At 66.5% G+C, this 56,390-nt stretch carries 48 protein-coding genes and 1 pseudogene; 36 read left to right on the top strand and 13 right to left on the bottom strand.

Features of this window, described 5'->3' with window-relative positions:
* The 7 genes and pseudogenes from PI86_RS14905 to PI86_RS14875 all read left to right on the top strand — a co-directional run.
* Positions 1-1,269 (top strand): annotated as a pseudogene (locus PI86_RS14905) (hypothetical protein); the annotation flags it as partial.
* A gap of 293 nt (positions 1,270-1,562) precedes the next feature.
* Positions 1,563-1,922: a COG4315 family predicted lipoprotein gene (locus PI86_RS14900; protein ID WP_039323968.1), complete on the top strand. Its 360-nt coding sequence runs from the start codon at positions 1,563-1,565 to the stop codon at positions 1,920-1,922.
* A gap of 35 nt (positions 1,923-1,957) precedes the next feature.
* Positions 1,958-2,473, top strand: coding sequence for a sigma-70 family RNA polymerase sigma factor (locus PI86_RS14895; RefSeq protein ID WP_014897915.1), 516 nt, complete (start codon positions 1,958-1,960; stop codon positions 2,471-2,473).
* Positions 2,470-3,258 carry an anti-sigma factor family protein gene (locus PI86_RS14890; RefSeq protein WP_039323965.1) on the top strand — a complete coding sequence of 263 codons (789 nt, stop codon included), beginning with the start codon at positions 2,470-2,472 and terminating at the stop codon, positions 3,256-3,258. The genes PI86_RS14895 and PI86_RS14890 overlap by 4 nt, the downstream gene beginning before the upstream one ends.
* Positions 3,259-3,286: 28 nt before the next feature.
* Positions 3,287-3,709 carry a quinol oxidase gene (locus PI86_RS14885; protein ID WP_039323980.1) on the top strand — a complete coding sequence of 141 codons (423 nt, stop codon included), beginning with the start codon at positions 3,287-3,289 and terminating at the stop codon, positions 3,707-3,709.
* Entirely contained in the window at positions 3,706-4,338 is a 633-nt protein-coding gene (locus PI86_RS14880) for a LolA family protein (RefSeq protein ID WP_014897912.1), read from the top strand. Before PI86_RS14885 ends, PI86_RS14880 begins: the two co-directional genes overlap by 4 nt.
* Before the next feature lie 23 nt (positions 4,339-4,361).
* Positions 4,362-4,877: an SRPBCC family protein gene (locus PI86_RS14875; protein ID WP_039323963.1), complete on the top strand. Its 516-nt coding sequence runs from the start codon at positions 4,362-4,364 to the stop codon at positions 4,875-4,877.
* Positions 4,878-4,891: 14 nt separating this feature from the next.
* On the opposite strand, the gene PI86_RS14870 is transcribed toward PI86_RS14875, so the two are convergent.
* The 6 genes from PI86_RS14870 to PI86_RS14845 all read right to left on the bottom strand — a co-directional run bounded on the left by PI86_RS14870 (position 4,892) and on the right by PI86_RS14845 (position 12,646).
* On the bottom strand, positions 4,892-5,941 hold the full coding sequence (locus tag PI86_RS14870) for an ABC transporter ATP-binding protein (RefSeq protein ID WP_039323961.1): 1,050 nt from the start codon (positions 5,939-5,941) through the stop codon (positions 4,892-4,894).
* A 31-nt stretch (positions 5,942-5,972) separates the two neighbouring features.
* The gene (locus PI86_RS14865) at positions 5,973-7,571 is read right to left on the bottom strand and encodes an ABC transporter permease (protein WP_039323959.1); all 1,599 of its coding nucleotides are present in this window, start codon (positions 7,569-7,571) and stop codon (positions 5,973-5,975) included.
* Between the two features lie 2 nt (positions 7,572-7,573).
* A complete protein-coding gene (locus PI86_RS14860; RefSeq protein WP_039323957.1) occupies positions 7,574-8,608 on the bottom strand; it encodes an iron ABC transporter substrate-binding protein in 1,035 nt (344 codons plus the stop codon).
* A 62-nt stretch (positions 8,609-8,670) separates the two neighbouring features.
* Positions 8,671-9,957, bottom strand: a complete 1,287-nt coding sequence (gene efeB / locus PI86_RS14855) for an iron uptake transporter deferrochelatase/peroxidase subunit (RefSeq protein ID WP_014897907.1) — start codon at positions 9,955-9,957, stop codon at positions 8,671-8,673.
* Between the two features lie 11 nt (positions 9,958-9,968).
* A complete protein-coding gene (locus tag PI86_RS14850; protein ID WP_014897906.1) occupies positions 9,969-11,102 on the bottom strand; it encodes a hypothetical protein in 1,134 nt (377 codons plus the stop codon).
* A gap of 77 nt (positions 11,103-11,179) precedes the next feature.
* Positions 11,180-12,646 (bottom strand): carbohydrate porin, encoded by a 1,467-nt coding sequence (locus tag PI86_RS14845; RefSeq protein WP_039323954.1) that lies wholly within the window; start codon positions 12,644-12,646, stop codon positions 11,180-11,182.
* Positions 12,647-13,325: 679 nt separating this feature from the next.
* On the opposite strand from PI86_RS14845, the gene groES reads away from it, so the two are divergent.
* Positions 13,326-13,619 (top strand): co-chaperone GroES, encoded by a 294-nt coding sequence (gene groES / locus PI86_RS14835; protein ID WP_014897904.1) that lies wholly within the window; start codon positions 13,326-13,328, stop codon positions 13,617-13,619.
* Positions 13,620-13,665: 46 nt separating this feature from the next.
* Entirely contained in the window at positions 13,666-15,306 is a 1,641-nt protein-coding gene (groL, locus tag PI86_RS14830) for a chaperonin GroEL (RefSeq protein ID WP_014897903.1), read from the top strand.
* Positions 15,307-15,497: 191 nt separating this feature from the next.
* On the opposite strand, the gene PI86_RS14825 is transcribed toward groL, so the two are convergent.
* On the bottom strand, positions 15,498-16,364 hold the full coding sequence (locus PI86_RS14825) for a hydroxymethylpyrimidine/phosphomethylpyrimidine kinase (RefSeq protein WP_014897902.1): 867 nt from the start codon (positions 16,362-16,364) through the stop codon (positions 15,498-15,500).
* Positions 16,365-16,617: 253 nt separating this feature from the next.
* Between PI86_RS14825 and PI86_RS14820 the strand changes: the two genes are divergently transcribed.
* The 8 genes from PI86_RS14820 (at position 16,618) to PI86_RS14785 (ending at position 23,215) form a co-directional block, all read left to right on the top strand.
* Positions 16,618-16,788: a rubredoxin gene (locus PI86_RS14820; RefSeq protein ID WP_004186709.1), complete on the top strand. Its 171-nt coding sequence runs from the start codon at positions 16,618-16,620 to the stop codon at positions 16,786-16,788.
* 104 nt (positions 16,789-16,892) lie between these two features.
* Positions 16,893-18,194, top strand: a complete 1,302-nt coding sequence (locus PI86_RS14815; RefSeq protein ID WP_039323919.1) for a hypothetical protein — start codon at positions 16,893-16,895, stop codon at positions 18,192-18,194.
* Positions 18,195-18,376: 182 nt separating this feature from the next.
* Positions 18,377-18,955 (top strand): YqgE/AlgH family protein, encoded by a 579-nt coding sequence (locus tag PI86_RS14810; RefSeq protein ID WP_014897900.1) that lies wholly within the window; start codon positions 18,377-18,379, stop codon positions 18,953-18,955.
* Positions 18,952-19,401, top strand: coding sequence for a Holliday junction resolvase RuvX (gene ruvX / locus PI86_RS14805; protein ID WP_014897899.1), 450 nt, complete (start codon positions 18,952-18,954; stop codon positions 19,399-19,401). Before PI86_RS14810 ends, ruvX begins: the two co-directional genes overlap by 4 nt.
* The gene (gene pyrR, locus PI86_RS14800) at positions 19,388-19,903 is read left to right on the top strand and encodes a bifunctional pyr operon transcriptional regulator/uracil phosphoribosyltransferase PyrR (RefSeq protein ID WP_039323917.1); all 516 of its coding nucleotides are present in this window, start codon (positions 19,388-19,390) and stop codon (positions 19,901-19,903) included. The genes ruvX and pyrR overlap by 14 nt, the downstream gene beginning before the upstream one ends.
* A 74-nt stretch (positions 19,904-19,977) precedes the next feature.
* On the top strand, positions 19,978-21,009 hold the full coding sequence (locus PI86_RS14795; protein WP_014897897.1) for an aspartate carbamoyltransferase catalytic subunit: 1,032 nt from the start codon (positions 19,978-19,980) through the stop codon (positions 21,007-21,009).
* Between the two features lie 51 nt (positions 21,010-21,060).
* Positions 21,061-22,338 carry a dihydroorotase gene (locus tag PI86_RS14790; RefSeq protein WP_039323915.1) on the top strand — a complete coding sequence of 426 codons (1,278 nt, stop codon included), beginning with the start codon at positions 21,061-21,063 and terminating at the stop codon, positions 22,336-22,338.
* 19 nt (positions 22,339-22,357) lie between these two features.
* On the top strand, positions 22,358-23,215 hold the full coding sequence (locus PI86_RS14785) for a lysophospholipid acyltransferase family protein (protein ID WP_039323913.1): 858 nt from the start codon (positions 22,358-22,360) through the stop codon (positions 23,213-23,215).
* A gap of 33 nt (positions 23,216-23,248) precedes the next feature.
* Here the strand turns inward: PI86_RS14785 and PI86_RS14780 are convergent, their stop codons facing one another.
* Positions 23,249-24,088 carry a symmetrical bis(5'-nucleosyl)-tetraphosphatase gene (locus tag PI86_RS14780; RefSeq protein ID WP_039323911.1) on the bottom strand — a complete coding sequence of 280 codons (840 nt, stop codon included), beginning with the start codon at positions 24,086-24,088 and terminating at the stop codon, positions 23,249-23,251.
* A gap of 344 nt (positions 24,089-24,432) precedes the next feature.
* On the opposite strand from PI86_RS14780, the gene rfbB reads away from it, so the two are divergent.
* The 19 genes from rfbB to PI86_RS14685 all read left to right on the top strand — a co-directional run bounded on the left by rfbB (position 24,433) and on the right by PI86_RS14685 (position 50,620).
* Entirely contained in the window at positions 24,433-25,494 is a 1,062-nt protein-coding gene (rfbB, locus tag PI86_RS14775; protein ID WP_039323909.1) for a dTDP-glucose 4,6-dehydratase, read from the top strand.
* A gap of 11 nt (positions 25,495-25,505) precedes the next feature.
* Complete coding sequence (rfbA, locus tag PI86_RS14770) at positions 25,506-26,399, top strand: glucose-1-phosphate thymidylyltransferase RfbA (protein ID WP_039323907.1); 894 nt, start codon at positions 25,506-25,508, stop codon at positions 26,397-26,399.
* Positions 26,384-26,935: a dTDP-4-dehydrorhamnose 3,5-epimerase gene (gene rfbC / locus PI86_RS14765; protein WP_014897891.1), complete on the top strand. Its 552-nt coding sequence runs from the start codon at positions 26,384-26,386 to the stop codon at positions 26,933-26,935. The genes rfbA and rfbC overlap by 16 nt, the downstream gene beginning before the upstream one ends.
* The gene (gene rfbD / locus PI86_RS14760) at positions 26,928-27,830 is read left to right on the top strand and encodes a dTDP-4-dehydrorhamnose reductase (RefSeq protein ID WP_039323906.1); all 903 of its coding nucleotides are present in this window, start codon (positions 26,928-26,930) and stop codon (positions 27,828-27,830) included. Before rfbC ends, rfbD begins: the two co-directional genes overlap by 8 nt.
* Positions 27,831-27,969: 139 nt before the next feature.
* A complete protein-coding gene (locus PI86_RS14755; RefSeq protein ID WP_039323978.1) occupies positions 27,970-29,415 on the top strand; it encodes a mannose-1-phosphate guanylyltransferase/mannose-6-phosphate isomerase in 1,446 nt (481 codons plus the stop codon).
* Positions 29,415-30,209, top strand: coding sequence for an ABC transporter permease (locus PI86_RS14750; protein ID WP_039323905.1), 795 nt, complete (start codon positions 29,415-29,417; stop codon positions 30,207-30,209). Before PI86_RS14755 ends, PI86_RS14750 begins: the two co-directional genes overlap by 1 nt.
* Positions 30,209-31,429 carry an ABC transporter ATP-binding protein gene (locus PI86_RS14745; protein ID WP_039323903.1) on the top strand — a complete coding sequence of 407 codons (1,221 nt, stop codon included), beginning with the start codon at positions 30,209-30,211 and terminating at the stop codon, positions 31,427-31,429. Before PI86_RS14750 ends, PI86_RS14745 begins: the two co-directional genes overlap by 1 nt.
* On the top strand, positions 31,426-32,820 hold the full coding sequence (locus PI86_RS14740) for a class I SAM-dependent methyltransferase (protein WP_039323976.1): 1,395 nt from the start codon (positions 31,426-31,428) through the stop codon (positions 32,818-32,820). Before PI86_RS14745 ends, PI86_RS14740 begins: the two co-directional genes overlap by 4 nt.
* A gap of 90 nt (positions 32,821-32,910) precedes the next feature.
* On the top strand, positions 32,911-34,347 hold the full coding sequence (rfaE1, locus tag PI86_RS14735; protein WP_052319464.1) for a D-glycero-beta-D-manno-heptose-7-phosphate kinase: 1,437 nt from the start codon (positions 32,911-32,913) through the stop codon (positions 34,345-34,347).
* Between the two features lie 162 nt (positions 34,348-34,509).
* Positions 34,510-38,166, top strand: a complete 3,657-nt coding sequence (locus PI86_RS14730) for a glycosyltransferase (protein WP_039323902.1) — start codon at positions 34,510-34,512, stop codon at positions 38,164-38,166.
* 60 nt (positions 38,167-38,226) lie between these two features.
* Positions 38,227-39,261 (top strand): GDP-mannose 4,6-dehydratase, encoded by a 1,035-nt coding sequence (gene gmd, locus PI86_RS14725; protein ID WP_039323899.1) that lies wholly within the window; start codon positions 38,227-38,229, stop codon positions 39,259-39,261.
* Positions 39,239-40,156: an NAD-dependent epimerase/dehydratase family protein gene (locus PI86_RS14720; protein WP_039323897.1), complete on the top strand. Its 918-nt coding sequence runs from the start codon at positions 39,239-39,241 to the stop codon at positions 40,154-40,156. Before gmd ends, PI86_RS14720 begins: the two co-directional genes overlap by 23 nt.
* Positions 40,153-41,301, top strand: a complete 1,149-nt coding sequence (locus PI86_RS14715) for a glycosyltransferase family 4 protein (RefSeq protein ID WP_039323894.1) — start codon at positions 40,153-40,155, stop codon at positions 41,299-41,301. The genes PI86_RS14720 and PI86_RS14715 overlap by 4 nt, the downstream gene beginning before the upstream one ends.
* A 28-nt stretch (positions 41,302-41,329) precedes the next feature.
* Complete coding sequence (locus PI86_RS14710) at positions 41,330-42,406, top strand: glycosyltransferase family 4 protein (RefSeq protein ID WP_039323892.1); 1,077 nt, start codon at positions 41,330-41,332, stop codon at positions 42,404-42,406.
* Positions 42,403-43,593 (top strand): glycosyltransferase, encoded by a 1,191-nt coding sequence (locus PI86_RS14705; protein WP_039323890.1) that lies wholly within the window; start codon positions 42,403-42,405, stop codon positions 43,591-43,593. Before PI86_RS14710 ends, PI86_RS14705 begins: the two co-directional genes overlap by 4 nt.
* 482 nt (positions 43,594-44,075) lie before the next feature.
* Positions 44,076-45,041, top strand: coding sequence for a UDP-glucose 4-epimerase family protein (locus PI86_RS14700; protein ID WP_014897877.1), 966 nt, complete (start codon positions 44,076-44,078; stop codon positions 45,039-45,041).
* Positions 45,042-45,046: 5 nt separating this feature from the next.
* Entirely contained in the window at positions 45,047-46,063 is a 1,017-nt protein-coding gene (locus tag PI86_RS14695) for an MraY family glycosyltransferase (protein ID WP_039323886.1), read from the top strand.
* A 12-nt stretch (positions 46,064-46,075) separates the two neighbouring features.
* Positions 46,076-47,959, top strand: coding sequence for a polysaccharide biosynthesis protein (locus PI86_RS14690; RefSeq protein ID WP_039323883.1), 1,884 nt, complete (start codon positions 46,076-46,078; stop codon positions 47,957-47,959).
* A 318-nt stretch (positions 47,960-48,277) separates the two neighbouring features.
* Complete coding sequence (locus tag PI86_RS14685) at positions 48,278-50,620, top strand: protease pro-enzyme activation domain-containing protein (protein ID WP_235362807.1); 2,343 nt, start codon at positions 48,278-48,280, stop codon at positions 50,618-50,620.
* Between the two features lie 117 nt (positions 50,621-50,737).
* Here PI86_RS14685 and PI86_RS14680 read toward each other — a convergent pair whose 3' ends face one another.
* From PI86_RS14680 to PI86_RS14660, 5 genes are read right to left on the bottom strand one after another with little or no spacing between them, the layout of a single operon-like run.
* Positions 50,738-51,844: an MraY family glycosyltransferase gene (locus PI86_RS14680; protein ID WP_014897873.1), complete on the bottom strand. Its 1,107-nt coding sequence runs from the start codon at positions 51,842-51,844 to the stop codon at positions 50,738-50,740.
* Between the two features lie 27 nt (positions 51,845-51,871).
* Positions 51,872-52,894, bottom strand: a complete 1,023-nt coding sequence (gene galE / locus PI86_RS14675; RefSeq protein ID WP_039323880.1) for a UDP-glucose 4-epimerase GalE — start codon at positions 52,892-52,894, stop codon at positions 51,872-51,874.
* 14 nt (positions 52,895-52,908) lie between these two features.
* Positions 52,909-54,045 (bottom strand): glycosyltransferase family 4 protein, encoded by a 1,137-nt coding sequence (locus PI86_RS14670; RefSeq protein ID WP_014897871.1) that lies wholly within the window; start codon positions 54,043-54,045, stop codon positions 52,909-52,911.
* A gap of 42 nt (positions 54,046-54,087) precedes the next feature.
* Positions 54,088-54,912 (bottom strand): glycosyltransferase, encoded by an 825-nt coding sequence (locus PI86_RS14665; protein WP_039323878.1) that lies wholly within the window; start codon positions 54,910-54,912, stop codon positions 54,088-54,090.
* Complete coding sequence (locus PI86_RS14660) at positions 54,909-56,165, bottom strand: lipopolysaccharide biosynthesis protein (protein WP_014897869.1); 1,257 nt, start codon at positions 56,163-56,165, stop codon at positions 54,909-54,911. Before PI86_RS14660 ends, PI86_RS14665 begins: the two co-directional genes overlap by 4 nt.
* Positions 56,166-56,390 lie beyond the last annotated feature (225 nt).

Raw genomic sequence — 56,390 nt, 5'->3', positions numbered from 1 at the left:
ACCGGCGCCCTCGGCACGGTCACGGGCGCACTGGGCAACGTCGGCGGTACCAACCCGCTGGCGCCGATCCAGAACGTCGTCGACCAGGTCACGGGCACGCTCGGCAGCGGCAACCCGGCCGGTGCGCTGAGCAACGGGGTCAATACGATCACGGGCGCGCTCGGCAACCTCGGTGGCGCGTCGAGCCCGCTCGCGCCGGTACAGGGTGCTGTCACGCAACTCGCCGGAACGCTCGGCAACGGCGACCCGGCCAGTGCACTGACGAACGCGGTGAACTCGGTGACGGGGGCGTTCGGCAATCTCGGCGGCACCAATCCGCTCGCACCGGTGCAGGGTGTCGTGAACCAGGTCGTCGGCACGCTGTCGGGCGCCGGCAGCCCGATCGCGCCGATCACGAATCTCGTCAGCGGCCTGCAGAACGCGCTGCCGACGGGCGGTAACGCGGCCGGCGCGCTGAGCGGTGCGCTCGGTTCGGTGACGGGCGCACTCGGCAATCTCGGCGGATCGAACCCGCTCGCGCCGGTACAGGGCGTCGTGAACCAGGTCGTCAGTACGCTCGGCAGCAGCAACGCGGCCGGCGCACTGAGCAACGCGGTGAATTCGGTGACGGGCGCACTCGGCAACCTCGGCGGCACGAACCCGCTGGCGCCGGTGCAAGGCGTCGTGAACCAGGTCGTCGGTAGCCTCGGCAGCAGCAACCCGGCCGGTGCACTGAGCAATGCGGTGAATTCGGTGACGGGCGCACTCGGCAACCTCGGCGGATCGAATCCGCTCGCGCCGGTACAAGGCGTCGTGAACCAGGTCGTCGGCGCGCTGTCGGGCGCAGGCGGCAGCAACCCGATCGCGCCGATCACGAACCTCGTCAGCGGCCTGACCGGCGGCAGCAACCCGGCCGGCGCACTGACCGGTGCGCTCGGTTCGGCGACGGGGGCCCTCGCGAACGGCCCGGCAGCCCTCGGGCAGGCGGCTGGCGCGTTGTCGGGTGCGGCCGGTTCGACGGCTGCGGCGGGCGGCAGCCTGCTCGGCTCGGGCGCAAGCGCGGCGGGCAGCACGGCGGGGGCAGCCGGTTCGCTGCTGTCGACGGGCAGCAATGCGACGGCGACGCTCGTCAACGCGGCCGGCACGTCGGTCGGCACGTCGGTCGGCACGGCGCTCGGTTCCGCACCGGGCCTGTCGGTCACGCCGCACTCGGGCAACGGTTCGGCGAACAACCCCCTCGCTCCGGTGTCGACGCTGCTGCAGGCGGTGACGGGCGCACTGCCGAAGTAACCGGCCGGAACGGGCGGCGGCCAGATATCGGCTGCTGCGCGCAACGGGTCGCGCAACGCGGCATGACAGCGATGTCATGCCGCGTTTTTCTTGAGTCCCCGATTTTTTCGTCGGATGAATGGCCGGCGCGCGGCCGCCGCCGGCTATCGCGGGTCGGCATGGAATAAGCGGTCCCGCCCGTCCGTTTACATACCGAGTCACGGCGCGAACGCGCGGCGGGATAATGATCACCGTGAAGTCGATCGTCCCGTCCGGCAGCGCCGTGCCGTGAGGCCATGCCAAGGAGAACGGGAATGAAGACGATGCTGTTCGCCGTCGCGCTGACGGCCGCAATCGTCCGGCCCGCGGCCGCGGAACCGCCGCAGGTCGGAGACGGGAAACTGGTCGATGAAGATCACATGACGTTGTACGTGTTCGATCACGACGCGCCGGGCAAGAGCACGTGCAGCGGCTCGTGCGCGGCCAACTGGCCGCCGGCGCTCGCCGACGGGTACGACAAGGCGTCGGGCGCACTGAGCCTCGTCGCGCGCGACGACGGCAAGAAGCAATGGGCGTACCACGGCCGCCCGCTGTATCGCTGGAAGATGGACCGCAAGGCCGGCGACACGGGCGGCGACGGGATCGGCGGGATGTGGCACGTCGCGCGTCCCTGATTGACTGACGGCGCGGCGACGCGCGAGGCATCGGGATGAGCTACGAATCCGATCTGCTGGTGTGGCTGCCGCATCTCACGCGGTATGCGCGCGCGCTGACGGGCGACCGTGCCTGGGCCGATGATCTCGTGCAGGACACGCTCGAGCGTGCGCTGAACCGGCCGCCGCGCGACGGCGGCAACCTGCGCGCGTGGCTGCTGACGCTGCTGCGCCACCGCTTCATCGACCAGTTGCGCGCGCGGCACGAGATCGCGGTCGACGATGCAACGGCGCCGTGGCAGACGATGGCCGCGCCGGCCGACGAGATCGGCGGCCTGATCCTGCGCGACGTGCAGCGCGCGCTGTATCGGCTGCCCGTCGAGCAGCGCGAGGTGCTGCTGCTGGTCGCGCTCGAGGAGTTGAGCTACCGCGACGCCGCACAGGTGCTCGGCGTGCCGGTGGGTACGGTGATGTCGCGGCTGTCGCGCGCGCGCGAGCAGATGCGTGCGTTGCTGTCGGGCGAGCCGCCGGCGCGCGGCACGGCCGCGTTACGGGTGATCGGGAAGACATGATGGACGATCCGCACAAACCATCGAACGATCGGGACGACGATGCCGATGCGTCCGCCCGGCTGCTGTCGGCGCTGCTCGACGGCGAGTTGTCGGGGCAGGAGCGCCGCGAGGTGCTCGAACGGCTGCAGTCCGATCCGCGGGAAGCCGACCGGTTCGCGCATTACCGCGCGCAGCGCGACGCACTGCATGCGCTGTTCCCGCTGCCGGGCGCCGCACCCGCGCTGTTCGTGCAGCGCCGCGCGCCGCGCTGGCGCGGCTTCGCGTATGCATGCGCGGGGCTGGCAGCAGGGCTGGTGATCGGCGTCGCGCTGCATGCGGGCTGGACGACATTCGGCGTCGAGCCGGCATTCGCCGCGCGCGCGGACGTCGCGTACGCCGTGTACGCGGCCGATCGGGAGCACCCGGTCGAGGTTGACGCCCGCGATCCGGCGCGCCTTGCCGCGTGGCTGGCCGTGCGTCTCGGGCGGCCCGTGCGCGCGCCGTCGCTCGACGAATATGGCTATGCATTGATGGGTGGCCGGCTGCTGCCGGGCGACGCGGGGCCGGCGGTGCAACTGATGTACCAGCGCGCGGACGGCAAGCGCGTGACGCTGTACATGACGGCCTACGATGCGCGGCGCTTCGCGCCCCAGGCGATGTCGGCCGACGGCCGCTACACGTATTTCTGGTCGGACCGCGGCATGGGTTATGCGTTGTCCGGGCGCGCCGACGAACGACGCCTGCGCGAGCTCGCGATCGACGCATGCGGCGCGCTCGGCGGGCCGACCGACGCGTGGAAGGGCTGACGCGCGCGATCTCGGCAGGGAGCCAATGATGAACGCGAGGGCAGCGAAGGCGGCGATGGTAGCGGTGGTGCTCGTTGCGGGCGCCGGGTTCGCGCGGGCGGACGGCGATGCGCCGCTGCGCGTGCCGGTCGACGCCGACGGAGTGCAGCGGGTGGCGATCGTCGGCGGCAGCTATTTCTTTCGCCCGAAGCATGTGATCGTCAGAGCGCACGTGCCGGTCGAACTGACCGTCTCGGCCGAACCGGGCCTCGTGCCGCACAGTTTCGAAATCGATGCGCCGCAGGCCGGCATCGCGGTCCATACCGACCTGAGCACGACGCCGCGTATCCTGCGCTTCACACCGACGGAGCCCGGCCGCTTCGCCTACTATTGCACGCATCGGCTGTTGTTGTTCCGCAGCCATCGCGAGCGCGGGATGGAAGGCGTGCTCGACGTCGAGGCGGCGCCATGATTGCCGCATTGCTGGCCGCGAGCCTGATAGGAGCGAGCATGACAGCCGACCCCGTGACCGTCGCGCAGGCGCATTTCGACCACGTCCACTCGTACCGCGCGACGATCCGCTCGTCGGCCAGAAGCGGCGAGCATACCGAAATCCGCTATGCGTACCTGAAACCCGGTTTCGTCCGGATGGATTTCGTGTCACCCCATCACGGCGCGGTGCTCGCCTACGATCCCGACGCCGGCAAGGTCCGGCTGCGCCCGTTCGGCGAGCATGCGCCGCCCGCGCTGACGCTGTCGCCGTCCAATCCGCTCGTGCGCGACCGCAGCGGCCACCGGGTCGACCGGTCGGACGTCGGCGAACTGCTGCGCAACGTCCACGCGTTGCAGCAGGGCGGCGCGACGGTGACCGAAGGCGAGGAAACCGTCGGCGGCCGGAGCGCGCTACGCGTGTCGGTGACGGGCGCGCCCGCGCACGTGGTCGGCGGCGTGCATCGCTACCGGCTGTGGCTGGACGCCGAGGACGGCTTTCCGCTGAAGGTCGTCAGCTTCGCGGACGGCGACGGCGAGCCGCTCGAAACCGTGACGCTCGACGACGTCGAGATCGACGTCGCGTTTCCCGCACGCTTTTTCGCCCCCTGATCCCGATTCAGGCCGGAGGCTGCATGGCGGAATACCGGTTTTCGACGACCTGGCACGTGGACGCGCCGCTCGCGGTGGTCTGGGACGCGATCTATCAGGTCGACCGCTGGCCCGACTGGTGGAAGGGCGCCGTGCGGACCGTCGAGATCGAGCGTGGCGACGCGCACGGCGTCGGCGCGCTGCAGCGATATACCTGGAAAGGGGCGTTGCCGTACCGGCTGACCTTCGACATGCGCGTGCTGCGCGTCGAGTGGCCCCATGTGCTCGAAGGGCGCGCGAGCGGCGCGATCGAAGGCGATGGACGCTGGTCGTTCGCCGGCACCGATGCGCGCACCGTCGTCCGCTACGACTGGCACATCCGCACGCGCGAGCGCTGGATGAACTGGCTGGAGCCGTTCGCGCGCCCGTTGTTCAGGTGGAATCACGACGTCGTGATGCGCGCGGGCGCGCAAGGCCTCGCGCGCCGGCTGGGCGCCGAAGTCGAAGCGGACGGTCGAACCTTCCGGCCGGTCGACGGCGCGGACTGCGCCGACGCCTGAACCCGGCGCGCCCGTCAGCGCGGGTACGCCATCACTGCACCGTCGACGACGAGCGCGACGCGCTCGCCGACGGCCGGACACCGGTGCCCTGGCACGCGTGCGCGCACGCGTGCGTCGGCATCGGCGTCGAGGCGCACCAGCACGTCGGCGTCCTGCCCGGCGAACTGCGTGGCTTCGACCCGCGCGGCATGAGCGCGTGCCGCATCGGCATGCGCGGCCGGCACGATGCCGATCTGCTCGGGGCGCAGCATCGCGTCGGCCGGCCCGTCGGGCAGTGGCGCGACGAGCGGCAGCGCACCGAGCGCGCATGCGATGCGCCCCTCGCGCACGTGGCCCGCGAGCAACACGGCCTGCCCGACGAACGACGCGACGTCGCGTGTGACGGGCTGCCGGTACAGCGTCTGCGGCGCGGCCGTCTGCACGAGCCGCCCCTGCCACATCACCGCGACTTCATCGCCCAGCGTCATCGCCTCGGGCTGATCGTGCGTGACGAGCACCGACGTCGCGCCGGCCGCGGCGAGCGCATCGGCGACCGCGCTGCGCGTTTCGTGCCGCAGCGAGGTATCGAGCGCGGAGAACGGCTCGTCGAGGATCACGAGCGACGGTTCGGGCGCGAGCGCGCGCGCCAGCGCGACCCGCTGCTGCTGCCCGCCGGACAGCTGCTGCGGCACGCGGCTCGCATACGACGCGGGCAACCCGACCATCTCGAGCAGTTCGTCGACGCGATGATGGCGCCGGCGCGCCGCGCGCGGCAGCCCGAACGCGATGTTGTCGGCGACCGACAGATGCGGGAACAGCGCGCCTTCCTGTGGCACGTAGCCGATCCGGCGCTGCTCGGGCGGCAGGTGCAGGCCGGGCGCGGCCACGCGCCGGCCGTCGATCTCGACGGTGCCGCGTTCGGCGTGCTCGAAGCCGCACAGCACGCGCAGCAGCGTCGTCTTGCCGCTGCCGGACGGGCCGAGCAGCGCGAGCCGCGAGCCGCGTCGCACCGTGAGATCGATGTCGTTCAGGACGGTATGGAATCCGAATGATTTCGACAGGCCGTGGATGCGTAGTTCGCTCATGGGCGGTTCCGGGGAAAGGAGGGCGGCACGTTCAGTGACGCACCGACGCGCGGCCGAGCAGCAGGAACAGCAGTCCCGATGCGCCCAGCGACAGCGCGACGAGGAGCGCCGCATACGGCGCGGCGGCCGCGAACGCGAGCGTCGCCGTATCGCTCCATACCTGCGTCGCGAGCGTGCGGGTGCCGATCGGCGACAGCAGCAGCGTCGCGTTCAACTCCGTCACGACCGAGATGAATACCATCGTCGCGGCCGCGCCGAGACCGGGCGCAGCAAGCGGCAGCACCACGCGCGCCAGCGTCGCGCGCCAGCCGAGGCCGAGCGATCGCGCGGTTTCCTCGAGGCGGACCTGCACGTGCGACAGCGCCGCGCGCACGCTCACGGTCGCGAGCGGCAGGAACAGGATCGCGTACGCGGCGACCAGCGCCGGCGCACTCTGGTACAGCGGCTGCAGCAGTCGCACCGTGATCGACACGATCGCGAGCGCGACGACGATGCCCGGCACGCCCTGCACGGTCATCGCCGTGCGTTCGAGCAGCGTCGCGACGCGGCCGGGATGGCGTACCAGCAGGAATGCGAGCGGCAGCGCGAGCAGCGTCGTGACGGCCGCTGCCGCGAGGCCGTAGCCGGCCGAGGCGAGCGTGGTCTGCAGCAGCAGCTCGGGCGACACGTCGGCCGGCGTGACGGCCGCCGCGCCCTGTTGCGTGAGCCAGTAGCCGATCATCGCGAGCGGCACGCCGAGCGTTGCGGCCGACAGCGCGGCGAATGCCGCGACGGCGGGGCCGCGCAGGCGCCCGAGCGGATAGCGCATCGCGCCGCGGCGCGCGGCGCGGTGCGTATGGCCGTAGCGTGCATGGCCGCGCGCGCGGGCCTCGATCGCGAGACACAGCAGGCACAGCGCGATCAGCACGCAGCCGAGCAGCGATGCGCCGCCGCCGTCGAACGCGGTGCGGTATTCCGCGTAGATCTCGGTCGTGAACGTGCGAAAGCGCAGCAGCTGGAACGCGCCGAACTCGGACAGCACGCCGAGCGCGACGAGCAGCATGCCGCCGCACAGCGCGGGGCGCAGCTGCGGCAGCACGACGCGCAAGAAGGTATGCCACGGCGAGCAGCCGAGCGTGCGCGCGCTTTCCTCGAGCGCGGGATCGAGTTCGCGCAACGCGGCCGCCACCGGCAGGTAGACGAGCGGAAAGTACGCGGACGTCAGCACGATCAGCGCGCCGGTGAAATCCTGCAGGTCGAGGCTCAGCGACACCCACGCGTAGCTCGTGATGAACGGTGGCACCGCGAGCGGTGCGGCGGCGAGCGCGCTCCACAGCGGCCGCGCCGGCAGGTCGGTGCGTTCGATGAACCACGCGAGCGCCGTGCCGAGCAGCGCGCACGCGACGGTGGCGGCCACCGTGATCGACAGCGTATTGACGAGCAGTTCGCCGACGAGCGGCCGCCACAGCAGCTCGAGCGCGTCGTCGACGCCGAAGGTCGCGGCGCGGTACAGCGTGAAGCCGAGCGGCAGCAGGATCGCGAGCGGCCCGCACGCGGCCGCCGCGACGAGCGCACGCGACGGGCGCCGCCGCGTCGCGGTGCGCTCGCCGTCGTGCGTGGCGCGGGCCGTGCGGGACACGGCGTCGCTCATGGTCAGAGCAGGCCGGCCTGGCGCAGCAGCTTGCCGGCCTGGCTGTCGTCGCCGAGCTGATCGAAGGTCAGCGCCGGTGGGTGCAGTTCATTGAACGGCTTCAGGATCGGATCGGGTGCGACGCCGGGGCGCAGCGGATATTCGAAGCTGACGTGGCCACCGGCCATCAGCTTCTGCGCGCGCTCGCTGACCAGATACTCGACGAACTTCTGCGCTTCCGGCTGGCGCTTCGAGGCCTTCAGCACCGCGACGCCCGACACGTTCACGGCCGCACCCACGTCGCCGTTGCCGAAGTGGTGGATCGCGCTGCGGGTCGACTTGTCGCCGAGTTCGGCGTGCAGACGGTCCCAGTAGTAGTTGTTGATGATGCCGGTCACGACCCCGCCGCGGTTGACGGCCGCCGTCACGCCTTCGTCGTCGTCGAAGATCTGCGCGTTGGTCTTCAGGCCCTTCAGCCATTGCAGCGTCGCGGCCTCGCCGTGCAGCGCGAGCACGGCGCTGACGACCGGCAGGAAGTCGGCGTCGCTCGGCGCGATGCCGACCTTGCCCTTCCACTCGGGCTGCGCAAGGTCGAGCAGCGACGCGGGCAACTGCTGCGGCTGGGTTTTCGCGGTGTTGTAGACGAGCACGTTCTCGCGCGCGAGCACGCCGACCCAGTTGCCGTCGGCCGGATTGAAGCGCGCGGGCACGGCCTGCAGCGCGGCGCCGCCGGTCTTCGCGAGCAGGCCCTTGTGATCGAGCAGCACGAGTTCGGGCGAGTTCTCGGTGAAGTACACGTCGGCCGGCGTGCGGTCGCCTTCCGCGACCAGCTGCGCGGCAAGCGCCGGGCCTTCGCCGGAGCGCACCTTCACGGTGATGCCGCTCTGTGCTTCGAAGTCCTTGACGAGCTGGTTGACGACCTGCTCGTGCTGCGCGTTGTACAGCGTCAGCGTGGCCGCGCGCGCGGGCATCGCATGCAGTGCGCAGCTCAGCATCAGCGCGGCGGCGGCCGCCGAGATCAGGTGCCGCAGCGGGCGGCTAACGGGTGAAGTGTTCATGTCGTGGTCGTAGGTTGCATCCGGACGGACCGGGAAGGAGTGCGTCGTACGTCGTCGCACCGTCATGCTTCGAACAGTGCGGCGCCGATGTATGAACCCGGTTGCGCGCCCGGCGGGCACGCGAAGATCGCGCTGCCGACGTGCGTGGTGAACTGGTTCATGATGTCCAGCTTCGCGAGCTTCTCGTTGATCGGGATGAAGCCGCGGCGCGGGTCGCGTTGGTGCGCGACGAACATCAGCCCCGCGTCGTACTCGGTCTGCTGGCGCCACGGCGGCCAGCGCTCGATGTAGAAGTTCGCGCTGTCGTTGTACGAATACGCGCGGCGCAGGATCTGCGCGCCGTTGTTGAGCTGCGGCGATGCGAGGCGCGCGTGAGCGTTGTCGGGGATCACCGGGTTGCCGTCCTTGTCGGCCGCATCGAGATCGAGCGCCTCGAACTCGTGCTTCTGGCCGAGCGGCGCGCCGCTGTATTTGTGGCGGCCGACCACCTGCTCCTGGAAGCCGAGCTCCGTGTTATCCCAGTGCTCGAGCGTGATGCGGATCCGGCGCACGACCGTGTAGGTGCCGCCGTTCATCCACGCGGGGCCTTCGCTGCCGGCCCACACGAATTCATTCATCGCGGCCGGATCGGACATCGGCGGATTCATCGTGCCGTCCTTGAAGCCCATCAGGTTGCGCGGCGTCTCGCCGGGCTTGCCCGACGTGAAGCCGGCCTGGCCCCAGCGCATCTGCGTCGCCTTCGCGCCAAGGCGCACGAGCTGGCGCACGGCGTGGAACGCGACCTGTGCGTCGTCTGCACACGCCTGGATGAACAGGTCGCCGCCGGTTTTCTCGGGCAGCAACTGATCGCCGTTGAAACGCGGCAGGTCGACGAGCGCGGCGGGGCGATGTTTCGCGAGGCCGTAGCGATCCTTGCCCGCGAGCGCGAACAGGCCGGGCCCGAAGCCGAACGTGATGGTCAGGCGCGCGGGGCCGAGGCCGAGCGCGTCGCCCCCGTCGGCCGGCGCGACATCGTCGCTGCCCGTCACGGCGAGCGGTTGCGCGGTGTCGCCGCGCGTCATCCGCGCGGCAGCGTCGGTCCAGGTCTTCAGCAGCGCAATGACGTCCGCGCGCTGGGCCGTCGTCAGGTCGAGCGCCGCGAAATACGCGTGGCGCTGCTGCGGCGTCGCGATGCCGCTCTGGTGCTGGCCGTAGAACGGCTCGACGCCGTCGTGCGCGGCGGCGGGCGCATCCGCGGCCTTCGCGGCCGGGATCGATGCCGCTGCGAGGCCGGCGGCCACTGCGGCGCCGCCCGCCTTCAGGAAACCGCGCCGCGCGGGGCGTGGTGGCTGATTGGAATCGTCTGCCATGGTGGGCTCCATTACTTCGCGAGCAACAGCGTGTTGACGTCGTCCGCGACGTAGTAGAAGCCGTCGCCTTCAGGCGTCATTGCGATGCCGAACAGGTTGCCGTTGCCGGGGGGCGTCTGCGCCTTGTCGGTATTGATCCAGCGTGCGTAGATCTGCTTGCCGGCGACCGGGTCGATCTCGACGACCTGGCCGTTCTGCGCGTTGGTCGCGAGCAGGTGGCCGTTCGGTGCGGTCGCGAGCGCGAGCGGACGGCGCAGGAAGCCGTCGGCGGTGATCTGGCGGCCGACGCCCGCGCTGGTCTCGCGCGTGAGCGGGTCGTCGATCTCGACGATCCGGTTGCCGATCGCGTCCGACACGTACAGCTTCTTCTGGTCGCCGGACAACGCGAGGCCGGTCGGGCCGACCAGGAACACACCCTTGTCGGCCTGCGCGCCGAGGCCGCTCGCGACGATCGTTTCCTGCTTGATGACGGGCGGCTTGCCGGCCGGCACGTCGAGATCGAGGCGCAGCACGGTCGCCTGCTTGTAGACGGGCGGATTGCCGTCCGCGCCGCCGACGCCGAAGCCGGCCATGCTGACGAACAGCGTCGCGCTGTCGCCGCGGTCGACCACGGCCATGTTGCCCCACGGGTCGTTGATGTTCGGGGTCGACCACGTCGACGCGATCTTGCCCTGCGGATCGAGCACGATCAGGCAGCCGGCGCCCTTGGTGTTCGTCGTGCCGTCGTTGCTCGGCGTGCTGCCGACGATCACCCAGCCGGATTTCAGCATCGTCATTGCCGTCGACAGGCCGACGCCGCCCGGGCATGCCTTCAGGTCGCGCGGGATCGATGCGAACAGACTCAGTTGCTTCGTCGACGGGCGGTAGTTGACGATCGTGCTGCCGGTGCCCTGCAGGTTCGCCGAGTTGTTGAAGTTGTCGACGAGCACGTCGCCCGCCTGGATCGTGCCGGCCGACACCGGCGCGACCGCGATCGCGTACGGGTTCTGGTCGCCGTTGTCCGGCACCGTGTTGACGAGCGTGGTGTGGCGATGCAGGGTCTCGAGGAAACCTTGCGGCTCGGCGAGTGCGCCGGCGGCGGCCGTCAGCGCGGCGGCGGCCAGTGCGCCCGTCGCGAGGCGGCGAAGCGGGGCGGATTGGATCATGTGAGTCTCCTGGGGAGCACGCCGCCCGGGCGGCGCGCGAAAATGGGCGACAGGTGCGGGTGGCGTGGGCGCGTCGCTCAGAACGTGATCGTCGTACGCGCGCCGAGCACGAACGTGTTGCGCAGCGGCTGGGTTGCGTCGTTGGGGTTCTGGCCGGCGCCGGCATTGAACGTGTACTGCGCGTCGGCCTGGACGATCCACCACGGGTTGACCTGGTACTGGTAGGTCGCTTCGAGCGTCGTCTCGCGGGTGCGCACGCCGTACGGGCTGGCCGCGGCCTGCTGCGCGGCCTGGTCGAGGTCGGTCACGTGGCTGCCGACCTGGATGTACGTGACGGCGAGGCCGACGCTGTCGTTGTCGCGGCCGGCGAACGGCGCCTTCAGCACGACGCCCGCGTTGGCCGCGAAGCTCACGAGGTTGCGATCGCCCGGCGCGCCCATCACGCGCGCGAACACGCCGAGGCTTCTCGGGCCGCTCGGGTCGGGGCGCCAGATCATCTGGTCGGCCACCGCGTAGAAGCTGTAGTTGCCGTGATGCTGCTGCGCGTTGCCGTTCGAGGCGGAATCCGCGAGCGACAGCCCGTCGGTGCCGACGTTCTGGTCCGCGAAGCGGCCGTTGTGATACCAGACGCCGATCTTGTAGGTGCCCGGCAGCCCGGCCGAGCGGCCGGTGTCCATCTCGCCGTCGGACGGCTGGTTCAGCGCGTACTGCAACTCGCCGATGTAGAGCGTGCCGTTGTGCAGGTTGAAGTTCGTGCCGCTGAGGTTGTTCGGGTTGTTGCCGAGCGGATCGCCGTCGAACACGCCCGCGAGCGCGGTGAGCTTCGGCGTGATCTGGCCGCGCACGCGCACGCCGAGGCCGGCGAGCGGATACGCGGGGCCGCCGCTCGGCAGGTCGTACGACGGCAGCGCGGGCCAGCCGAACATCGTGTTGACGAAGCCGTTCGCGTACGTGCTGACCATGAATTCCTGGTCCAGGCTCTGCTGGCCGATCTTCACGTCGACGCGCTTGTCGAGGAACGACTGCTGGTACCACAGCTCCCACAGGCGCGTCGTGTCCTGCGCCTCGATGCCGCTCGCGGTGTTGAGCGTGCCGAGGTTCGCCGCGCTCAGGTTGCGGCCGTGGATCTGCAGCGCGCTAACGTTGAACGTGCCGCCGGGCAGGCCGATCGCCTTCTGCGTGTCGACCGTCAGCGTGGCCGTCGTCAGCCCGTCGTAGGTGCCGCCGCGGTTCAGGCCGCCGCGCAGGTTCGCGAGGTATTCGCTGGTTTCGGTGATCTGCAGCGTCGCGCCGTACTTGCCGAGCCACGGGCGGATGCCGCCCATGTCGCCGAGCAGGTTCTGGCGGGTCCAGATGCCGGTCAGCATGTTGGTCGGCTTCGCCTGGATCGCGAGGTCGGCCTCGGGCGCTTCGGGTTGCGCGTCGACCGGCGTGTCCGCGTAAGCGGCAGCGCTGGCGAGCGCCGCGCCGGCGACGAGGGCCGCGCACGCGGCGGGACGCATCCGGGCGCGGAGGCTGTCTCCCTGGAACGACGCAAACTTCATATCAAATCCCTGGTTCTATTTAGTGTGGAGTCCTGCATGTCGGTCGCTGTCCGGACGCTCGGCACCGTTTGGCCAGGGCACGAAGATGAACGCAACGCGGCGCATCGTAGAAGTGTCAAATGCGAAAGTCAATGTAAACGAGAATGATTCGCATCTAAATTACTGAATGTAATGGGGCGGCTTACGGATGGGCGTCGAGCACGTTTTGTGTCGAGATAAACTGTAAGATCGGCGTAATAAAAATGAATGAATCGATCCGGATCGATGGCGCGGCGAGGAGCCCGGCGCGAGGGGAGTCCGACGTGCGCGAAGCGGGTGTTGCGATGGACGGCTCCGGCGCTCGCGCAGGTTTTTTCTTGCGACGTCGCCGGCCGCCGGAACTCCGTGCTTACCCGGTGTCAAAACGGGGCTGAATGATTTTCAGGGCGCCGCGCGCGCGCCGATCATGCCGATGCGGATTGCTCAGGATTTTGTTTTTAAAGGGGTTTTCTCTGGTTTCGTGTGGTTTGCCCGGCGCTTTGCCGCCGCGAAAATTCGTCGGGTTCCCCTTCTTGAATTTGTCAAAACCCGTCCATATAATTAGCACTCGCTGCACGAGAGTGCTAACAATTCTCTGCCGGGCGATCCGCCGGGCAGATTCCCTAAGCGTTCTTCAATCTCAGTCAAGAGAGGAGTGAATATGAACCTTCGTCCTTTGCACGATCGCGTGATCGTCAAGCGCCTGGATCAGGAAACCAAGACCGCCTCGGGCATCGTGATCCCCGAAGCTGCTGCTGAGAAGCCGGATCAAGGCGAGATCCTCGCGGTCGGCCCGGGCAAGCGCGACGACAAGGGCGCGGCGATCGCGCTCGACGTGAAGGTCGGCGATCGCGTCCTGTTCGGCAAGTACGCTGGTCAGACCGTCAAGGTCGACGGCCAGGAACTGCTGGTCATGCGCGAAGAAGACATCATGGCCGTGGTCAACGCGCAGTAAGCGTCCACCGACGGTACATATTCCCAAGAATTCAAGGAGTTAGAAGATGGCAGCTAAAGACGTCGTATTCGGCGATTCCGCCCGTTCGAAGATGGTCGAAGGCGTGAACATTCTCGCCAACGCAGTCAAGGTCACGCTGGGTCCGAAGGGCCGCAACGTCGTGCTCGAGCGCAGCTTCGGCGGCCCGACGGTCACCAAGGACGGTGTGTCGGTCGCGAAGGAAATCGAGCTGAAGGACAAGCTCCAGAACATGGGCGCGCAAATGGTCAAGGAAGTGGCTTCCAAGACCAGCGACAACGCAGGCGACGGCACGACGACGGCAACCGTCCTCGCGCAATCGATCGTTCGCGAAGGCATGAAGTACGTCGCATCGGGCATGAACCCGATGGACCTGAAGCGCGGCATCGACAAGGCAGTCGCAGCGGCTGTCGAAGAGCTGAAGAAGATCAGCAAGCCGTGCACGACGAACAAGGAAATCGCACAGGTCGGCTCGATCTCGGCGAACAGCGACACGTCGATCGGCGATCGCATCGCTGAAGCGATGGACAAGGTCGGCAAGGAAGGCGTGATCACCGTCGAAGACGGCAAGTCGCTCGCCGACGAACTCGACGTCGTCGAAGGCATGCAGTTCGACCGCGGCTACCTGTCGCCGTACTTCATCAACAACCCGGACAAGCAAGTCGCCGTCCTCGACAACCCGTTCGTGCTGCTGCACGACAAGAAGGTGTCGAACATCCGTGATCTGCTGCCGGTGCTCGAGCAAGTCGCGAAGGCTGGCCGTCCGCTGCTGATCATCGCTGAAGACGTCGAAGGCGAAGCGCTCGCAACGCTGGTCGTCAACAACATCCGCGGCATCCTGAAGACCGTTGCGGTCAAGGCGCCGGGCTTCGGCGATCGCCGCAAGGCCATGCTGGAAGACATCGCGATCCTGACCGGCGGTCAAGTCGTCGCGGAAGAAACCGGCCTGACGCTCGAGAAGGCAACGCTGGCAGAACTGGGCCAGGCGAAGCGCATCGAAGTGGGCAAGGAAAACACGACGATCATCGACGGCGCAGGCGAAGCCGTGAACATCGAAGCGCGCGTCAAGCAAGTTCGCACGCAAATCGAAGAAGCGACGTCGGACTACGACCGTGAAAAGCTGCAAGAGCGCGTGGCCAAGCTGGCCGGCGGCGTGGCAGTGATCAAGGTCGGTGCTGCGACCGAAGTCGAAATGAAGGAAAAGAAGGCACGTGTCGAAGACGCACTGCACGCAACGCGCGCAGCTGTGGAAGAAGGCATCGTGGCAGGCGGCGGCGTTGCGCTGATCCGCGCTCGCACCGCGATCGCAGCCCTGACCGGCGCGAACGCCGACCAGAACGCCGGCATCAAGATCGTGCTGCGCGCAATGGAAGAGCCGCTGCGCCAGATCGTCACGAACGGCGGCGAAGAAGCCAGCGTCGTGGTGGCGGCAGTTGCTGCAGGCACGGGCAACTACGGCTACAACGCAGCAACGGGCGAGTACGTCGACATGGTTGAAGCCGGCGTCGTCGACCCGACCAAGGTCACGCGCACCGCACTGCAGAACGCAGCTTCGGTTGCAGGCCTGCTGCTGACGACGGACGCAGCTGTCGCAGAACTGCCGAAGGAAGACGCACCGATGGCCGGCGGCATGCCGGGCGGCATGGGCGGCATGGGCATGGACATGTAATCGACTTCGGTCGATGGTGTCCGGAACGCGCAGCGATGCGCGTTCCAGCCAAAAGAAAAGACCCGCAGCGATGCGGGTCTTTTTTTATTTGCGCGCGCGGAATTCGCGACGCGCACGAAAAGGGGCGGCCGTGCCGCCCCGAAGCGATGATCAGGCGCGCGCGACGGCGGCGCAGGGCCGCCATGCGTGCGTCAATGCCGGTGCGAAGTCCTCGGCACCGGATCGGCCTTCACGGCCGGCGGCGTATCCGCATCGTCATTGCTGCGGGCCCAGAAGAACCGGTCGGGCAGGTACGCGCCCATGCCGGGCCGGAACGCGTCGCGTACCGCCTGGTACAGGTACTCCTGCGCTTCGCGAACCGCTTCGGGCGGCTCCTGGCCATTGGCGAGCAGCGCGGCGATCGCCGCGCCGAGCGTGTCGGTGATGCCCATCAGCCGGTGCGGCGAGCGATCCCACATGTCTTCGCGAAGCTGGCCTTCCTCGCCGTACAGCGTGTTGACGAGCCGGTGCGAGCCCGTCTCCGACGACAGGATGTATTCGCAGCCCTGCGACAGCAGGTGCGACACGGCCGCGTCGAGATTTGGCGCCTCGGCATCGCCGTCCGGCTGCGCGAGCGCGATCAGCGTCGCGTAGTCGGCGACCAGCAGCGTCGTTTGCGGCGCGAGCAGGTCGGCGATCGATTCGCGCAGGTCGTCGGCGGCAAGGACGTGCTCGTCGTCGAGCGTGAAGTCCGGCGCGAGCACGAGCGGCACGCCGTCGTAGTCGGCGACCACTTCGGCGATCGCGCTCACGACTTCCGCGCGCGTCGCCGCGCCGATCTTGAACGCGGCAACCGGCATGTCCTCGAGCAGCATGCGCGCCTGGGCGGCGACGACATCGGGATCGAGGCCGGTCACTTCGTCGCAGGCGGCCGAGTCGCGCACGGTATAGCCCGTCAGGACGGATACGCCGTGACAGCCCATGCTCGCCAGGGTCATCAGATCGGCTTGGAGGCCGGAGCCGCCGGTGGGATCGGACAGGCCGAAGGTGAGGACGATCGGAGGGGCGTTGCTGGACATGTAAAAATGGGGCAAGAAAAAACGGGGAAGCGACGGAGATGCGGACGGCGGGGCGAGTGGGCCTTTTTTTGCCCTGTGTTGCCCGGCAGGCCGCACTTTGCAGCCATTATGCGGCGGAATCCGGCCCGCACGACGGATTTTTTAGCGCAGCGCAACGTAGTCGCCGTACTCCATTGCGATTGCTAGGCAGTCCGGCCCCGACACGGTACCATCATGGCTCCCGAATTTACCGACTTTCCCGACGCGGCTTAAGATGGAATACAAGAGCTGGATGTGCCTGATTTGTGGCTGGATTTATGACGAAGAAGCTGGGCTGCCCGAAGAGGGCATCGCCCCGGGCACGCGCTGGGAAGACGTCCCGATCAACTGGACGTGCCCCGAATGCGGCGCCCGCAAGGAAGACTTCGAGATGGTCCAGATCTGACCGGACCCCTGGCCCACGGACACACCGCTCCGGCCTCGCGGTTGCCCGGCGCTTGCGCGCCGCGGCCGGCGCGAGCGACTCGACGATGACAGGTGCGCGTGTCCATGACGTCCGATCCGGCGAACGTTCCCCACCCTGACGCACTGCCCAACCCGCGTGGCGGGGCCGTGCGCTCGGCCGACGCGTGGCTCGCGGCGGCCGCCGACGCATTCGAGCGTCGCGATGACGCGGCAACGCCGCTGTCGGCCGCGGCTGCCGTGCTGGCCGAAGCCGGCTGGCTGCCGGCCGCGCGTTTCGCCGGGCAATTGACCGCCGCGGCGCCGCTCGTCGTCGCCGAACCGGCCGGTGCCGCCTGGCGCGTCGCGCTGGACGATTTCCGGGCGGCGGTCGGACGCCACAACCTGCGCGAGCTGGCCTGCTCGCCTGTTCTGTTCGGACATTTCCGTACGCTGCGCACACAAGGCGCGGCGGACTTGCGCGCGAACGTGCCGCTCGACGTGCTGGCACTCGTCGGGCGCGCGGTGCCGGCAGCGACGCTGCGTGCGTTGCCCGACGCGTTCGCGACCCGGGCGCGGGCCCGCTACGAGCAGGCGCTGCTCGGCGTGCTGCGCGCACCGCACGGCACGCCGGACGCGGCACTCGACGAACTCGATGCGACCCTGGCCGCGCTGGCCGACGGCGCCCCGTACGACTACTGGCGGCTCGCCGCCGCCTGCCTGCGCGCGCTGCGTGCCAGCGCCGCACCCGAACTGAAACGTTTCCTCGCCCGGACCAACCTGCTGCTCGGCGAGCACGCGCAGGGCCGCCGCAGCGCGCCGCCCGAGTTCGTGCGCGAGACGCTTGCGCTGTTGTGGCGCGATTTCGCGCTGTTCGGCGCGGCCGCCGAGGATGTCGCGTTCGTCGACGTGCTGCACGACTACGGGCTGACCGTGGACTGGCACGTCGCCGGCACGCCCGCCTCGGAAGCGTTGTGGGAGGCCGACGCCGCGCGGGCCGAGCAAGACGCGGTCGCGACGGCGCCCACCCGCACGCTCGGTGTCGTGACCGTCAACGCGCATGCCTATGAGGATTTCCTGCAGACCGCCGACGCGTCGATGGCCGATCTCGCGGCCGATCCGGTCGCGGCCGATGCGGGGGCTGCCTGGCGCGCCTCCGCCGCCGGTTATCGGGTCGGTACCGCCGCGTGCGCGCTCGGGCTCGGCCACACAGCGCTGCTGGCCGATACGCTGGGGCTGGCGTGGCGCCGCGCCGCGCACGGCGTGCGGCTCGCCGGCGACGGCCTCGACGTGCAGCGCCGCGCGTCCGACATGCTGCGCGCCGCGCTGCTGAAGATCGCGGCGGGGGTGGCGCCGCCGGACCTGACCGCGGCGTCCGAAGCGCTCGGCACGGCGCTCGGCCGGACCTGACGCGCAACGGGGCGCATACGCGGCGGCGGCCCTTGTGGCGCGGGCCGCCAACACGCTGCCGACAGGGCCCGCGCGCGTGTTAGAGTGCCGTGTGATCCGCGTGCGTCGTTGCCAGCGTCGCGCGGCGTTGCTTGTTGATCGCGGCCCGGTCAGGTCGCGGCGTCTTTGCTAAAATTCAAACCATGTCAAAGCCTTCCGATCGCATCAATCTCACCAACCAGTTCCTGATCGCCATGCCGAACATGGCAGATCCGACGTTTTCGGGAACGGTGGTCTACCTTTGCGATCACAGCGAGCGCGGTGCGCTCGGCCTCGTCATCAATCGTCCCACCGATATCGACCTCGAATCGCTGTTCAGCCGTATCGACCTGAAGCTCGACATCGAGCCGCTGCTGCACATTCCGGTGTACTTCGGCGGCCCGGTCCAGACCGAGCGCGGCTTCGTGCTGCACGAGCCGGTCGAGGGCGCGAACTACAATTCGTCGATGTCGGTCGAGGGCGGGCTCGAGATGACGACGTCGAAGGACGTGCTCGAGGCGGTCGCGACGGGCACCGGCCCGAAGCGCTTCCTGCTGACGCTCGGCCATGCGGGCTGGGGCGCAGGGCAACTCGAGGAAGAAATTGCCCGCAACGGCTGGCTGACCGTGGCCGCCGATCCGCGCATCGTGTTCGACACGCCGGCCGAGGAACGCTTCGAGGCCGCGCTCGGCCTGCTCGGCGTCAGCTCGTCGATGCTGTCCGGCGAAGCAGGGCACGCATGAGCGGCGCGAGCGCGCGCGATGCGACGCTCCTGGCGTTCGACTACGGCGAGAAGCGGATCGGCGTCGCGATCGGCAATGCGCTGACGCGTTCGGCCCGCGCCCTCGTCGTCATTCCCAACCTGAACCGCGAGCACCGCTTCAAGGCGGTCGGCGAGCTGCTGGCCGAATGGCGGCCGGACGCGCTCGTCGTCGGCCTGCCGATGCATCCGGACGGCACGCCGCACGAGATGACGCAGCAGGCGAAGCGCTTCGGCAACCAGCTGAACGGCCGTTTCGGGCTGCCCGTCACGTGGGTCGACGAGCGCTATTCGTCGGTCGAGGCCGAGGCCGGGCTGCGCGAGCGCAACGTGCGCGGCCGCGCACGCGCCGAGATGCTCGATGCCGAGGCCGCACGCGTGATCCTTCAACAGTATCTCGATCAATTGTCCGACCATGAGCTCCATTGACGCCGACGCGCTCTACCGCGTCCTGCTCGACCAGATCCGCGACGCGTACGGCACGGCCTTCGCCGAGCCGGGCGGCCCGCGGCTCGCCGGCATCCACAGCGGCGGCGCATGGCTCGCCGAGCGCCTCGCGCGCGATCTCGGCGCGCCCGGGTTCGGCGTCGTGAACGTCGCGCTGCATCGCGACGACTACGCGAAGAAGGGGCTGCACAGCCAGGCCAGCCCGACGTCGCTGCCGTTCGAGGTCGACGGCGCGCGCATCGTGCTCGTCGACGACGTGCTGTACACCGGCCGCACCGTACGCGCCGCGCTCAACGAACTGTTCGACTACGGCCGTCCGGCCGTGGTCGAACTCGCGGTGCTCGCCGATCGCGGCGGCCGTGAGCTGCCGGTCGCTGCGCGCTTCGCGGGCGGCACGCTCGACGTGCCGGCCGATGCGACGCTCGTGCTGGCACGCGACGACGCCGCGCAGTTCACGCTGCGCATCGAGGCGCACGTCGCCTGAGCGAACCGCGCAACCGTATCCCGGGCCGCCGGTTCGCGCCGCGGCCCGTTTGCATAGTTGGAATCACGCACACCATGACCACCGACACCACTGGCCGCACCGGCAATCCTGCTGCGGCCGCGAGCCCCGAGCGGTTCCGCTACGGTTTCCTGAAGGGCAACCCGCAGCTCACGAAAAACGGCGAGCTGAAACACCTGCTGTCGATCGAGGGCCTGCCGCGCTCGATCGTCAACCACATCCTCGATACGGCCGAGCAGTTCGTCAGCGTGACGGACCGCGAGGTGAAGAAGGTGCCGCTGCTGCGCGGCAAGTCGGTGTTCAACCTGTTCTTCGAGAACTCGACGCGCACGCGCACGACCTTCGAGATCGCCGCGACGCGCCTGTCGGCCGACGTGCTGAACCTGAACATCAATGCGTCGTCGACGAGCAAGGGCGAGTCGCTGCTCGACACGATCAACAACCTGTCGGCGATGCATGCCGACCTGTTCGTCGTGCGCCATGCGTCGAGCGGCGCGCCGTACCTGATCGCCGAGCACTGCGCGCCGCACGTGCACGTGATCAACGCCGGCGACGGCCGTCATGCGCACCCGACGCAGGGCCTGCTCGACATGTACACGATCCGTCACTACAAGCGCGACTTCACGAAGCTGCGCGTGGCGATCGTCGGCGACATCCTGCATTCGCGCGTCGCGCGCTCCGACATCCATGCACTCACCACGCTCGGCGTGCCGGAAGTGCGCGCGATCGGCCCGCGCACGCTGCTACCGGGCGGTCTCGAGCAGATGGGCGTGAAGGTGTATCACAACCTCGACGAAGGGCTGAAGGGCGTCGACGTGATCATCATGCTGCGCCTGCAGAACGAGCGGATGAGCGGCGCGCTGCTGCCGTCCGCGCAGGAGTACTTCAAGACCTGGGGCCTGACGCCGGAGCGCCTCGCGCTTGCCGCGCCCGACGCGATCGTGATGCACCCCGGCCCGATGAACCGCGGCGTCGAGATCGACTCGCAGGTCGCCGACGGGCCGCAGTCGGTGATCCTCAACCAGGTCACGTTCGGCATCGCCGTGCGGATGGCGGTGATGGGCATCGTCGCCGGCAACAGCGACTGAGCCCGCTTTCGCGCATCCCTTTCACGCAATCAACGCATTCACAGACAGCGCATGAAGATTCATATCCAAGGCGGCACGCTGATCGACCCGGTCGCCGGCACCGAACGGCAGGCCGACGTATTCGTCGCGGACGGCAAGATCGCCGCGCTCGGCACGGCGCCGGCCGGTTTCAACGCGGAGAAGACCATCGACGCGTCGGGCCTGATCGTCGCGCCCGGCCTCGTCGACCTGTGCGCGCGGCTGCGCGAGCCCGGCTACGAGCACAAGGCGACGCTCGCGTCCGAGATGGCCGCGGCCGTCGCGGGCGGCGTCACGACCCTCGTGTGCCCGCCGGACACGGACCCCGTGCTCGACGAGCCGGGCCTCGTCGAGATGCTCAAGTATCGCGCACGCAACCTGCACCAGGCGAACGTTCATCCGCTCGGCGCGCTCACCGTCGGCCTCAAGGGCGAAGTGATCACCGAGATGGTCGCGCTGACCGAATCGGGCTGCGTCGGCTTCACGCATGCCAACGTGCCGGTGCGTGACACGCAGGTGCTGCTGCGCGCGCTGCAGTACGCGAGCACCTACGGCTTTACCACGTGGCTGCGTCCGCTCGACGCGTTCATCGGCCGCGGCGGCGTCGCCGCGAGCGGTGCGCTCGCGTCGCGGCTCGGGCTGTCCGGCGTGCCGGTCGCGGCCGAGACGATCGCGCTGCACACCATCTTCGAACTGATGCGCGTGACGGGCGCGCGCGTGCACCTCGCCCGCCTGTCGTCGGCGGCCGGCCTCGCGCTCGTGCGCGCGGCGAAGGCCGAGGGGCTGCCCGTGACGTGCGACGTCGGCGTGAACCACCTGCACCTGATCGACGTCGACATCGGCTACTTCGATTCGCAATTCCGGCTCGACCCGCCGCTGCGCAGCGAGCGCGACCGCGAAGCGATCCGCGCGGCGCTCGCCGACGGCACGATCGACGCGATCTGCTCCGATCACACGCCGGTCGACGACGACGAGAAGCTGCTGCCGTTCGGCGAAGCGACGCCCGGCGCGACGGGGCTCGAACTGCTGCTGTCGCTCACGGTGAAGTGGGCCGATGAAACGAACACGCCGCTCGCGCTGGCGCTGCGCCGCATCACGGCCGCGCCGGCCGACGTGCTGCAGCTGCCGGCCGGCCGTCTGGCCGAAGGCGGCGCGGCCGACCTGTGCGTGTTCGACCCGCGCGCGCACTGGCGCGTCGAGCCGCGTGCGCTGAAGAGCCAGGGCCACAACTCGCCGTTCCTCGGCTACGAACTGCCGGCCTGCGTGCGCGCGACGCTCGTGGCGGGGCAGGTCGCGTTCGAGCGCCACTGAACCAAGCCGGATCTTCGCCATGACCGCTCTTCGCAAGCTGCGTCTCGTCTTTCACCTGCTGCGCGGCATGGCGATCGTCGCGCTGCGCTTTTCGCATGTCACGCCCGCGCGCCGCGCCGAGATGACGCGCCGCTGGTCGCTCAAGATGCTGCGGATCTGCGGGATGCGCATCGTCGTCCACAACGACGGCGCGCGGCTCGACGCGAGCGCGCTCGTGGTCGGCAATCACGTCTCCTGGCTCGACATCTATGCGATCAACGCGTGGCGGCCGACGCCGTTCGTGTCGAAGGCCGAGGTGCGGCAGTGGCCGGTCGTCGGCTGGCTCGCCGAGCAGCTCGATACCGTGTTCCTGCAGCGCGAGAAGCGTACCGAGGCGATGCGGATCATGCACGAGATGGCCGAGCGCCTGCGCAACGGCGGGCTGATGTGCGTGTTTCCGGAAGGCACGACGTCCGACGGGCAGGCGCTGCTGCCGTTCCATGCGAACCTGTTCCAGGCCGCGGTGTCGGCCGGCTGCGCGGTGCAGCCGATCTGCCTGATGTACGAGGACGCGCAGGGGCGGCAGTCGGTCGCGCCGGCCTATACGGGCGAGCTGTCGCTCGGCAAGTCGCTCGACATGGTGTTGCGCGGCGGTCCGCTCGTCGCGCACCTGTATGTGGGCGCGCCGATCGCGCCGGGCGGCGACCGCCGCGCGACGTCGGCGGCGGCGCGCGATGCGATCGCGGCCGCGCTGGCGGCACTGCAGGAGAAGGTCGGCAAGCCGTCGCCCGAGTCGCTGGCGGAGCTCGAGAAGCATGCGTATCCGGCGACCGAAGTCGGCGCCGGTGCGGCGGGTGAGGCCGCGGCCGAGGAGCCGGTGCCGGGGCGCGAGGGCTGATGCTTCATGCTGCCCGCGCGCATGGCGCGCGGGTCACTCGCCGCCCGGCGTGCGGCACACTTCGCACTGCACCTGCGCGACCGCGCGCTGCGCCGGGTCGGCCGTCAGTCGCACGGCCGACAACTGGTTTCCCCAAACGCATCCCGAATCGAGCGCGACCACGTTGTCGCGCAGCATCAGGCCGAGCGCGGCCCAGTGGCCGAACACGAGCGTCACGTCCTCGGTCCGGCGGCCCGGCACGTCGAACCACGGCAGGTAGCCGGGCGGCGCGCTGTCGGGGCCGCCGTTCGTCTTGAACTCCATCGCGCCGTCGGGCGTGCAGAAGCGCACGCGCGTGAACGCGTTGAACGCGACGCGCATCCGGTCGCGCTTCTTCAGGTCCGGACGCCATTGATTCGGCTCGTTGCCGTACAGCTTTTGCAAGGTCTCGCGCCAGTCCGGCGCACGCAGCGCGCGCTGCAGTTCGTCCGCGAGTTCCAGTGCGAGCGTGGTGTCCCATTGCGGCAGCACGCCTGCATGGACGAGCAGCATGCCCTGTTCGAAGTGCGCGAACGGGCGGTGCCGCACCCAGTCGAGCAGCGCTTCGGCGTCGGGTGCGTCGAGGATTTCGCCGATCGTGTCGCCCGGGCGCTCGGTACGGATGCCGGCGGAGACCGCGAGCAGGTGCAGGTCGTGGTTGCCGAGGACGGCGGTCACGCGCGGGCCGAGCTCGACCAGCGCACGCAGCGCCGCGAGGGAAGCCGGGCCGCGGTTGACGATGTCGCCGGCGATCCATAGCGGGGTGTCGGCAGAAGCTGAAAGCTTTTCGAGCAGGGACTGGAAAGCGGAATGACAGCCTTGGATGTCGCCGATGGCGATGGGGGTGGGCGGCATGAGTGGCGGTTGTGAAAAGTGTTGACGCTGAATGGGAAACGGTGCAACTGCGGCGCTGCGTTGCGGCACAATATTGTGCCAGTTTAACGTATTGATTTAAAACATAATTTCATTCGTGTTGCCGAGCGTGGAGCACTGTTTCAAGTTGTTAGCAGCATGGCTTTTGCATAGGCTTGCTTCCTATAATTGCCGCTTCCTCGACAAAATTAGCATTTCATGACTTTGACGGTCACGGTGAGAAGTTAGAATTCCCGCCTTGAGCGACGCGTGCGTTGATGCCGTCGCGGTTCGAAATGATGGCGGCTCGTGCTTGAGGCCTGCCGCGTATGACTAGAGGGAGCCTCATGATCCTGGTGACGGGCGGTGCGGGTTTTATCGGCGCCAATTTTGTACTGGACTGGCTGCGTCAATCCGACGAGGCCGTGCTCAACGTCGACAAGCTGACCTACGCCGGCAACCGTCGCACGCTGCAGTCGCTGGACGAGAGCCCGAAGCACGTGTTCGTACGCGCCGACATTTGCGATCGCGCCGCACTCGACGCACTGTTCGCGCAACACAAGCCGCGCGCAGTCCTGCATTTCGCCGCCGAAAGCCACGTCGATCGCTCGATTCACGGGCCGGCGGATTTCGTTCAGACCAACGTGGTGGGCACCTTCACGCTGCTCGAAGCCGCGCGGACATACTGGAACGGCCTGAACGAAGCCGACCAGGCGGCTTTTCGCTTTCTGCACGTATCGACGGATGAAGTGTTCGGCTCGTTGTCTGCCACCGATCCGCAGTTCTCGGAAAGCACGCCGTATGCGCCGAACAGCCCGTATTCGGCGACGAAGGCCGGCTCCGATCATCTCGTGCGCGCCTATCATCATACGTACGGCCTGCCCACGCTCACCACGAACTGCTCGAACAACTACGGCCCGTACCAGTTTCCCGAGAAGCTCATTCCGCTGATGATTGCCAATGCGCTCGCCGGCAAGCCGCTGCCCGTCTACGGTGACGGGCAGAACGTGCGCGACTGGCTGTACGTCGGCGATCACTGCAGCGCGATTCGTGAAGTGCTCGCGCGCGGCGTGCCCGGCGAGACGTACAACATCGGCGGGTGGAACGAGAAGAAGAACCTCGAGGTCGTGCATACGTTGTGCGATCTGCTCGACCACGCGCGGCCGAAGTCCGCAGGGTCCTATCGCGATCAGATTACCTATGTGACGGATCGTCCCGGCCACGATCGCCGCTATGCGATCGACGCGCGCAAGCTCGAGCGCGAGCTCGGCTGGAAGCCGGCCGAGACGTTCGAGACCGGTCTTGCAAGGACGGTCGCCTGGTATCTCGACAACCAGGTGTGGGTCGACGAGGTCGCATCGGGCGAATACCTCAAGTGGGTTGAAACCAACTACGCGGAACGCGTTTGAGGAGCCGATCGATGGCACGCAAGGGCATCATTCTCGCCGGCGGTTCCGGCACGCGTCTGTATCCGATCACGCATGTCGTGTCGAAGCAGCTGCTGCCGGTGTACGACAAGCCGATGATTTACTACCCGCTGTCGACGCTGATGATCGCGGGAATCCGCGACGTGCTGATCATCTCGACCCCGCAGGATACGCCGCGCTTCGAAGCCATGCTCGGCGACGGCAGCCAGTGGGGGATGAATATCCAGTATGCGGTGCAGCCGTCACCGGATGGCCTCGCGCAGGCGTTCGTGATCGGCCGGGATTTCGTCGGCAACGATCCGTCGGCGCTGATCCTCGGCGACAACATCTTCTACGGGCACGACCTTGCGAAGCAGCTCGAGCGCGCGTATGCCACCGAGGCCGGGGCGACGGTGTTTGCCTACCACGTGCAGGATCCCGAGCGTTATGGTGTCGTCGAATTCGACGCGTCGTTCCGTGCCGTGTCGATCGAGGAGAAGCCCGCGAAGCCGCGTTCGAACTATGCGGTCACGGGGCTGTATTTCTACGACAACCAGGTGTGCGACATCGCGGCCGACATCAAGCCGTCGGCGCGCGGCGAACTGGAAATTACCGACATCAATTCGCGCTATCTCGCGGACGGTGCGCTGAACGTCGAGATCATGGGGCGCGGCTATGCGTGGCTCGATACGGGTACCCACGATTCGCTGATCGAAGCGGCGAGCTTTATCGCGACGCTGCAGAAGCGGCAAGGGCTCGTCGTCGCATGCCCCGAGGAGATTGCGTACCGCAGGCACTGGATCGACGCGGAACAGGTGCTGAAGCTGGCGCAGCCGCTGTCGAAGAACGCATACGGGCAGTACCTCAGGAACCTTCTCACGAACCAGGTCGCATGGCTATCCAAGTAACGGCAACGGCGCTGCCCGAAGTCAAGCTCATCGAGCCGAAGGTGTTCGGCGACGCGCGCGGCTATTTCTACGAAAGCTTCAATGCCCGCGAGTTTGCGGAGCAGGTGGAGCCGGGCATCGCGTTCGTGCAGGACAATCACTCGCGTTCGTCGAAGGGCGTGCTGCGCGGGTTGCACTATCAAATCCGGCACGCTCAAGGCAAGCTCGTGCGCGTGGTGGAAGGCGAGGTGTTCGATGTCGCGGTCGACGTCCGCCAGCACTCGCCGAATTTCGGTAAATGGGTCGGCTTCGTGCTGTCGGCCGAAAACCATCGGCAGCTGTGGATCCCGCCCGGCTTTGCGCATGGTTTCGTCGTCCTGTCCGAGGCCGCGCAGTTCCTGTACAAGACGACCGACTACTGGTTTCCCGAGCATGAGCGCTGCATCGTCTGGGACGATCCGGAAATCGGGATCGAGTGGCCGATCGATGTGGCACCGATATTGGCGCCGAAGGATGCGGCTGGCAAGCGCCTGACCGAGGCCGACGTCTATGCGTGAGGGCGGCGTGCATCCTGAACCGACGATCCTCGTGACGGGCGTGAACGGCCAGGTTGGATTCGAATTGCTGCGCGCGCTGCAGGGGCTCGGACGCGTGGTGCCGTGCGACAGGTCGATGCTGGATCTGACCGATCTTGATCGCGTACGTGCGTTGGTGCGGGACGTGAGGCCGTCGCTGATCGTGAACCCGGCCGCGTATACGGCGGTTGACAAGGCCGAGACCGACGTCGACGCCGCGCGGCGCATGAATGCAGACGTGCCGCGCATCTTCGCCGAGGAGATGGCGCGTACCGGCGGTGCGCTGATTCACTATTCGACCGATTACGTGTTCGACGGCACGAAGACGGGTGCGTATACGGAAACCGACGCGACGAATCCCGTGAACGCCTACGGCGCGACCAAGCTTGAAGGCGAGCAGGCGATCGCGGCGACAGGTTGCGCGCACCTGATTCTACGGACGAGCTGGGTGTACGGGCGGCGCGGCAAGAACTTCCTGCTGACGATGCTGAAACTCGGCAGCGAGCGGCCGGAGCTGCGGGTCGTCGCGGATCAGGTCGGCGCACCGACCTGGGCGCGGACGATCGCCGTCGTCACCTCGCACATCGTCGCGCAGCAAGCCGCCGTGGATGATGTCGCCGATTGGTGGGCGAAGCGTTCCGGCGTTTATCACCTCACATCGTCCGGCGCGACGTCGTGGCATGGCTTCGCGGAAGCGATCCTGGGCATCGCGATGGGCGAGCTTGCACCGAAGGTGCTGCCGATTCCGGCGAGCGAGTATCCGGTTCCGGCGAAGCGCCCGGCGAATTCGCGGATGGCGCTCGACAAGCTGAGCCGGACGTTCGGCGTGACGATGCCGGCCTGGGACGATGCACTGCGGCTGTGCCTGGGTGAGTAAGGGGCGTCGGCTATAATTCTGTCCGAACTAAGTTGGCCTAAGCGGCTCATTTTTTTGCTGACGGACTGTTGAATCAAAAGGCGAAAGGCGGTGAAAGCCTTCCTTTCGCGGTTGGAAAATCAAATCTGGAGTGAAAGTGATATTGATCCCCGTCATCCTGTCTGGTGGCGCAGGCACGCGACTTTGGCCGGTCTCCCGCGAAGGGCATCCCAAGCCGTTCATGAAGCTTGCCGACGGCGAGAGCTTGCTCTTGAAAACCTATCGCCGCGCGGCAGCCGTGGTCGGCAGTGATGCGGAGGGGCAGCACCGGGAGATTTTGACGGTCACCAACCGCGACTACTATTTCATGAGCAAGGACGAGTTCGCGAGCGTGAAGCTCGGCGAATCGCTGTCCGGCGCATTCATGCTCGAACCCGCCGGTCGCAACACGGCACCTGCGGTCGCAATGGCGGCCCATCACGTCGCGGAAAAGTACGGGCGCGATGCGCTGATGCTGATTCTCGCGGCCGATCATCTGGTTCAGGATCAGCAAGGATTTGCCGCTGCCGTTGCGAGTGCCGTCGAACTGGCGCAACAGGACAAGCTGGTGACGTTCGGCATCGTGCCGACCCGCCCGGACACCGGCTTCGGTTACATCGAGGCAGGGGCGGCGATCGGTGCAGGCCGGGCGGCACTGCGCTTCGTCGAAAAGCCGGATGCCGACAAGGCGGCCGAATATCTTGCCGCGGGCAACTATCTCTGGAATTCCGGGATGTTCTGCTTCAAGGCAGGCGTCATTCTGGACGAAATGGCCCGCTATGCGCCGGACGTCGCGACGGCAGCCGACGCGTGCTGGTCGGCGCTGAAGGCGAACAACCCGTCGGCGCAGATGCTCGAGATTCCTTCGGAGTCTTTCGAAAAGATGCCCGACATCTCCATCGACTACGCCGTGATGGAGCGTTCGAAGAACGTGGCGGTCGTGCCGTCCAGTTTCGGGTGGAGCGATATCGGTTCCTGGGGCGCGATTCGTGATCTGGTTTCCCCGGACGCGGACAGCAACCGCGCCATCGGCGAAGCCATCTTCATCGACAGCCGGAATACCTATGTGCAGAGCCAGGACCGCGTGGTCGCGGCCGTGGGTGTCGCTGATCTGATGATTATCGATACGCCGGATGCGCTCCTGGTCGCGCATCCCGATTGCGCGCAGGACGTGAAGCAGGTCGTGGCTCGCCTGAAGAAACAGAATCACGACGCATACAAGTTGCATCGCACCGTCAGTCGCCCCTGGGGGACGTACACGGTGCTCGAAGAGGGGCCGCGCTTCAAGATCAAGCGCATCGAGGTCAAGCCGGGTGCCAGCCTGAGTCTGCAGATGCATCATCACCGCAGCGAGCACTGGATCGTCGTGTCCGGCATGGCCAAGGTCGTGAACGGAGATCAGGAGATCTTCGTGCGTACCAATGAGTCCACCTACATTCCCGCCGGTCACAAGCATCGGCTCGAGAACCCGGGCGTGCTGGATCTCGTGATGATCGAGGTGCAAAGCGGCGAGTATCTCGGGGAAGACGACATCGTTCGCTTCCAGGACGTTTACGGGCGGGCGTGATGCTAGGGATGTTGAGAGTCCTTTGGGCCTATCGCGGTTTCATCCTGGGTAGCGTCAAGCGGGAGTTCCAGTCCAAGTACCGCAATTCCCTGCTCGGCGCGGCATGGACCGTGCTCAATCCGCTCGCGATGATCGTCGTCTACACGGTGATCTTTTCGCGCGTCATGCATGCTCGCCTGCCCGGCGTGGACAGCACCTTCGCGTACAGCATTCACTTGTGTGCCGGCGTGTTGCCGTGGGGCATGTTTGTCGAAATCGTCAGCAACGGCCAGAACACCTTCGTCAACAACGCGAACCTGCTCAAGAAGCTGAGCTTTCCGCGGTTGTGTCTGCCGATCATCGTGGTGATCAATGCGCTGGTCAATTTCGCGATCGTGTTCGGGTTGTTTACCGTGTTCCTGGTGATGTCGGGCAATTTCCCCGGTTTGACCTATTTCGCCATCGTTCCCGTGTTGACCCTGATGACGTTGTTTGCCATCGGTCTGGGCATCACGCTCGGGGTGTTGAACGTGTTCTTCCGCGACGTGGGGCAGTTCTTCGGGATCGTGCTGAATTTCTGGTTCTGGCTGACGCCGGTCGTCTATGCAGCCAACATCTTGTCGAAGTCTGCACAACAGGCATTGCGCTTCAACCCGATGGCACCGGTGATCGAAGCGTTCCAGGTCACGATGGTGCAACACGTCTGGCCGAACTGGTCGGCGCTGGTGTATCCGCTCGTATTGAGCATCGTGCTGTGTCTCGCCGGCTTCAGTTTGTTCCGCAAGCATGCGGGTGAAATGGTGGATGAACTCTGATGGGTACCATTACCGTTACCAATCTTGGTAAGGCATACAAACAGTATCCAACCCGGTGGTCGCGTCTTCTCGAGTGGCTGGACCCGCGCGGCAAGCCGCATCACACGCTGCACTGGGTGCAGCGTGACGTCAGTTTCTCGGTTCGCTCCGGCGAGGCGCTGGGTATTGTCGGCATCAACGGTGCCGGCAAAAGCACGCTGTTGAAAATGATCGTCGGCACCACGCAGCCGACCGTCGGCAGCGTGACGCGGACCGGCCAGATCGCCGCATTGCTCGAGCTGGGAATGGGGTTCCATCCGGACTTCACCGGGCGCCAGAACGTGATGATGGCGGGGCAGTTGCTCGGTTACAGCGTCGAAGAGATTGTCGCGTTGATGCCGACAATCGAGGCGTTCGCTGAAATCGGCGAATACATCGACCAGCCGGTGCGCGTGTACTCGAGCGGGATGCAGGTGCGTCTCGCGTTCAGTGTCGCGACGGCTCGTCGTCCGGACATCCTGATCGTCGACGAGGCGCTGTCGGTCGGCGACGCCTATTTCCAGCACAAGAGTTTCGATCGCATCCGGGAGTTTCGCAAGCAGGGCACGACGTTGTTGATCGTCGCGCACGACAAGGCTGCGATTCAGGCCATCTGCGATCGCGCGATCCTGCTGAATGCCGGCAGGCTGGAGATGGAAGGACCGCCCGAGGCGGTCATGGATTACTACAACGCGATGCTGGCGGACCATCAGGACCAGGAGGTTCGTCAGGAGGTGCTCGAGAGCGGCAAGGTCCAGACCATTTCCGGTACGGGTGAAGTCACGATCGACAAGGTCGCGCTGCTGAATCGAGACGGCAGGCCGATCGACGTCGCTCAAGTCGGGCAGCCGGTGACGCTGCGGATCTCTGCCGACTGTCGTGAGTCCGTGCAGGACCTGGTCATGGGTTTCATGATCAAGGACCGACTGGGGCAGACGGTCTTCGGTACCAACACGCACAATCTCCAGTCCGACATCGGCGATGTGGCTGCCGGGGCGAATGCGACGGTCGATTTCGAATTCCTGGCGAATATCGGCCCGGGCAGTTATTCGGTTGCCGTGGCGTTGCATACGGGTAGTACGCACATGCAGAACAATTTCGAGTGGAGGGATCACGCCCTGACATTCAACATGGTGAACGGCAACGTGAGCGAGTTCGTCGGAATTACGTGGATGCCGACACAGGCGAAGGTGGTGTCGTGAGCGAGAATTTCTACCGGGCGTTTGAAGAACGCTATTACGCACCCCGGGACCTCATCAAAAGCATCCGCAGGCAGTATTTGCCGTTCGTCGAGCCGCTGGCGTCGGTCTATCCGGGCGGCGGCACGTTCGACATTGGCTGTGGTCGGGGCGAGTGGCTGGAACTGATGTCGGAACAAGGGTTGACGCCTTTCGGCGTGGACCTGGACGCCGGCATGCTGCAAGCCTGCGAGGAGCGTGGCCTGCCCGCGACGCAGGGCGACGCGGTGGCCTATCTGCAGACGCTGGAATCGGACAGCCAGGTCGTCGTGTCGGCTTTCCATGTCGTCGAGCACATCAGCTTCGAGCAATTGCAGAGTGTCGTTGCGGAGGCATTGCGGGTATTGCGGCCTGGCGGCTTGCTGATCCTCGAGACGCCGAATCCGGAAAATATCGCGGTCGCGACCAACAACTTCTATCTGGATCCCACGCATCAGAAGCCGATTCCGTCGCTGCTGCTGTCGTTCGTGGTCGAGCACGGCGGATTCGAGACGGTGAAGACGCTTCGGCTGCAGGAGTCGCCGGCGTTGCGTCATCCCGATCAGTCGGTGTCGCTGCTGGACGTGATACGTGGCGCGAGCCCCGACTATGCGGTCATCGCGCAGAAGGCTGCCGCTCCGGAAATCAAGGCGAAGTTCGCTCAGGTGTTCGCAGCCGAGTATGGTTTGTCGCTGGAGCAACTGGCCGGCCGTTACGAGGCACGAACCGAATCCGCGCGGCTCCGGATGGAAAAAGCCGAGGCGGGAGTCGAGCGGATCGACGAACGGGTTCGTGTGATCAGCGAGCAACTGCAACTGGCCCAGGAGCGGCTTCAGTCCGTCGAGGCAGATGTGAATGCCGGGCAACGGCAGGTGACCGAAGACCGGCTCAAGCTCGCAGAGGAGCGCTGCCAGCATGCGGACGAGTTGCGCCAGCATGCGGAGAATCAACTTGGCGCCATGGAGGCGCGGGCTCAGCACGCGGAAGCGCAGGCCCGGCAGGCGAATGACCTGTTGCATGCCGTGCTGCACAGCACGTCCTGGCGGGTGTCGAAGCCGGTGCGTATGGTGGGCGCTCCGCTGCGCAGATTGACCTCTGCAATCCGCGACCGCAGGTTGCTGTCCGGGATCAAGTCGCGCATCAAGGGCGTACTCAAGGTCGGGGCGGCTGAAGTCGCGAAGCGGCCGGCATTGAAGCGTGCGGCTCTCAGGTTGGTGAGGATGAGTCCGGCACTGGACCGTCGCTTGCGCGCCGTCGTGACACAGTCGCCGAGCGCTGCAGTCGGCTCTCCTCTGTCGCAACGCGATTTGCCGGAGTCGGTCCGTGAAGTGCTCGACGAGCTCCGGGCTGCGGCGCGTGCGTCCGAGTCCCGGTGACGCTGCGCGTAACCGAATAGATGGAACTGCCGGCACGCGAATCGCGTGCCGGCAACAATGCCAAGTGCTGCTTTGGAAATAACGTCCCCCATGCATAAACCCCAGCCCGCTAACGCGATCAGACCTCGAATCCTGGTGGTTGGCGACATCATGCTTGATCGCTACGTCATTGGTGGCGTCTCTCGCATTTCTCCTGAGGCGCCGGTTCCCGTTCTGGCGGTCGGTCGCGAAGAGAATCGGCCCGGTGGTGCTGCGAACGTGGCAGCCAACGTCAGTGCCATGGGCGGTGACGCAACACTGCTTGCGGTGGTCGGTCACGACAGCGCGTCGATCGAGCTTCAGAAGTGCTTGCAGGAGTACGGTGTACGGACCCTGTTCGTGTCCGACCCCGAGGGCGGCACGACGCAGAAGACGCGCTTGATGGCGGGTGCGCAGCAGATCGCCCGCGTCGATCGCGACGTGCGGCCGACGGCGCGCACCCAGGCGCTGCTGCTCGAAGAATTCAGGCGCGTCGGATCCGAGCATGACCTGATCGTGCTTTCCGACTACGCGAAGGGTACGCTGGACCACCTGCCGGAATTCCTGGCGGCCGCCGCTGCCTTGAATGTTCCGACACTGGTCGATCCGAAACGGACCGACCCCGCGTTCTATCGCGGCGCCACGTTGCTCAAGCCGAACAATTCCGAATTCATCGGACTGTTCGGCAACTACACGTCCGACGATGAACTGCTGGAGCGAGCACAGCAGGTGTTGGCTGATCTGAACTTGCGGCATCTCGTCGTGACCCGTGGCTCGAAGGGCATGGTCTACGTGAGCCAGGACGGCCAGCCGGGCAGCATTCCCACGCACGCACGTGATGTCTTCGATGTGTCGGGCGCCGGCGATACCGTACTCTCGGCACTCGCACTGGCGCTGGCCCGCGGTACGTCGGTATCCGAGGCGGTGCATATCGCCAATGTGGCCGCAGGCATCGCTGTCTCTCATTCCGGCACCTATGTGGTCAGCGCGGATGAAGTTCGCGATCAACTGTATCCGTCACGCCAGCATGCCCCCAAGCTGGTGGATGAGGAAACCCTCGGGAAGCTATTGCTGACGCATCGGCAGCGCGGGGAATCCATCGTATTCACCAACGGCTGCTTCGACACGCTGAATCCTGGCCATATCCGCTTCCTCAACGAAGCGCGTGCGCAGGGCGACATTCTGGTCGTGGGGCTCAATTCCGATGCGTCGGTGCACGCGCTCAACGGTTCCAGGCGCCCAGCCAATCCCTTTGCCTATCGCGCCGAAGTGCTGGCTGGCCTGGCGGCAGTGGATTACGTGGTGGCGTTCGATGCGCCGACACCGTTGCAATTGATCGAGTCCGTCGAGCCCGACGTCCTGGTGCAGGGCAGCGACGAGGAAGTGCAGGACATCGTCGGCCATGACGCGGTAAGTGCGCGGGGAGGCCGCGTGGTCGCGCTCGAACTCGGCGATGGCGACTCGACCACCCGTGTCGTTCAGCAGATCAGCGCGGTGCGTGATCGATGACCTTGTTTGCTGTAGAACAGGCGCGTGGCCTGTGCGCGTTGTGCGATGCCCGGCCGCGATGGGCTGTTTCCATCAGCACGCCCCGACGTGTTGTTGCGCCGGATCGTTCCGGGGTCGCGACGGCCTGGTCGGCGTCGGTCGCTCAAGTAAAGTAGGACAACCATGCGAATCGTTATTGACATGCAGGGAGCGCAAACCGAGAGCCGCTTCCGGGGCATCGGGCGTTATTCCCTTTCATTGGCGCAGGCCATTGCCCGCAATGCGGGCAACCATGAAATCTACCTGGCGCTCAGTGGACTTTTCCCTGAGACCATCGGACCGATCCGTCAGGCATTTCGAGGGCTGGTGCCGCAGGAGCGGATTCGGGTCTGGCAGGCGCCGGGGCCGATGCGCTGGATCGACGCGCAAAATGCGTCGCGTCGCGCCATTGCCGAACGCGTGCGCGAGGCGTTTCTGGAAACGCTCGATCCCGATCTCGTGCTGGTCACCAGTCTGTTCGAGGGATTGGGCGACGATGCCGTCATCAGCATCGGGGCATTGGGTGAACCGCTGCCGACCGCGGTCATACTGTACGACCTGATTCCGCTGATCAACCCGGACGAGCAATACCGGACGAACCCCGTTTATCGTGGCTATTATGCCGACCGCATCGAAAACCTGAAGCGGGCACGCCATCTTCTCGCGATCTCGGATAGTGCCCGGCAGGAGGCATTGGGTGCATTGCCTTTTGCGCCCGAGAAGGTGACCAATGTGTCGGGCGCGTGCGATGAAATGTTTACCCGCGTCGTGCCCGATGCAGACTCGCTGGCGACCCTGAAGCGGCGCCTGGGGGTGACGAGGCCATTCATCATGTACACGGGGGGAGCCGATGCGCGCAAGAACCTCCCGCGGCTGATCGAGGCGTTCGCCCAGCTGCCTGACACGTCGCGCCAACACCACCAGCTGCTGTTTGTCGGTCGCATGCCGCAGTCGGAAGTGAGCGCGCTTCGTGCACATGCGCAACGCGCCGGCCTGCGCGCCGACGAGCTGTTGTTCAGCGATTACATCTCCGATGACGAGCTGCTGGCGTTGTTCAGTACCTGCAGCCTGTTTGTCTTCCCGTCCCTGCACGAAGGCTTCGGTTTGCCGCCGCTGGAAGCGATGGCATGCGGCGCCGTGGTGATCGCTGCCGACGCCGCCAGCCTTCCGGAGGTCATGGGCAGCCCCGAGTCGTTGTTCGATCCGCAGTCGGTCCCGTCCATCAGCGCCAAGATGCATCAGGCGCTGACCGACGAGGGCCTGCGTGCGCGGTTGCTGGAGAACGCCAGGACCCAGGCTCAGGCATTCTCGTGGGATCGCAGCGCCAAGCTCGTGCTGGAGGCCATCGCGCCCTTCGAGCGACCGCGTGAGTCGCGCGCGGTGCGCGCCGTGACCTTCGAGCGCACCACGCTGTTCGAGCCGAAAATCAAACGGATCCTGCTGCTGAAGCTGGATCACATGGGCGATCTGCTGCTGGCGGTGCCGGCCATTTCCCGTCTGCGCGCCCGATACCCGAAGGCCAGTATCGATGTCGTGGTGGGTAGCTGGAACCAGGCGTTGGCTCAAACCCTGCCATTCTTTGACCGGGTGTTGACGCTCGACTACTTCAAGCGCAAATCGTCGCTGCAGGCAGAGCTGTCCGATGGTTCGTTGGCCGAATTCGTGAAGGAGCTGGGTTTCTACGACCTGGCGATCGATTTGAGGCGACAGCCTGATACGCGATTCGTCCTCGCACAAGTCGAGGCGGGGCTCAAGGTCGGCTACGGCTGCCTCAATCCCGCCATCGATGCGAAGCTCGACATCGCACTGCCCACGTACCAGGACCTGCCGTTCGTGGAAACGCCGCTGAATCGCATGTCGATCAGCGAGCAGATGCTGGCGCTGGTCGACGCACTGCCGGCTCATCCGTCCGACTATGTGGTGTTGCCGCCGATCGCGACCCCGCTGCAGCAGCATACGCGTGCGGTTGCGCTGTTTCCCTACGCGGGTGGCGATGCCAAGGAATGGCCGGTTGTGCGATTCCACGAGTTGGCACGCCGGCTGGCCGCGGATTCCGCGGTGGAGCTCGTCAGCGTGTTCTTTGCCAGCGAAAAGGAAGCCCAGCGTTTCAGCTTCGACGGCATTGAAAAAGTAGTGATTCAAGCGGGGCTCAGCATCCCCGAACTGATGCGGCATCTCGCCGGCCACCAGCTATGCGTCGCCAACAATTCCGGCGGCGCGCACATGGCGGCCTATCTGGGCGTGACGGCGCTCGGGGTCTATGGCGGGCTGGAAACCGCGCACGAATGGGCACCGGTGTTCGGCAACAGCTATGTCTTGCATAATGAGGCAGCTTGCTCGCCCTGCCACATTCCTGCGCGACGCGATTGCCCGCACAACTTTTTCTGTCTCGATGACATCACGGTGGACGAGGTGTTTGCCCGCTGCCGGGAACTGCTTGCTCAGAACGGTGGGGCGCTGCCGACGGCACCGTCACGTCCGAGCATCAAGTCGACGCGCAAGAAGCTGTTCCAGGCCCTCGCGCCGTTGGTACGTCAATGCAACGAAGACGAACTGAGTCGAGTGGCGCAGGGCATTGCGCTCAGCTTGCCCACGCGCACGCGCCGTGCGCTCTTTGTCGACGTATCGGAGCTGGTCAGCCATGACGCCCGGACCGGCATTCAACGGGTCGTGCGGAGTATCCTGAGCGAGCTGCTCAAGGATCCACCGAAGGATTTCGAGGTGTGGCCGGTCTACGCAACGCACGACCGAACGGGTTACTTCTACGCGAAACGTCTGCGGTCGCGATTCATGGGGCAGGGCGACCCCGGGTCGGTGCAGGAAGATCCCATTGATTTCCAGGCAGGCGATGTCTTTTTGGGGCTGGATCTGAACCCGTACGGCATCGGCGTCCAGGAAGCGTTTCTCGATGAAATGTCGCGTCAGGGCGTTCGCATCCAGTTTGTGGTGTACGACCTCCTGTGCGTGCAGATGCCCAGCTACTTTGCGCCGGGGAGCGAGGAGCTGTTCACGAAATGGCTGAACACGATCTCCCGTTATGACGGCGTCGTGTGCGGCTCCCGGACGGTGTCGGAGGAATTCACGCAGTGGTTGCACCAGCATCATCCCCAGCGCCAGGACGCGCTCGAGGTGGGCTGGTTCCATTACGGCGCGGATGTACAGAATTCGCGACCGAGCACCGGCATGCCGAGCGACGCGCCCCGTATACTCAACGCGCTGCGCGCGGCCCCCAGCTTCTTGATGGTGGGGACGGTCGAGCCGCGTAAGGGACATGCCCAGGCGCTGGCGGCTTTCGAGCAGCTCTGGCAGCAAGGTACGGCGGTCAATCTGGTGATCGTCGGCAAATCCGGGTGGCTGGTCGAGAAGCTGGTCGCCCGTCTGCGGGCGCATCCCGAGCTTGGAAAACGACTATTCTGGCTGGAGAGCATCAGCGATGAATACCTGGATCAGGTCTATGGCGCTTGTAGCTGTCTGCTGGCGGCTTCGGAAGGCGAAGGCTTCGGGTTGCCGCTGATCGAGGCGGGTCGCAAGCATCTGCCGATACTGGCGCGGGATTTGCCGGTGTTCCGTGAGGTGGCGCTGGACCATGCGCATTATTTCCACGGCACCAGCGGCGAAGCGTTGGCGCAGGCCGTGACACACTGGCTCACGCTGTATCGGCAAGGCGCACACCCGAAGTCAGAGGGAATGCCCACGCTGACCTGGGAAGCCTCTGTCCAGCAATTGCTGGGCAGCGTACTGCCGACGCACCAGGTCATCCAGGCCGTCACCCGCATGGAAGTCCCTGCGGAGACCGAGTGACATTGCCGTCAATCATCCGATCAAGATTTTGCAAGAGAACTTAAGATGAATTCTCAAACTATGAAAGTTTCCATCATTACCGGCATCACCGGCCAAGACGGCGCCTATCTCGCCCAACTCCTGCTCGAGAAGGGCTATCAGGTGTATGGCACCTATCGCCGCACCAGCTCGGTGAACTTCTGGCGTATCGAAGAACTCGGCATCGCCAAGCACCCGAACCTGCACCTGATCGAATACGATCTGACGGACCTGTCGTCGAGCATCCGCCTGCTGCAGACGACCGGTGCCACGGAGGTCTACAACCTCGCCGCGCAGAGCTTCGTCGGCGTGTCGTTCGACCAGCCGGTCACCACGGCGGAAATTACCGGCATCGGTCCGCTGAACCTGCTCGAGGCGATCCGCATCGTCAATCCGAAGATCCGCTTCTACCAGGCGAGCACGTCCGAAATGTTCGGCAAGGTGCAGGCCATCCCCCAGATCGAGTCGACGCCGTTCTATCCGCGCAGCCCGTATGGCGTGGCCAAGCTGTATGCGCACTGGATGACGGTGAACTACCGCGAAAGCTACGATATCTTCGGCTGCAGCGGGATCCTGTTCAATCACGAATCGCCGCTGCGCGGCCGCGAGTTCGTCACGCGCAAGATCACGGACTCCGTCGCGAAGATCAAGCTTGGTCAGCTCGACGTGCTCGAACTGGGCAACATGGACGCGAAGCGCGACTGGGGTTTCGCGAAGGAATATGTGGAAGGCATGTGGCGCATGCTGCAGGTCGACGAGCCGGATACCTACGTGCTGGCCACGAATCGCACCGAAACCGTCCGCGATTTCGTCCGCATGGCATTCAAGGCGACCGGTGTCGACCTCGAGTTCAAGGGCAGCGACGTGAATGAAATCGGCGTCGATGTCGCGACCGGCAAGACGGTGGTGCGCGTCAATCCGAAGTTCCATCGCCCGGCCGAAGTCGACCTGCTGATCGGCAACCCGGAGAAGGCGAAGCAGCAGCTGGGCTGGGAGCCGACGACGACGCTCGAGCAGCTGTGCGCCATGATGGTTGAAGCGGATTTGCGTCGCAATGAACTCGGCTTCTCGTTCTGACGCGCCGCGCGCCCTGGTGACGGGGCTCGGCGGCTTTACCGGCGACTTCCTGGCGCAGTCGTTGCGCGCGGCCGGCTATCGCGTGTTCGGCACGACGCACGGTGCCGAAACGACGGGGCCCGATATGTATCGGGTGGACCTGTGCGACCGCGCGGCGCTCGCACAGGTTGTCGCCGACGTGCAGCCGGACGTGGTCGCGCATCTTGCCGCGATCGCGTTCGTCGCGCACGGTGACGCCGAGGCGATCTACCGCACCAACGTGGTCGGCACGCGCAACCTGCTCGACGCGCTCGCGTCGCTGGAGCGTCGTCCGCGGGCGGTGCTGCTGGCGAGCAGTGCCAACATCTACGGCAACGCGGCGGTGGAAGTCATCGACGAGTCGGTTGAGCCCAACCCGGCGAACGATTACGCGGTGAGCAAGCTGGCCATGGAGTACATGGCGCGCCTCTGGCGCGACAAGTTGCCCATCGTCGTCGCGCGTCCGTTCAACTACACGGGTGTCGGGCAGTCGCCGCAGTTCCTGCTGCCGAAGATCGTCAGCCATTTCCAGCGCGGCGAGCGCGTGATCGAACTCGGCAATATCGACGTCGAGCGCGATTTCTCCGACGTGCGCCGCGTGGTGGATACCTATCGGCGCTTGCTGGAGCTCGCACCGGCCGGCGGGGTGTTCAACGTGTGCTCCGGCCGCGCGGTGTCGCTGAAGGCGGTGATCGCGATGATGGAGCAGATTGCCGGCTACACGATCGAAGTGCGCGTCAATCCGGCTTTCGTGCGCGCGAATGAAGTGCACCGGTTGCAGGGCGACTGTACGCGGCTGCAGGCCGCCATTGGCCCGCTCGAGGACATTCCGCTGGAAAGTACGCTGCGCTGGATGTTTGGCGGAGGGCGTGGGTGAAGGTCGGTTTCGGCACGACGGCTCTCGCGCGGAGCCGTGCGCATGGCGGCGTCGACGGTATCGGTTCGTATACGCGCGAATTGGGGCAGGCGCTGATCGCGCGGGGCGGGATCGACCTGGTCCCCGCCGGCTTTGGCGCGACCGTCGGCGACGACGTATTTCCGGGCGCCCGCCCGGCGATCGATCTCGGCCGGCATGAGGTCGCGACGGTGCTGGGCGCCGTGACGCCGTGGTCCGCCATCGACGAGAAGGCGCTGCGCGCGGAACGCCTGGATGTGTTTCATGCGACGGATCACCTGATTCCGAAGCTGTCGTCGACACCGGTCATCGCGACGCTGATGGACGCGATTCCATTGTCGCATCCGGAGTGGACGACGATTCGGCTGGCGGCGCTGCGGCGTTGGCTGCTGCGTCGCTCAGGTGCCTGGGCCGACCATGTGATCACGATCTCCGATTACTCGAAACAGGAAATCGTCGAGCATTTCGGCATTGCACCGGAGCGGATCTCGGTGGTTCCGCTGGGTGTCCATCCCCGGTTCTTCGAACGGGTCGAGCCCGCCGAGCGCGAGGCGGTACTGAAGCGCCTCGGCTTGCCGGCGCAATTCTTCCTGTGCGTCGGGACCCTGCAGCCGCGGAAGAACCTCGAGCGCGTGCTCGACGCCCATGCGAGCTTGCCGGCCAATCTGCGCCGCGAGATCCCGCTGGTGATCGTCGGCCGGGCAGGGTGGGGCTGCGAGCAACTCGTTGCACGCTTGCGCGCGGACGACAGCGGCAGCGTTCGCTGGCTCGAGTATCTGCCCGACCTTGAGGTGCGCGCGCTGCTGCAGTCGGCCAGTGCGCTCGTGTTCGCGTCGCTGTGCGAGGGTTTCGGGTTGCCCGTCGTGGAAGCTTTTGCGTCGGGCCTGCCGGTCGTGGCCTCCAGCACGACGTCGGTTCCCGAAGTCGCGGGCGACGCGGCGATCCTGGTCGATCCCGCTCGCAGCGGCGACATCGCCGACGGCATGAGAATGATCGTCGAGCAGCCGGGCAAGGCCGACGTGCTTCGCGCGGCCGGACTGGCACGGGCGCGCGCGCTGAATTGGCCAGCTTGCGCGGAGAAGACGCTGGCCGTCTACGCAGCCGTCCTGGGCGGAACACGTCGTTAATGAATCAATTCGCTTCGAGGAGCACCGCGTGAAGTTGGGGGTGGACATCACCTGGATGGTGGGCAACTACCGCGGCATGGGGCGCTTCGCCCGACAACTGGTGGCGCCGGTCGGCGAGTCCGTGCTGGGTTTCGCGCCGAGCGGGGTGAGCGCCGACGATTGGCCGTGCGTCAGCAAAGGGCGCGGTTTCTTCCCGTGGTGGGAGCAGGTCGAGTTGCCGCGGTTGTGCCGCGAGCAGAAGCCCGACTATCTGCTGTGCCCGTACAACACCGGGCCGCTGCGCTCCACGGGCAACACGCGGCTGATCGCGGTCATTTACGATCTGATCTACCTGCAGCCGTGGAGCGTGCTGCCGCCGGCGAGGTCGCTGTATCAGACCGCCGGGCGCGTGTACCGTCGGCATGTGGTGCCGCGGCTGGCGCGCCGGGCCGACGTCGTGCTGACCATCTCGCGGTTTACGCAGCGGGAACTGGTCGACACGTTCGGGCTGAACGAGGCCGACGTGCACGTCATCCCGTGCATGATTTCGGACGACTGGTTCGACGCGCCGGTGAGCCCGGCGGCGCGCCGGCCGTACCTGTTCACGGTCGCGGGCGAGGTGCCGAGCAAGAACGTCGAGCGCCTCCTGCAGGCGTTCGCGATCGCGCGGCCGGCGCTCGGCGCTGACGCTACGCTGAGGATCGCGGGGATCAAGTCCGACCATCACGCGCATTTTCTCGGGCGGGCGGCAGCGCTCGGGCTCGCGGGGGCGGTCGAGTTGCTCGGCTACATTTCGCGGGACGAACTGCGCGAGCAGTACCGGCACGCGCGCGCGTTCATCTTTGCTTCGCTGTTCGAAGGGTTCGGCATTCCGCTGCTGGAGGCGATGGCGTCGGGTACGCCCGTTGCGTGCAGCAACACGACGTCGATGCCCGAGGTGGTCGGCGACTGCGGCCTGCAATTCGATCCTTTCTCGGTGGACGACATGGCGGAGCAGATTCGCCGGGTATGGAACGACGGCGCACGATTCGACGTTGCCATCGGCGACGGTGTGGCCCGCGCGCGGTCCTTCTCGGAGTCGGCCGTGCGTCCGTTGATTCAGGATTTCTGGACGCATCTACCATGAACCAGGACAAGAAGAAGCTGCTGGTGCTGACGCCACGGTTTCCGTATCCGGTGATCGGCGGCGACAAGCTGCGGATCTACCATCTGTGCCGGGTGCTGTCCCGTCATTACTCGCTGACGCTGCTCAGCATGTGCGAGACCGAAGAGGAGATGCACGCGCCGCTGCCGGACGATGGCGTATTCGACCGGGTCGAACGCGTGTGTCTGTCCCGCCGGCGCTCATACGTGAATACGCTGCTCGCCTTGCCGACCCGCACGCCGCTGCAGGTGGCGTACTACCGCAGTCGCGCGTTTGCGGCGGCGGTGGCGCGCTTGCTGCCGTCGCACGACGGCGCATTCGTGCATCTCGTGCGCTGCGCAGAGTATGTGCGCAAGTCGGACAAGCCGCGCATCCTGGAGATGACCGATGCGATCTCGCTCAACTACAGCCGGGTGAAGCAGCTGAAGAATGCCCGCGGGCTGAAGTCGCGCGTGTTCGGCATCGAGGCGAAGCGCCTGCTCGATTACGAGCGCACGATCGTCAACGATTTCGACCTGTCGGTGCTGGTCTCCCGGACCGACCGCGACTACCTGTTTCCGGATGCGTCCGCGGCGAAGGTGATGGTGTGCTCGAACGGCGTGGATCTGTCAGGCCTGCCGTACACGTCGCGCAGCATGGCGAGCCGGGTCCTGATCTTCATCGGCGACATGCGCACGGTCCAGAACCAGGACATGTGTCACTTTTTCGCGGAGGCCGTACTGCCGTTGCTGCGCAAGCGTGCCGACTATCGCTTCCGGATCGTCGGGTCCATCGCGCCCGCGCTGGCGGAACGATTTCGCGCGTATGACGGCGTCGACGTGACCGGCCGGGTCGAGTCGGTCGCGCAAGCCGCATCCGATGGCGCAATCGGCGTGTGCCCGATGCGCATCGGCGCAGGCGTGCAGAACAAGATTCTCGAGTACATGGCGCTGGGGCTGCCGGTGGTCACGACGTCGCTGGGCCACGAGGGCCTCGGTGCGGAAAGCGGCCGCGATCTGCTGATTGCGGATACGCCGGAGCAATTCGTCGATCGAATCGAGCAGCTCGTCGCCGACGAGGCCGGGGCAGTCGAGATGACGGCGCACGCGCGCGCCTTCGTCGAGCACGAGCACGGGTGGGAGCGGATGCTCGCGCCGCTCGTCGACAAGGTGGGGGCGTTGCTGGCCTGAGCGGCGGCACGTCCGGCGCGCGTGGCGCCAGAGGCCGCGGACGTGGGGCGCATGGCTTGGTTGCTGCCGATCGGCAAGGTTACAATGGCCGCGCATCGATGCGGCACCGTCGGCACGCGTGGCCGATGGCCGTCGGCCAGGATCGGGCAACGGTGAAGCCACCGTCCGGCAAGCAGGACAAGCCGCGCCACGCGACGTTTTCATCTGATTCGGAACCCGAACATCACTTTGCCTTTCCATCCGGTTGCATCCGGCAGCACATGCGTTGATGCACCGCCCGATGCCTGTCGCGCGGCGCCGATTGATGACGGCGCCGTCGATCGACGTGCTTCCCGTCTTCGAGATCCCGACGTGCTTGTCTCAGCCTCCCTTTCAGTTCCCCCGTGCCGGGCCTCTGCGTTTCGGCACGCGCTGCCTGCCCGCGCCGTGGGCGGGTTCGCGCCGCTGCACCATGCCGTCAGCCGACCACGCAGGAGGGCGCGATGACCCATCTCGTCGTCACCGGCGCCAACGGCTTCGTCGGCCGAGCGGTCTGCCGTCGCGCATTGCAGGCCGGGCACACCGTCACCGCGCTGGTACGGCGACCGGGCGGCTGCATCGATGGCGTGCGCGAATGGGTGCACGGCACCGCCGATTTCGATGGCCTGGACGAAGCGTGGCCGGCCGACCTGGCCGCCGATTGCGTGATCCATCTCGCCGCCCGCGTGCACGTGATGCGCGACGAGTCGCCCGATCCCGACGCTGCGTTCGACGCCACCAACGTCGTCGGCACCTTGCGTCTCGCCAAGGCCGCGCGCCATCACGGCGTGCGCCGCATCGTGTTCGCGAGCAGCATCAAGGCGGTCGGCGAGGGCGACGACGGTGTGCCGCTGTCGGAAGCCTTCGTACCCGATCCGCAGGATGCATACGGCCGCTCGAAGCTGCGCGCGGAGCGGCAACTCGCGCAGTTCGGTGCGTCGGCAGGGCTCGACGTCGTCGTCGTTCGTCCGCCGCTCGTTTATGGTCCGGCCGTCCGCGCCAACTTCTTGCGGATGATGGATGCGGTCGCCCGCGGGGTGCCGTTGCCGCTCGGCGCCGTTGCGGCGCGCCGCAGCATCGTCTACGTCGAAAACCTCGCGGATGCGCTGCTGCGCTGCGCACTCGACCCGCGCGCGGCCGGTGAGTGCTTTCATGTCGCCGACGACGACGCGCCGTCGGTCGCGGGCCTGCTGCGTCTCGTTGGCGACGCGCTCGGCAAGCCGGCGCGGCTGATCGCGGTGCCGCCGGCGCTGCTGCGTGTGCTCGGGAAGCTGACCGGCCGCCGTGCGGCCATCGACCGCCTGACCGGCAGCCTGCAGCTCGATACCGGCCGGATCGGGCGCGTGCTCGGCTGGCATCCGCCCTATACGACCCGCCAGGGCCTCGAAGCGACTGCCGCATGGTATCGTTCGCGCGATACACAACAATAATCGACATGCACCTCCCGATCTCCACATGGCATGCCGCGGCCATGGTGGCGCTGGTCGCCGCCATCGCATCGACGGCGATCCTGCGCATGCTGCTCGCGACCGGTCTCGCATGGCGTCTCGCCACCGATATTCCGAACGATCGTTCGCTCCATACGCTGCCGACGCCGCGCGTCGGCGGCTGGGGGATCGTGCCGGTCTGCGTGGTCGCGCTGCTGGCGCTTGCGCCGGCGTTGTGGCTGATGGCCGTCGCCGCGGCGGGGCTGGCCGCGATGTCGCAGATCGACGACCGGCGCGGGCTGCCGGCCCGCGTGCGGTTCTCGGCACACCTCGCGGCAGTGGTTGCATTGATCGTCGTCTTTCCGGCCGATGCGCCGTGGTGGCTGCTCGTCGGCGTCGGCTTCGTGATGGTCTGGCTGACGAACCTGTACAACTTCATGGACGGCGCCGATGGCCTCGCGGGCGGCATGGCGCTGTTTGGCTTCGGGGCATACGCGATCGCGGCGCTGACCGGGGCGCATCCGTCCCCGGATCTCGTCGTGGCCGGCGCGGCCGTGGCCGGTGCGGCGTTCGGCTTCCTGTTGCTCAACTTTCATCCGGCTCGCCTGTTTCTCGGCGATGCAGGCTCGATTCCGCTGGGATTCCTGGCCGGCGCGGTCGGCTACTGGGGATGGCGTGCCGACGCCTGGCCGATCTGGTTTCCGGCGCTCGTGTTCGCTCCCTTTATCGCTGACGCATCTGTAACACTTCTGAGACGTTTGTTACGCGGTAAAAAGTTCTGGCAAGCGCACCGGGAGCATTATTATCAAAGGATGGTCCGCTCGGGGGTAGGTCACCGTCGGACTGCTCTTTATTGGTACCTCATCATGCTCGCAGGCATAATCGTCGCCGTGTGGGCAAAGGGCCGCCCCGAACAGCAGCAGTGGCTGTTGTTTTTCGCATGGTATGGCGTCCTCGCATGTATCGGGTTGGTGATCGACGTGCGTTGGCGCCGGTTTCAGTCGGCCGCCGAAAACAACTCTTGAGGTTTCCTGCCGATGTTGCGATCCAAAGCATCGTGGCTGTCACTGAGTGCTTTCCTGTTCGACCTGACGGCGGTTGTCGCCTCGTGGTTGTTCGCTTATCTCGTTCGTTTCAACGGCAGCGTTCCGTCTGATTTCCTGGGCGGCGCGGTGACCGCGCTCGTCTGGACGCTGCCGGTCTACGCGCTGATGTTCCATGTGTTCGGCTTGTACCGCGGCCTGTGGGTGTTCGCGAGCCTGCCCGACCTGATGCGCATCTCGAAGGCGGTCGGCGGCGGCGGCGTGATCGTGATGATCGGGGCCGTGATGTTCCAGCCGTCGCCGATCATTCCGCGCTCGGTGCTGCTGGTATCGCCGCTGATGCTGTTCCTGCTGATGGGCGGCGCCCGTGCGCTTTACCGTGCCACGAAGGAGTTCTACCTGTACGGCGGTCTCGTCGGCCAGGGCAAGCCGGTGCTGGTCCTCGGCGCCGGCACGGCCGGCGCGAGCCTCGCGCGCGAACTGTCCCGTTCGGGCGAGTGGCGCCTCGTCGGCCTGCTGGACGACGACGTCACCAAGCAGGGCCGCGAGATCTACGGCTACAAGGTGCTCGGTTCGTTCAACGACCTGAAGCACTGGACCGACGCGATGAAGGTCGAATACGCGATCATCGCGATTCCGTCGGCGTCCGTCGAGACGCAGCGCCGCGTCGCGACGCTGTGCGTGCGCGCCGGCATCAAGGCGATGGTGCTGCCGTCGCTGACCGCGCTGATGCCGGGGCAGGGGTTCCTGTCGCAGGTGCGCAATATCGACCTCGAGGACTTGCTGGGGCGCGATGCCGTGACGATCGACACGCCGCACGTCGAGGCGCTGCTGCGCGGCCGCGTCGTGATGGTGACGGGCGCGGGCGGTTCCATCGGCTCCGAACTCTGCCGGCAAATCCTCCGTTTCGCACCGGCGCAGCTCGTCGCGTTCGATCTGTCCGAATACGCGATGTACCGGCTCGCCGAGGAGTTGAGGGAGCGTTTCCCCGATCAACCCGTCCTCCCGATCATCGGCGACGCGAAGGATTCGCTGCTGCTCGACCAGGTGATGTCGCGCTATGCGCCGCACATCGTGTTCCATGCGGCCGCATACAAGCACGTGCCGTTGATGGAAGAGCACAACGCGTGGCAGGCGCTGCGCAACAACGTGCTCGGCACCTATCGGGTCGCGCGCGCGGCGATTCGCCACGGCGTCCGTCATTTCGTGCTGATCTCGACCGACAAGGCCGTCAACCCGACCAACGTGATGGGCGCGAGCAAGCGTCTCGCCGAGATGGCGTGCCAGGCGTTGCAGCAGACGAGCGGCGGCACGCAGTTCGAGACGGTGCGGTTCGGCAACGTCCTCGGCAGCGCGGGCAGCGTGATCCCGAAGTTCCAGCAGCAGATCGCGAAGGGCGGCCCGGTGACGGTCACGCATCCCGAGATCACGCGGTTCTTCATGACGATTCCGGAAGCCTCGCAACTCGTGCTGCAGGCGTCGAGCATGGGGCACGGTGGCGAGATCTTCATTCTCGACATGGGCGAGCCGGTCAAGATCGTCGATCTCGCGCGCGACCTGATCCGTCTGTACGGCTTCTCGGAAGGGCAGATCCGGATCGAGTTCACGGGGCTGCGGCCTGGCGAGAAACTCTACGAGGAACTGCTCGCGGACGACGAGACGACGACGCGCACGCCGCACCCCAAACTGCGGATCGCGCGTGCGCGGGAAGTGCCGGATCACTTGCTCGACGAATTGCTGCCGTGGCTGATGCAGAACCGTGTGCTGAGCGACGACGAAGTCCGGCGCGATCTGCGACGCTGGGTGCCGGAATACCAGTCGACGGTTGCGCCCGTGCTGCAGAGTGTGCCGGACGTGCGGGCGGCATCGAACGAGTGAGTGTCACTGGCGCGATGCGTGTGCCGGTCGTGCCCCCAAAAAAGCGCCCATGAGGCGCTTTTTTCGTTTCGGGCACCGGATCGCGCCGGTATCGGCTTCCGCATTCACGCGGCGCGATCGTGCCGAGCGACACGTCGATCGTTCGGTGCTCGTCCACGCGCATCGACCGGCCCCATTCATTTGACTACCGGCCGATTCCTTCCTATGTTTTCCTCAAGGTTGCCGTGCGATTGCCGTAAAGAACAAAGGTGAAAAGCCAGATACGAGAGATCTACGGTCCATACCAATCCAATGAAAGCGCAGCGTATTGCAAGGGGAATGAGCGCGGCACTCATGGTGTTCGCGCTCGCCGGGTGCGGCGGCGACGAGAGTCCGACGGCCGCCACTGCCACTGTGCAGACCGGCAAACTGTCGGCACTGCGTGCCACGGGCAACGTGGTGAGTGCGGCGCCGATGAGCGCGACGGCGCCGGTCCATGTTGCGCTGGTACTCAAGCTGAATGACGAAGCCGGGCTGAATCGCTTCGTGCAGGACGCGCGAACGCCGGGCAGCGCCAGCTTCGGGGCCGTGTTGACTGCCGCGCAGATCGCGGCGCGCTACGCGCCTACTGCCGGCCAGGTCGCCACCGTGCAGGCCTATCTGCAAAGCAAGGGCTTCACGAACATCAACGTCGCCGGCAACAACATGATCGTCGAAGCCGATGCACCGGCCGGCGTGATATCCGGGGTGTTCCAGACGACGCTGGTGCCGGTCGCGATGGCGGATGGCAGCCGCGCGCATATCAACACTGCCCCCGAGACGATGCCGGATGCGATCGGCGGCGTCGTTCAATCGGTTCTGGGGCTCGATACCGCGACCCGCCTGCATCCGCATTTCGTCCGCGCCACCCTGTCGGCGGCTGCGCCACGCGCGAATGCGTCGCCGACCACGGCGGCCGTGACGGTCGCGCACAATCCGACGGACTTCCCCGGCATCTACTCGATGGGGAACATGCCGACCGCCGCCAACATCACCGTCGGCATCATTGCAGAAGGCGATCTGACGCAGCCCGTCATCGACCTGGCCACCTTCGAACGCAACAACCAGTTGCCTGCCGTACCCGTTTCGGTGATCAACGCCGGGTTGCGGAGTGCCGACACGAGCGCGAACATCGAATGGTCGCTCGATAGCCAGACCATTGTCGGGATGTCCGGCGGCGTCAAGCAACTCAATTTCTATGTCGCGCCGTCCTTCGCGTGGAGCGATATCGCGCTCGCGATCAATCGTGCCGTGACGGATAACACCGCCCGCGTCGTGAACATGTCGATCGGCGGTTGCGAGAACTGGGCCCCGACGGCTGCCATGGACACGCTGTTCGAGCTCGCCGTGGCGCAGGGGCAGACGTTCGCGGTCAGTTCCGGGGATTCAGGCAGCGTGGCGTACGGCTGCTCCGGCACGTCGGTGCAATATCCGGCCACGTCCCCGTATGTCGTGGCAGTGGGCGGCACCTCGCTCTATACGAACGGGAACGGCAGCTACGGCGGCGAGATGGCGTGGGACTCCAGCGGCGGCGGCATCAGTGGCATCGAGCCGATTCCATCGTGGCAGTCGAACGTTCCGGCGCTCAAGGGCCGCGCCTTTCGGGGCATGCCGGACCTCGCGTTCGACGCCGATCCGAACAGCGGCGAACGGGTCGTCGTGGGCGGGCAACTCGAGATCGTAGGCGGGACCAGCCTGTCCGCGCCGCTGTTTGCCGCGACCTGGGCGCGCATGCTGTCCGGTGCCTGCGCGACCAACCTCGGGTTCGCGGCGCCCACGCTGTATAGCGCCGAAACCACGACCCCATCGATCTTTCGCGATATCACCAACGGGTCGAACGGCGCATACAGCGCGGGTTCGGGATGGGACTTCGTGACGGGCTGGGGCACGCCGATCATCAGCACGCTGCATTCGTCGATATGCGCGCCGACGTCTCCGATCTACGGCGGCGCCGTCAACGAAGGGACGACCCTCAGGCCGACACAAATCGTGTACTCGGCGTCCCAAAGCCATCGACTGGTCATGCAGGATGACGGCAACCTCGTGCTGTACAACACGACCAATGGCGCCGCGGTATGGAATTCGGCGACCAACGGAAACGCGGGCGCCTATGCCGTGTTCCAGACCGACGGCAACTTCGTGATCTACAGTACGAGCGGCAATGCGCTGTGGTTCTCGTCGACCAACGGCACATCATATGGCCAGAGTCTTGTCATACAGGACGACGGCAACATGGTGATCTACCGGTTGTCGGTACCCGTATTTGCCACGGGGACTTCCGCGTCGGGCCTGGCGAATTCCTCGAGCGGCCCGGCCGTCTGGCAGGGGGGCGTCACGCTGAGCAGCGGCCAGAGCTTTACTTCAGGCAACGGCGCAAACGTGCTCGTCATGCAGGGTGACGGGAATCTGGTGCTGCTTCGCCAGGGCGTTGCGCAGTGGAGTTCGGGTACGGCGAATCATCCGGGTGCCTATGCGACGATGCAAACGGATGGCAATCTGGTCGTCTACAGTTCGGCGGGGGCGCCGCTCTGGTATTCCGGCACGAGCGGAAATCCGGGGGCGGTCACTGACATTCAGGACGACGGTAACGTCGTGATCTACACGCAAGCGCCAGGCTGGAGCACGAATACCTCGGGAAGCTAGTCGTCCGTTCGTCGAGCCGCCGCGGCGCCGTCATGATCCTGTCGGCAACGGCGGTTCGTCCGTCGCAGGAGCATGCGCGGTGGCGCGAACCGGCAACCCGCCGGCCGCCCGCCGCGCTCAATGCCCGCGCTTTTCCTTCCTCACGACCATCCACCTCGGCACCCTGAACCGCACGATGCTGAGGTACAGCCACACATAGGTGAGCGCGAACAGCACCACGAACACGAACAGGTGCACGGTGTGCCGCCAGAACAGCGTCGCCGGAATCACCGCGACGAGGCACAGCAGCCACAGATACGGCGACGTCAACGAGTTCCGCCGCGTCAGATCATGCGCGTGCTTCGTGCCGACGGCCCAGCGCATCAGCCGCTTGTACACCAGCATGTGAAGGTGCACGCCGTCCGGGATCCCCGGCGACATCCCGCGGATGAATTTCTTCCGGTAGATCGAGAAGCAGGTCTCGAAGATCGGGTACATGAACAGCAGCACCGGGTACCACGCGGACACTTCGCGATTGCGCATCACGAGCATGATCGCGAGTTCGGCGAGCATGAAGCCGATGAAATACGCGCCGCCGTCGCCGAGAAAGATCAGCCCCGCGGGGAAATTCCACAGGAAGAAGCCGAGCACGGCGCCCATCATGATGATCGACGCGGACATCACGACCGGGTCGTTGACATGGAATGCGACATACGCGAGCGACGCGAACATCATGAAGCTGACCATCGACGCGAGCCCGTTGAAGCCGTCGATGATGTTGATGGCGTTCGCCAGCGCCGCGACCGCGAGCACCGTGATGAACGCCGAGATGGCCACGTAGCCGAGCAGGAAATCGAGCGGCGGCACGCTGATGCGCTTGACCGCGATGCCCAGCAGCCAGAACGCGAGCGCGGCCGCGCCCATCGTGCACAGCAGCCGCGCGCGCGGCGACACGCGCTTGGTGAGGTCCTCGACGAGGCCGGACAGGAACGCCGGCAGCCCGCACGCGACGATGCCGAGAATGCTGCCGGCGATCGTCGGATAGCGCCGGGACAGGATCAGCGAGGCAATCACGACCCCGGCGAGGATCCCGATGCCCCCGACGCGCGGCACCGGCCGCACGTGGAATTTCTGCACGCCGGCCAGGTCGCTGTCGATCGAGAATTTCTCGTGCAGATGCGCATAGCGCACGATGAACAACGTGACGAGCAGGGAAACGATGAAGCCGGACGCGAAGCTGAGCATGGGATCGCTCGAAAAATGGACAGCGGATTATACAAAACCGCGCGGGTTCCCCTCCTGCCATTTCCAGTGGTCGGCACACATCTCGTCGATCCCGAGCGTCGCGCGCCAGCCGATCAGGTCGGCTGCGGCCTGCGGGTTCGCGTAGCACTCGGCGATGTCGCCCGGGCGGCGCGCGACGAGTTCGTACGGCACGGGCCGGCCCGACGCCTTCTCGAACGCGCGCACGACTTCCAGCACGCTGTAGCCCTGGCCCGTGCCGAGGTTCACGACGAAGCTCGCGTCGCGCGTGACGAGCGCGTCGAGCGCGGCGATGTGTCCCTTCGCGAGATCGACGACGTGGATGTAGTCGCGCACGCCGGTGCCGTCCGGCGTCGGGTAGTCGGAGCCGAACACGCGCAGCTTCTCGAGCTTGCCGACCGCGACCTGCGCGACGTACGGCATCAGGTTGTTCGGGATGCCGGCCGGATCCTCGCCGATCAGCCCGCTCGCATGCGCGCCGACCGGGTTGAAGTAGCGCAGCGTCGCGATGCGCCACGACGGGTCCGATACCTCGAGATCGCGCAGGATCTGCTCGGCGATCAGCTTCGACTGGCCGTACGGGTTGGTCGCGGACAGCGGGAACGATTCGTCGATCGGCGAGCGCTCGGGCACGCCGTACACGGTAGCCGACGAGCTGAACACGAACTGCCTGACGTTGCGCTCGCGCATCACCTTGAGCACGGCGAGCAGCCCGCCGATGTTGTTCTGGTAGTACTCGAGCGGCTTCGCGACCGATTCGCCGACCGCCTTGAGCGCCGCGAAATGGATCGTGCCGGTGATCGGATGCGCGTCGAACACCTTCGCGAGCGCGGCTTCGTCGCACACGTCGACCTGGTGGAACGCGGGCGTCCTGCCCGTGATCTGCTCGATGCGCCGCACGGACTCGGCCTTGCTGTTGACGAGGTTGTCGACGATGACGACATCGTAGCCGTTGTCGAGCAACTCGACGGCCGTGTGCGAGCCGATGTAGCCCGCACCGCCGGTGACGAGGATGGTGCCTTTAGCGGTCATTCTGATGCGCTCCTTCAGAGTGTGATGCCGGTCAATGTATGAATGGTCTGCCGGTAGCGTTCGACGACCTGCTGCTCGTCGAATTCCGCGGTCACCTTGCGGCGGCCGCGCGTGCCCATCGCGTCGCGTCCGGCGGTCCCGAGTTCGATCATGCGGATCAGCTGTTCCGCGAGGCTCGCGCTGTCGCGCACGCGGCACAGGAAACCCGTTTCACCGTCGGCGACGACGTCGCGGCAGCCCGGTACGTCGGTCGCGACGATCGGGCGGCCCATCGCCGACGCTTCCATCAGCGTGCGCGGTACACCTTCGCGATAGGACGGCAGCACGACGCAGTCGGCCGCCGCGATGTGCGGGCGCACGTCGTGCGCCTCGCCGAGATACTCGACGACGCCTTCGCCGACCCATGCGTCGACGTCCGCGCGACCGATCGCGCTCGGGTTGTCGACGCCGAGCGGCCCGAGCAGCTGGAAGCGCGCCTGCGGGTAGCGGGCCCGCACGACGCGCGCGGCCTCGACGTACTCGCGCACCCCCTTGTCCCACAGCAGCCGGCCGATCAGGATGAACACCGGGCCGTCGCCGGCGGGCAGCGGCACCGGCGCGAACTGGTCGAGATCGACGCCTTCGCCGTGCAGCAGCCGTGCGCGATCGGGGTGCGCGAGCAGCTGCTCGTCGGTGAAGGTCGCGAGATCGTCGCGGTTCAGGAACCAGACTTCACGCGGGAAGCGGAACGCGAACCGGTACAGGCGCTTCGCGACGCTGGCCGCGCGGCTTTTCTGGATGAACACGTAGCCGAGCCCCGTCGTGACCGCGATCGACGGCACGCGCGCGAGCCACGCCGCGATCGAGCCGTAGATGTTCGGCTTGATCGTGTAATGGAACACGAGATCGGGCAGCAACGCGCGGTAATGGCGCACCAGCGCGGCCAACGTGCCGAGATCCTCGCGCGGGCTCGTGCCTTTCGACGCGACGGCCAGCGCAACGTAGCGGCAGCCCATCTGCTCGAGCAGCGGCACCGTGCGGTCGTGTGGCGCGATCACGATGACCTCGGCGCCACGCGCGACGAGCGCACGGATCAGCCCGTGGCGGTACGTGTAGATCGCCCAGGCCGTGTTGCAGACGAGCGCGATGCGCAGCGGGGAGGTGGCGGACATGAAATAAAAGAAAAATAAAGCGTCGAAAATGCCGGTTACCCGTCAGGCGGACGGCCGCGCGGCGAACAGCATCTGCTTGATCCGCTGCAGCGTGCGGTACGGCGTCACGAAATGCAGCAGGTTCTTGGCGAGGCCGGCCCAGTCGTACGGGTTCAGCGCGTTGAAGTGACGCAGCAGCAGCGACAGGGTCGACATCAGCTGGCGGCGGCGCTTGGTCGCGCTGATACCGCCCTCGTTGAGCTCGTAGTAGAGGCCGAGCTCGGGCAGGTTCGCGCAATCGTAGCGCTGCATTAACCGTAAAAAAAGATCGAGATCCTCGGCCGCGCGGTATTTCGCGCGGTAGTTGCCCACTTCGCGCACCGCGTCGATGCGCAGCATGACCGACGGATGCACGAGCGGCGAGCGCAGGAAGCGCGTGCGGCGCAGCGTGCCCGGATCGGCGGGCGGCGTCAGCATGAAGCGCGGCTCGCCGGCGCGCGAGACGACCTGGGTCCACATGCCGACGCAGGCCACGCGCGGGTGGGTGCCGAGATACGCACGCTGCTTCGCGAGGCGCTGCGGCGCGGCGAGGTCGCCGGCGTCGATGCGGGCCGCATAGCGGAAGCCGCGCGCCGCGAGCGCGTCGATGCCGGCCTCGAGCGCGCGCTCGATGCCGACGTTCTGCGGCATGCGCAGGACCTCGACCGTGAGGCCGGGCAGGTCGGGCGCGACGATCGGCGGCGTGCTGCCATCGTCGACGATCAGCACGTGGACCGGGGCGTCCTCGCGAAACGATGCGAGGGTCCGCACGACATCGTCGTGCCCGTTGTAGGCCGGCATCAGCACGGCCACGTCGTCGAGCGGGGGCGGGCAATCGGGAGACGTCATGGGCGCAGCTTGAAACGAATGTAATAAAAATTAACGGCGGCGGCGGCGACATAGCCGGCCGCCAGCCCGACCAGCGCGCCGTACAGGCCGAGCCGGGGAATCGCGAACACGTTGACGAGCGCTGCGATCGCGAGCGCGAGCACCCATTTCGCCAGCAACACGAATTTTGCTTGATATTTGAGAACGATAAGATTGCCTATCGCCTCGATGCCGGCCGGCACGGACAGCCAGACGGCCCAGCGGAAGATGTCGACCGACGCCTCGTAGCCGCGGCCGAACACCTTGCCGACGATGAGCGGTGCGGCCGCGTCCAGCACCAGCGCGCCGGCCGTCATCAGGGCGGCGGTCATCGCGATCAGCCGGACGATGTTACGGCGCAGCCGCACGACGTCCTGCACGCGGTAGATGAAAGCGGGCGCGATGGTCTGCGCGAGCATCAGCGCGAGCGTGATCCAGTTCTCGTTGAGTTGCTGGGCCGCCGAGTAGCGGCCGAGGTCGGCGAACGACACGTGACGCTCGAGCATCAGGCGGTCGAGCTTCAGGAACAGGTACATGCAGATCAGGCCGAGCCAGAACACGGTGCCGGCGGTCGCAAAGTGCCTGAACAGCGGCTTGTCGAACGTCCAGCCGAGCGTGCCGCCGTTACGATGGCGGTAGTAGAGCAGGAGCGCGAAGCCGATCGCGGCGGCCTCCAGCGCCCACAGCCACGCGAAGCGGGCGGGGCCGGCGGCCGCGCGGACCAGCAGCCAGACGAGCAGCGCCTTCGCCAGCGCCGTGATCATGCTGGTCACGAGCTGCGGCTTGCTGTAGGTCATGCTCTGCAGCCACGCGTTGATCACGCCGACGAACGGCTCGCGGAACACCATCGTGACCGCGAGGCCCGCGAGCATCGCGCCGACGAGCGGATCGAACGCGCCGGCGCCGATCGCGATCCAGGTCGCGACGAGCGCCGCGGCGGACACGCCGATGCGCAGCGCGAAGGCGCTGCCGAGCACCGCGCCGAGTTGCGCGGGCGGGCGCTGGACGATGGTCGGAACCAGGATTTCGGCGCCGCACACCCAGGTGAGCGGCGCCAGTACGAGGAGAAGCGTATTCGCATACTGCCATTTGCCGAACGCGTCCGGCCCGAAATAACGGGCCAGAAGACCGCTGATCGCGATCGCGACGCCGATCTGCGTCAGCCGTTCGAGCCCCAGCCAGACCAGGTTCGCGACGGCCTTCGCGACGTCCGGGTTGCCGAATCGCTTCAGCATGCGAAGCAGCCGCACGCATGCGAAGCGGCCGGCAGGGCGCCCGAGGGCGGCGGGTTGGCGGAACGGCTAGGCATTAAAATGGGCGACATGCGCGTCATCAAAACCGGCGATTATAAGTTGGAACGGCGCCGCTCCAGCCGTCCCGTTCCTCGTTCGCAGGCCCCGCATGTATGATGCCGGGCACACGCGAGAGGCGGCCAGATTATTTTCCATGCACGCAACCGA

The organism is Burkholderia sp. A9, from assembly GCF_000801975.1.
The sequence above is the reverse complement of the archived record's forward strand: the minus strand, read 5'-3'. Positions and strand labels throughout refer to the sequence as shown.

Coding starts and splice junctions, on each gene's coding strand:
- gmd (WP_039323899.1), top strand. CDS start 38,227: ATGAAAGTTTCCATCATTACCGGCATCACCGGCCAAGACGGCGCCTAT.
- PI86_RS14885 (WP_039323980.1), top strand. CDS start 3,287: ATGAACGCGAGGGCAGCGAAGGCGGCGATGGTAGCGGTGGTGCTCGTT.
- PI86_RS14825 (WP_014897902.1), bottom strand. CDS start 16,364: ATGTCCAGCAACGCCCCTCCGATCGTCCTCACCTTCGGCCTGTCCGAT.
- PI86_RS14810 (WP_014897900.1), top strand. CDS start 18,377: ATGTCAAAGCCTTCCGATCGCATCAATCTCACCAACCAGTTCCTGATC.
- PI86_RS14780 (WP_039323911.1), bottom strand. CDS start 24,088: ATGCCGCCCACCCCCATCGCCATCGGCGACATCCAAGGCTGTCATTCC.
- PI86_RS14895 (WP_014897915.1), top strand. CDS start 1,958: ATGAGCTACGAATCCGATCTGCTGGTGTGGCTGCCGCATCTCACGCGG.
- PI86_RS14795 (WP_014897897.1), top strand. CDS start 19,978: ATGACCACCGACACCACTGGCCGCACCGGCAATCCTGCTGCGGCCGCG.
- PI86_RS14680 (WP_014897873.1), bottom strand. CDS start 51,844: ATGCTCAGCTTCGCGTCCGGCTTCATCGTTTCCCTGCTCGTCACGTTG.
- PI86_RS14820 (WP_004186709.1), top strand. CDS start 16,618: ATGGAATACAAGAGCTGGATGTGCCTGATTTGTGGCTGGATTTATGAC.
- rfbC (WP_014897891.1), top strand. CDS start 26,384: ATGGCTATCCAAGTAACGGCAACGGCGCTGCCCGAAGTCAAGCTCATC.
- PI86_RS14665 (WP_039323878.1), bottom strand. CDS start 54,912: ATGACGTCTCCCGATTGCCCGCCCCCGCTCGACGACGTGGCCGTGCTG.
- PI86_RS14685 (WP_235362807.1), top strand. CDS start 48,278: ATGAGCGCGGCACTCATGGTGTTCGCGCTCGCCGGGTGCGGCGGCGAC.
- PI86_RS14705 (WP_039323890.1), top strand. CDS start 42,403: ATGAACCAGGACAAGAAGAAGCTGCTGGTGCTGACGCCACGGTTTCCG.
- PI86_RS14860 (WP_039323957.1), bottom strand. CDS start 8,608: ATGAACACTTCACCCGTTAGCCGCCCGCTGCGGCACCTGATCTCGGCG.
- PI86_RS14865 (WP_039323959.1), bottom strand. CDS start 7,571: ATGAGCGACGCCGTGTCCCGCACGGCCCGCGCCACGCACGACGGCGAG.
- rfbA (WP_039323907.1), top strand. CDS start 25,506: ATGGCACGCAAGGGCATCATTCTCGCCGGCGGTTCCGGCACGCGTCTG.
- ruvX (WP_014897899.1), top strand. CDS start 18,952: ATGAGCGGCGCGAGCGCGCGCGATGCGACGCTCCTGGCGTTCGACTAC.
- PI86_RS14870 (WP_039323961.1), bottom strand. CDS start 5,941: ATGAGCGAACTACGCATCCACGGCCTGTCGAAATCATTCGGATTCCAT.
- PI86_RS14790 (WP_039323915.1), top strand. CDS start 21,061: ATGAAGATTCATATCCAAGGCGGCACGCTGATCGACCCGGTCGCCGGC.
- PI86_RS14730 (WP_039323902.1), top strand. CDS start 34,510: ATGCGAATCGTTATTGACATGCAGGGAGCGCAAACCGAGAGCCGCTTC.
- efeB (WP_014897907.1), bottom strand. CDS start 9,957: ATGGCAGACGATTCCAATCAGCCACCACGCCCCGCGCGGCGCGGTTTC.
- PI86_RS14845 (WP_039323954.1), bottom strand. CDS start 12,646: ATGAAGTTTGCGTCGTTCCAGGGAGACAGCCTCCGCGCCCGGATGCGT.
- PI86_RS14690 (WP_039323883.1), top strand. CDS start 46,076: ATGTTGCGATCCAAAGCATCGTGGCTGTCACTGAGTGCTTTCCTGTTC.
- PI86_RS14850 (WP_014897906.1), bottom strand. CDS start 11,102: ATGATCCAATCCGCCCCGCTTCGCCGCCTCGCGACGGGCGCACTGGCC.
- PI86_RS14750 (WP_039323905.1), top strand. CDS start 29,415: ATGCTAGGGATGTTGAGAGTCCTTTGGGCCTATCGCGGTTTCATCCTG.
- PI86_RS14900 (WP_039323968.1), top strand. CDS start 1,563: ATGAAGACGATGCTGTTCGCCGTCGCGCTGACGGCCGCAATCGTCCGG.
- PI86_RS14880 (WP_014897912.1), top strand. CDS start 3,706: ATGATTGCCGCATTGCTGGCCGCGAGCCTGATAGGAGCGAGCATGACA.
- PI86_RS14695 (WP_039323886.1), top strand. CDS start 45,047: ATGCACCTCCCGATCTCCACATGGCATGCCGCGGCCATGGTGGCGCTG.
- PI86_RS14720 (WP_039323897.1), top strand. CDS start 39,239: ATGAACTCGGCTTCTCGTTCTGACGCGCCGCGCGCCCTGGTGACGGGG.
- groL (WP_014897903.1), top strand. CDS start 13,666: ATGGCAGCTAAAGACGTCGTATTCGGCGATTCCGCCCGTTCGAAGATG.
- rfbD (WP_039323906.1), top strand. CDS start 26,928: ATGCGTGAGGGCGGCGTGCATCCTGAACCGACGATCCTCGTGACGGGC.
- PI86_RS14700 (WP_014897877.1), top strand. CDS start 44,076: ATGACCCATCTCGTCGTCACCGGCGCCAACGGCTTCGTCGGCCGAGCG.
- PI86_RS14745 (WP_039323903.1), top strand. CDS start 30,209: ATGGGTACCATTACCGTTACCAATCTTGGTAAGGCATACAAACAGTAT.
- rfaE1 (WP_052319464.1), top strand. CDS start 32,911: ATGCATAAACCCCAGCCCGCTAACGCGATCAGACCTCGAATCCTGGTG.
- groES (WP_014897904.1), top strand. CDS start 13,326: ATGAACCTTCGTCCTTTGCACGATCGCGTGATCGTCAAGCGCCTGGAT.
- rfbB (WP_039323909.1), top strand. CDS start 24,433: ATGATCCTGGTGACGGGCGGTGCGGGTTTTATCGGCGCCAATTTTGTA.
- PI86_RS14890 (WP_039323965.1), top strand. CDS start 2,470: ATGATGGACGATCCGCACAAACCATCGAACGATCGGGACGACGATGCC.
- PI86_RS14875 (WP_039323963.1), top strand. CDS start 4,362: ATGGCGGAATACCGGTTTTCGACGACCTGGCACGTGGACGCGCCGCTC.
- PI86_RS14670 (WP_014897871.1), bottom strand. CDS start 54,045: ATGTCCGCCACCTCCCCGCTGCGCATCGCGCTCGTCTGCAACACGGCC.
- PI86_RS14815 (WP_039323919.1), top strand. CDS start 16,893: ATGACGTCCGATCCGGCGAACGTTCCCCACCCTGACGCACTGCCCAAC.
- PI86_RS14660 (WP_014897869.1), bottom strand. CDS start 56,165: ATGCTGAAGCGATTCGGCAACCCGGACGTCGCGAAGGCCGTCGCGAAC.
- pyrR (WP_039323917.1), top strand. CDS start 19,388: ATGAGCTCCATTGACGCCGACGCGCTCTACCGCGTCCTGCTCGACCAG.
- PI86_RS14785 (WP_039323913.1), top strand. CDS start 22,358: ATGACCGCTCTTCGCAAGCTGCGTCTCGTCTTTCACCTGCTGCGCGGC.
- galE (WP_039323880.1), bottom strand. CDS start 52,894: ATGACCGCTAAAGGCACCATCCTCGTCACCGGCGGTGCGGGCTACATC.